This window comes from uncultured Cellulomonas sp., assembly GCF_947494015.1.
Classification (GTDB): Bacteria; Actinomycetota; Actinomycetes; order Actinomycetales; family Cellulomonadaceae; genus Pengzhenrongella.
On record NZ_CANLTL010000004.1, the window covers coordinates 228,951 to 286,621 of the forward strand.

At 74.4% G+C, this 57,671-nt stretch carries 54 protein-coding genes (2 of these 54 cut by a window edge); 7 read left to right on the forward strand and 47 right to left on the reverse strand.

Features of this window, described 5'->3' with window-relative positions:
• The 24 genes from Q0840_RS06520 to Q0840_RS06635 form a co-directional block, all read right to left on the reverse strand.
• Positions 1-446: the 5' portion of a hypothetical protein gene (locus tag Q0840_RS06520; protein WP_298457751.1), read on the reverse strand. The gene continues 211 nt to the left of window position 1, outside the view; the window shows 446 of its 657 coding nt (coding positions 1-446); it begins with the start codon at positions 444-446; the stop codon falls past the left edge of the window.
• A 134-nt stretch (positions 447-580) separates the two neighbouring features.
• Positions 581-1,036 (reverse strand): type II 3-dehydroquinate dehydratase, encoded by a 456-nt coding sequence (locus Q0840_RS06525; RefSeq protein ID WP_298457754.1) that lies wholly within the window; start codon positions 1,034-1,036, stop codon positions 581-583.
• Between the two features lie 209 nt (positions 1,037-1,245).
• On the reverse strand, positions 1,246-2,400 hold the full coding sequence (gene aroB, locus Q0840_RS06530; protein ID WP_298457757.1) for a 3-dehydroquinate synthase: 1,155 nt from the start codon (positions 2,398-2,400) through the stop codon (positions 1,246-1,248).
• The gene (locus Q0840_RS06535) at positions 2,397-2,984 is read right to left on the reverse strand and encodes a shikimate kinase (protein ID WP_298457760.1); all 588 of its coding nucleotides are present in this window, start codon (positions 2,982-2,984) and stop codon (positions 2,397-2,399) included. Before Q0840_RS06535 ends, aroB begins: the two co-directional genes overlap by 4 nt.
• Positions 2,981-4,174: a chorismate synthase gene (gene aroC, locus Q0840_RS06540; protein ID WP_298457762.1), complete on the reverse strand. Its 1,194-nt coding sequence runs from the start codon at positions 4,172-4,174 to the stop codon at positions 2,981-2,983. Before aroC ends, Q0840_RS06535 begins: the two co-directional genes overlap by 4 nt.
• Before the next feature lie 75 nt (positions 4,175-4,249).
• Positions 4,250-5,086, reverse strand: a complete 837-nt coding sequence (locus Q0840_RS06545; protein WP_298457765.1) for a hypothetical protein — start codon at positions 5,084-5,086, stop codon at positions 4,250-4,252.
• A 1-nt stretch (position 5,087) separates the two neighbouring features.
• Positions 5,088-5,777 carry a fimbrial assembly protein gene (locus Q0840_RS06550; RefSeq protein WP_298457767.1) on the reverse strand — a complete coding sequence of 230 codons (690 nt, stop codon included), beginning with the start codon at positions 5,775-5,777 and terminating at the stop codon, positions 5,088-5,090.
• On the reverse strand, positions 5,774-6,847 hold the full coding sequence (gene pilM, locus Q0840_RS06555; protein ID WP_298457769.1) for a type IV pilus assembly protein PilM: 1,074 nt from the start codon (positions 6,845-6,847) through the stop codon (positions 5,774-5,776). Before pilM ends, Q0840_RS06550 begins: the two co-directional genes overlap by 4 nt.
• Positions 6,848-6,938: 91 nt before the next feature.
• Positions 6,939-7,781 carry an A24 family peptidase gene (locus Q0840_RS06560; RefSeq protein ID WP_298457771.1) on the reverse strand — a complete coding sequence of 281 codons (843 nt, stop codon included), beginning with the start codon at positions 7,779-7,781 and terminating at the stop codon, positions 6,939-6,941.
• Positions 7,778-9,583, reverse strand: coding sequence for a hypothetical protein (locus tag Q0840_RS06565; protein ID WP_298457772.1), 1,806 nt, complete (start codon positions 9,581-9,583; stop codon positions 7,778-7,780). The genes Q0840_RS06560 and Q0840_RS06565 overlap by 4 nt, the downstream gene beginning before the upstream one ends.
• Positions 9,580-10,308, reverse strand: coding sequence for a hypothetical protein (locus Q0840_RS06570; RefSeq protein ID WP_298457774.1), 729 nt, complete (start codon positions 10,306-10,308; stop codon positions 9,580-9,582). Before Q0840_RS06570 ends, Q0840_RS06565 begins: the two co-directional genes overlap by 4 nt.
• Positions 10,305-11,720, reverse strand: a complete 1,416-nt coding sequence (locus tag Q0840_RS06575) for a prepilin-type N-terminal cleavage/methylation domain-containing protein (RefSeq protein WP_298457778.1) — start codon at positions 11,718-11,720, stop codon at positions 10,305-10,307. The genes Q0840_RS06570 and Q0840_RS06575 overlap by 4 nt, the downstream gene beginning before the upstream one ends.
• A gap of 111 nt (positions 11,721-11,831) precedes the next feature.
• Positions 11,832-12,254, reverse strand: a complete 423-nt coding sequence (locus tag Q0840_RS06580) for a type II secretion system protein (protein ID WP_298457781.1) — start codon at positions 12,252-12,254, stop codon at positions 11,832-11,834.
• A gap of 216 nt (positions 12,255-12,470) precedes the next feature.
• Positions 12,471-13,697, reverse strand: a complete 1,227-nt coding sequence (locus tag Q0840_RS06585; RefSeq protein WP_298457783.1) for a type II secretion system F family protein — start codon at positions 13,695-13,697, stop codon at positions 12,471-12,473.
• Positions 13,697-15,220 carry a type IV pilus twitching motility protein PilT gene (locus tag Q0840_RS06590; protein ID WP_298457785.1) on the reverse strand — a complete coding sequence of 508 codons (1,524 nt, stop codon included), beginning with the start codon at positions 15,218-15,220 and terminating at the stop codon, positions 13,697-13,699. Before Q0840_RS06590 ends, Q0840_RS06585 begins: the two co-directional genes overlap by 1 nt.
• A gap of 209 nt (positions 15,221-15,429) precedes the next feature.
• Positions 15,430-17,100 carry a GspE/PulE family protein gene (locus tag Q0840_RS06595; RefSeq protein WP_298457787.1) on the reverse strand — a complete coding sequence of 557 codons (1,671 nt, stop codon included), beginning with the start codon at positions 17,098-17,100 and terminating at the stop codon, positions 15,430-15,432.
• A gap of 121 nt (positions 17,101-17,221) precedes the next feature.
• Complete coding sequence (locus Q0840_RS06600; RefSeq protein ID WP_298457789.1) at positions 17,222-18,052, reverse strand: shikimate dehydrogenase; 831 nt, start codon at positions 18,050-18,052, stop codon at positions 17,222-17,224.
• Positions 18,053-18,063: 11 nt separating this feature from the next.
• A complete protein-coding gene (gene mltG, locus Q0840_RS06605; protein WP_298457790.1) occupies positions 18,064-19,287 on the reverse strand; it encodes an endolytic transglycosylase MltG in 1,224 nt (407 codons plus the stop codon).
• A gap of 3 nt (positions 19,288-19,290) precedes the next feature.
• The gene (gene ruvX, locus Q0840_RS06610) at positions 19,291-19,875 is read right to left on the reverse strand and encodes a Holliday junction resolvase RuvX (RefSeq protein ID WP_298457792.1); all 585 of its coding nucleotides are present in this window, start codon (positions 19,873-19,875) and stop codon (positions 19,291-19,293) included.
• A gap of 1 nt (position 19,876) precedes the next feature.
• The gene (alaS, locus tag Q0840_RS06615; RefSeq protein WP_298457794.1) at positions 19,877-22,567 is read right to left on the reverse strand and encodes an alanine--tRNA ligase; all 2,691 of its coding nucleotides are present in this window, start codon (positions 22,565-22,567) and stop codon (positions 19,877-19,879) included.
• Between the two features lie 116 nt (positions 22,568-22,683).
• The gene (locus tag Q0840_RS06620) at positions 22,684-23,175 is read right to left on the reverse strand and encodes a hypothetical protein (protein WP_298457796.1); all 492 of its coding nucleotides are present in this window, start codon (positions 23,173-23,175) and stop codon (positions 22,684-22,686) included.
• Positions 23,172-23,537 (reverse strand): DUF948 domain-containing protein, encoded by a 366-nt coding sequence (locus Q0840_RS06625; protein ID WP_298457798.1) that lies wholly within the window; start codon positions 23,535-23,537, stop codon positions 23,172-23,174. Before Q0840_RS06625 ends, Q0840_RS06620 begins: the two co-directional genes overlap by 4 nt.
• 111 nt (positions 23,538-23,648) lie before the next feature.
• Positions 23,649-24,275 (reverse strand): 30S ribosomal protein S4, encoded by a 627-nt coding sequence (gene rpsD / locus Q0840_RS06630; protein WP_298457800.1) that lies wholly within the window; start codon positions 24,273-24,275, stop codon positions 23,649-23,651.
• 182 nt (positions 24,276-24,457) lie between these two features.
• Positions 24,458-25,855, reverse strand: a complete 1,398-nt coding sequence (locus Q0840_RS06635) for a replication-associated recombination protein A (RefSeq protein ID WP_298457803.1) — start codon at positions 25,853-25,855, stop codon at positions 24,458-24,460.
• 77 nt (positions 25,856-25,932) lie between these two features.
• Between Q0840_RS06635 and Q0840_RS06640 the strand changes: the two genes are divergently transcribed.
• The 3 genes from Q0840_RS06640 (at position 25,933) to Q0840_RS06650 (ending at position 30,177) form a co-directional block, all read left to right on the forward strand.
• Positions 25,933-28,167 carry an MMPL family transporter gene (locus Q0840_RS06640; RefSeq protein ID WP_367183081.1) on the forward strand — a complete coding sequence of 745 codons (2,235 nt, stop codon included), beginning with the start codon at positions 25,933-25,935 and terminating at the stop codon, positions 28,165-28,167.
• Positions 28,168-28,296: 129 nt separating this feature from the next.
• Positions 28,297-29,502: an LLM class flavin-dependent oxidoreductase gene (locus Q0840_RS06645; RefSeq protein ID WP_298457810.1), complete on the forward strand. Its 1,206-nt coding sequence runs from the start codon at positions 28,297-28,299 to the stop codon at positions 29,500-29,502.
• A 54-nt stretch (positions 29,503-29,556) separates the two neighbouring features.
• Positions 29,557-30,177 carry an FMN reductase gene (locus Q0840_RS06650; protein ID WP_298457813.1) on the forward strand — a complete coding sequence of 207 codons (621 nt, stop codon included), beginning with the start codon at positions 29,557-29,559 and terminating at the stop codon, positions 30,175-30,177.
• A gap of 134 nt (positions 30,178-30,311) precedes the next feature.
• Here Q0840_RS06650 and Q0840_RS06655 read toward each other — a convergent pair whose 3' ends face one another.
• Both Q0840_RS06655 and aspS read right to left on the reverse strand, forming a co-directional pair.
• Positions 30,312-31,076 (reverse strand): GNAT family N-acetyltransferase, encoded by a 765-nt coding sequence (locus Q0840_RS06655; protein ID WP_298457816.1) that lies wholly within the window; start codon positions 31,074-31,076, stop codon positions 30,312-30,314.
• Entirely contained in the window at positions 31,073-32,950 is a 1,878-nt protein-coding gene (gene aspS, locus Q0840_RS06660; RefSeq protein ID WP_298457819.1) for an aspartate--tRNA ligase, read from the reverse strand. The genes Q0840_RS06655 and aspS overlap by 4 nt, the downstream gene beginning before the upstream one ends.
• 135 nt (positions 32,951-33,085) lie before the next feature.
• Between aspS and Q0840_RS06665 the strand changes: the two genes are divergently transcribed.
• Positions 33,086-33,553 carry a PPOX class F420-dependent oxidoreductase gene (locus Q0840_RS06665; RefSeq protein ID WP_298457822.1) on the forward strand — a complete coding sequence of 156 codons (468 nt, stop codon included), beginning with the start codon at positions 33,086-33,088 and terminating at the stop codon, positions 33,551-33,553.
• Between the two features lie 36 nt (positions 33,554-33,589).
• On the opposite strand, the gene Q0840_RS06670 is transcribed toward Q0840_RS06665, so the two are convergent.
• From Q0840_RS06670 to Q0840_RS06680, 3 genes are all read right to left on the reverse strand, one after another.
• Entirely contained in the window at positions 33,590-34,675 is a 1,086-nt protein-coding gene (locus tag Q0840_RS06670) for an Rv2578c family radical SAM protein (protein WP_298457824.1), read from the reverse strand.
• Positions 34,676-34,767: 92 nt separating this feature from the next.
• The gene (gene hisS / locus Q0840_RS06675) at positions 34,768-36,192 is read right to left on the reverse strand and encodes a histidine--tRNA ligase (protein WP_298457826.1); all 1,425 of its coding nucleotides are present in this window, start codon (positions 36,190-36,192) and stop codon (positions 34,768-34,770) included.
• Positions 36,193-36,198: 6 nt separating this feature from the next.
• The gene (locus tag Q0840_RS06680; protein ID WP_298457829.1) at positions 36,199-36,978 is read right to left on the reverse strand and encodes an MBL fold metallo-hydrolase; all 780 of its coding nucleotides are present in this window, start codon (positions 36,976-36,978) and stop codon (positions 36,199-36,201) included.
• A 126-nt stretch (positions 36,979-37,104) separates the two neighbouring features.
• On the opposite strand from Q0840_RS06680, the gene Q0840_RS06685 reads away from it, so the two are divergent.
• From Q0840_RS06685 to Q0840_RS06695, 3 genes are all read left to right on the forward strand, one after another.
• Positions 37,105-37,836, forward strand: coding sequence for a peptidylprolyl isomerase (locus Q0840_RS06685; RefSeq protein WP_298457832.1), 732 nt, complete (start codon positions 37,105-37,107; stop codon positions 37,834-37,836).
• A complete protein-coding gene (locus Q0840_RS06690; RefSeq protein WP_298457835.1) occupies positions 37,833-39,764 on the forward strand; it encodes a DUF349 domain-containing protein in 1,932 nt (643 codons plus the stop codon). The genes Q0840_RS06685 and Q0840_RS06690 overlap by 4 nt, the downstream gene beginning before the upstream one ends.
• Before the next feature lie 126 nt (positions 39,765-39,890).
• On the forward strand, positions 39,891-40,541 hold the full coding sequence (locus Q0840_RS06695) for a hypothetical protein (protein ID WP_298457838.1): 651 nt from the start codon (positions 39,891-39,893) through the stop codon (positions 40,539-40,541).
• On the opposite strand, the gene Q0840_RS06700 is transcribed toward Q0840_RS06695, so the two are convergent.
• The 18 genes from Q0840_RS06700 to thrS all read right to left on the reverse strand — a co-directional run.
• On the reverse strand, positions 40,498-42,855 hold the full coding sequence (locus tag Q0840_RS06700) for a bifunctional (p)ppGpp synthetase/guanosine-3',5'-bis(diphosphate) 3'-pyrophosphohydrolase (RefSeq protein WP_298457841.1): 2,358 nt from the start codon (positions 42,853-42,855) through the stop codon (positions 40,498-40,500). The two genes, Q0840_RS06695 and Q0840_RS06700, sit on opposite strands and share 44 nt — an antisense overlap.
• A 208-nt stretch (positions 42,856-43,063) precedes the next feature.
• A complete protein-coding gene (locus Q0840_RS06705; RefSeq protein ID WP_298457845.1) occupies positions 43,064-43,612 on the reverse strand; it encodes an adenine phosphoribosyltransferase in 549 nt (182 codons plus the stop codon).
• Positions 43,609-44,718 carry a protein translocase subunit SecF gene (secF, locus tag Q0840_RS06710; RefSeq protein ID WP_298457846.1) on the reverse strand — a complete coding sequence of 370 codons (1,110 nt, stop codon included), beginning with the start codon at positions 44,716-44,718 and terminating at the stop codon, positions 43,609-43,611. Before secF ends, Q0840_RS06705 begins: the two co-directional genes overlap by 4 nt.
• Complete coding sequence (gene secD, locus Q0840_RS06715) at positions 44,718-46,757, reverse strand: protein translocase subunit SecD (RefSeq protein ID WP_298457847.1); 2,040 nt, start codon at positions 46,755-46,757, stop codon at positions 44,718-44,720. Before secD ends, secF begins: the two co-directional genes overlap by 1 nt.
• A gap of 152 nt (positions 46,758-46,909) precedes the next feature.
• Positions 46,910-47,431, reverse strand: coding sequence for a preprotein translocase subunit YajC (gene yajC / locus Q0840_RS06720; RefSeq protein WP_298457848.1), 522 nt, complete (start codon positions 47,429-47,431; stop codon positions 46,910-46,912).
• 111 nt (positions 47,432-47,542) lie between these two features.
• Complete coding sequence (gene ruvB, locus Q0840_RS06725; RefSeq protein ID WP_298457850.1) at positions 47,543-48,586, reverse strand: Holliday junction branch migration DNA helicase RuvB; 1,044 nt, start codon at positions 48,584-48,586, stop codon at positions 47,543-47,545.
• Positions 48,579-49,196, reverse strand: coding sequence for a Holliday junction branch migration protein RuvA (gene ruvA / locus Q0840_RS06730; RefSeq protein ID WP_298457852.1), 618 nt, complete (start codon positions 49,194-49,196; stop codon positions 48,579-48,581). The genes ruvB and ruvA overlap by 8 nt, the downstream gene beginning before the upstream one ends.
• Positions 49,197-49,278: 82 nt before the next feature.
• The gene (gene ruvC, locus Q0840_RS06735) at positions 49,279-49,851 is read right to left on the reverse strand and encodes a crossover junction endodeoxyribonuclease RuvC (RefSeq protein ID WP_298457854.1); all 573 of its coding nucleotides are present in this window, start codon (positions 49,849-49,851) and stop codon (positions 49,279-49,281) included.
• A gap of 64 nt (positions 49,852-49,915) precedes the next feature.
• Positions 49,916-50,674 (reverse strand): YebC/PmpR family DNA-binding transcriptional regulator, encoded by a 759-nt coding sequence (locus tag Q0840_RS06740; protein WP_298457857.1) that lies wholly within the window; start codon positions 50,672-50,674, stop codon positions 49,916-49,918.
• Positions 50,675-50,711: 37 nt separating this feature from the next.
• The gene (gene pdxT, locus Q0840_RS06745) at positions 50,712-51,344 is read right to left on the reverse strand and encodes a pyridoxal 5'-phosphate synthase glutaminase subunit PdxT (protein WP_298457860.1); all 633 of its coding nucleotides are present in this window, start codon (positions 51,342-51,344) and stop codon (positions 50,712-50,714) included.
• 68 nt (positions 51,345-51,412) lie between these two features.
• Positions 51,413-51,991, reverse strand: coding sequence for an NUDIX hydrolase (locus tag Q0840_RS06750; RefSeq protein WP_298457862.1), 579 nt, complete (start codon positions 51,989-51,991; stop codon positions 51,413-51,415).
• Entirely contained in the window at positions 51,988-52,890 is a 903-nt protein-coding gene (gene pdxS / locus Q0840_RS06755; protein ID WP_298457864.1) for a pyridoxal 5'-phosphate synthase lyase subunit PdxS, read from the reverse strand. The genes Q0840_RS06750 and pdxS overlap by 4 nt, the downstream gene beginning before the upstream one ends.
• Positions 52,891-52,951: 61 nt before the next feature.
• The gene (locus Q0840_RS06760) at positions 52,952-53,632 is read right to left on the reverse strand and encodes a hypothetical protein (RefSeq protein WP_298457865.1); all 681 of its coding nucleotides are present in this window, start codon (positions 53,630-53,632) and stop codon (positions 52,952-52,954) included.
• Entirely contained in the window at positions 53,632-54,849 is a 1,218-nt protein-coding gene (locus tag Q0840_RS06765; RefSeq protein ID WP_298457866.1) for a glycosyltransferase family 4 protein, read from the reverse strand. Before Q0840_RS06765 ends, Q0840_RS06760 begins: the two co-directional genes overlap by 1 nt.
• Entirely contained in the window at positions 54,846-55,913 is a 1,068-nt protein-coding gene (locus Q0840_RS06770; RefSeq protein WP_298457867.1) for a phosphatidylinositol mannoside acyltransferase, read from the reverse strand. Before Q0840_RS06770 ends, Q0840_RS06765 begins: the two co-directional genes overlap by 4 nt.
• Positions 55,910-56,518 carry a phosphatidylinositol phosphate synthase gene (gene pgsA / locus Q0840_RS06775; RefSeq protein WP_298457868.1) on the reverse strand — a complete coding sequence of 203 codons (609 nt, stop codon included), beginning with the start codon at positions 56,516-56,518 and terminating at the stop codon, positions 55,910-55,912. The genes Q0840_RS06770 and pgsA overlap by 4 nt, the downstream gene beginning before the upstream one ends.
• A gap of 7 nt (positions 56,519-56,525) precedes the next feature.
• Positions 56,526-57,092, reverse strand: a complete 567-nt coding sequence (locus Q0840_RS06780; RefSeq protein ID WP_298457869.1) for an HIT domain-containing protein — start codon at positions 57,090-57,092, stop codon at positions 56,526-56,528.
• Positions 57,092-57,671, reverse strand: the end of a protein-coding gene (gene thrS / locus Q0840_RS06785; protein ID WP_298457871.1) for a threonine--tRNA ligase. Its footprint extends 1,433 nt past the window's final position; the window shows 580 of its 2,013 coding nt (coding positions 1,434-2,013); its start codon lies beyond the right edge, outside the window; the stop codon is at positions 57,092-57,094. Before thrS ends, Q0840_RS06780 begins: the two co-directional genes overlap by 1 nt.

Consider the following 57,671-nt stretch of genomic DNA (forward strand, 5'->3'; position numbering starts at 1 on the left):
CAGCCGGCCGGCGTGCGCCGCCCGGCCACCGCGGCCACCAGGGTGAGGACGGCCTCGGCGTCGGCTGCGGCGACCGGGTCCTCCCCCGCGACCGCCGCCGGCACCGCGCCCGGCCGCGACTTGGCGCGCTCCACGGCCTCGCGCGCCAGGACGAACGCCGGCCCGGACCCGGCGCGGCTGCTGGCGGGCAGGGGATGGTCCACCGCGCCGCAGCCCACACCGACACTCCACCCTCCGAGGCGCAGGACGCTGAGCACCAGGTCGACGGCGAGGTCGCCGTCGTCCACGACCGCCTGGACCTCGTCGCCGACCGTGCGCTCGAAGGGTCGGACGAGCCCGCCGGTGGCCGGCGTGCGCGCCAGGTGGCGGTCCAGGTGGATCAGGAGCACGTCGACGCGGTCCCCCACCCGACGGCTGCCCTGCTGGTCGATCGTGAGGACGAGCATCGGACAAGGCTACGGCCTAGTGCGATCGACAACAAGGCGGAGAACTTGTTCGTAGCCGTACCAGGGTCGATCTGCTCGGGCTCGGTCGCCGTCCACGGGACCTCCGCGGGACCTCCGCGGGACCTCCGTGGGATTTACGTGGGACGGTCGGCCAGGGCGTCGGCGATGGCGGCCAGGGCGTAGCGGTAGGAGCGGAACCCGAAGCCGGCCACCGTGCCCGTCGCGACCGCGCCCACGACGGAGTGCTGGCGGAACGACTCGCGCGCCGCCGGGTTGGACAGGTGCACCTCGACCAGCTGCAGACCTGCCGTGGTGACCTGCGCGGCGGCGTCGCGCAGGGCGTAGGAGTAGTGCGTGAAGGCCGCCGGGTTGAGCACCACGTGGCTGCGGGTGTCGACGGCCTCGTGCAGCCAGCCGACGATCTCGGACTCGTCGTCGGTCTGCCGGACCTCGACGTCCAGACCGACGTCGGCGCCCCACCTCCCCGCGGCGTCCACGAGGTCGGCGTGGGACGCAGAGCCGTACACCTCCGGCTCTCGCACCCCGAGGCGGCCGAGGTTGGGTCCGTTGAGCACGAGCACGTGGGTCATGCGCGCGAGCCTAGGGGGCGGACCGCCGCAGGACGGACCGCGGGGGGAGGCGCAGTGCACCCGGGACATCGCCCGGTGCTCGTCGCGCGCGATGAGCGCGGCCCCACGGGGGGCCGTTGACCGTGCGCTCCGCCCGGCCGACGTCGAGCGCCTGGGCACCAGCGCCGAGCACCACGCGGACGGCGACCCGGCGCACCCCACGCCGTCACCTACAGCGCGATCGGGGCCCGTCCGGTCGGCGCGTCGACGCTGATCTCCGCGTACGCCGCGGCCAGCAGCGTCGGGTCGGGACCCTCCAGCCGCGACGGCTTGGCGACGTCGTCCAGCACCACGAAGCGCAGCAGGTCGCCGCGGGACTTCTTGTCGCGGCGCATGACCGCCAGCAGCTGCTCCCACCGGTCGCCGCGGTAGGTCACCGGCAGCCCCACCGACTCCAGGATCGCCCGGTGCCGGTCGACGACTGCGTCGTCCAGGCGTCCGGCGAGGCGCGCGAGCTCGGCGACGAACACCATCCCGACCGAGACCGCGGCGCCGTGCCGCCAGGCGTACCGCTCGACCTGCTCGATCGCGTGCGCGAGCGTGTGCCCGTAGTTGAGGATCTCGCGCAGGCCCGACTCGGTGAGGTCCTCCCCCACGACCCGCGCCTTGACCCGCACGGCCCGCTCGATCAGCTCGATCAGCACGTCCTCGCCCGCGGTGTCCGCGCCGGACGTCCCGGCCCGCTCGACCAGCCCGGCCGGGTCCGCCTCGACGAGCTCGAGGATGCGCGGGTCGGCGATGAACCCGCACTTGATGACCTCGGCGAGGCCGGCCACGAAGTCCCACTTCGGCAGCGACTCGAGCGCCGCCAGGTCGCACAGCACCCCGGCCGGGGGGTGGAAGGTGCCGACGAGGTTCTTGCCCTCCACGGTGTTGATCGCCGTCTTGCCACCGACCGCGGCGTCGACCATCGCCAGCAGCGTCGTCGGCACGTGCACCACCGTGATCCCGCGCAGCCAGGTCGACGCGACGAAGCCGGCGAGGTCGGTCGTCGCGCCACCGCCGACCGACACGATCGCGTCGGACCGGGTGAAGTCGGACTGCCCCAGGATCTGCCAGCAGAACGCCGCCACCTGGGCGGACTTGGCGTTCTCCGCGTCCGGGACCTCGGCCAGGATCGCCGTGTAGCCCTGCGCGGCCAGGTCCTCGCGGACCGCCTCGGCCGACGTCGTCATCGCCTCGGTGCACAGCACGAGCACCCGCTGGACGCCGTCCCCGAGCAGGGCGGGCAGCTCGCCGAGCAGCCGCCGCCCGATCACCACGTCGTAGGGCTGCTCCCCCGGGACGTGCACGACGCGGGTACCGGTGCGGTCGGTGTCGGTCACCGGGGGTCTCCTTCGGAGGACGGGGCGGGGGCGGTCGCGACACTGCCGGTGACGTCGCCGGCGATGCTGCCCGCGATGGCGCGGGCGACGTCGGCGGCGGGCCGGGCGTCGGTGCTGACCACCAGGGTGGCGACCCGCTCGTACACCGGCCGACGGCGCTCCATCAGCGCCTGCCACTGCGCGCGGGGGTTGCCGACGAGCAACGGCCGGGACTGGTTGAACCCGACGCGCGGTGCGGCGTGGGACAGCGACACGTCGAGGAAGGCCACGGTCCCGCCCGCGGCGGCGTGCGCGGCCAGGTCGGCCTCGGTCAGGGGGTCCATGACCGCACCGCCGCCGAGCGCGAGGACGCCGTCGTGCTCGGCCAGCGCGCGCACGACGGCGGCGCGCTCGAGGGCACGGAAGGCCGGCTCGCCGTCGTCGACGAACACCTCGCGGATCGGCTTGCCGGCCGCCACCTCGACGTCGTGGTCGGTGTCGCGGGCGGCGACCCCGAGCATCGCGGCGAGGGAGCGCGCCACCGTGGACTTGCCCGCACCCGGCGGCCCCACCAGCACCACGACCGGACCTGCGGCGGGCGTCACCGCTGCAGCTCCGGGACCGCGTCCAGGTACGCCGCGACGTTGCGCGCCACCTCGCCGACCGAGTCCCCGCCGAACTTCTCCAGCAGGGCCTCGGCGAGCACGAGGGCCGTCATGGCCTCGGCGACGACGGCGGCCGGGGGGACGGCGCACACGTCCGAGCGCTGGTGCTGGGCCTTGGCCGGCTCGCCGTTGGCGGTGTCGACCGTGGACAGCGCGCGCGGGACGGTCGAGATGGGCTTCATCGCGGCGCGCACCCGCACCACCTCGCCGTTCGCCATGCCACCCTCGATGCCGCCGGCGCGGTTGCTCAGCCGGCGGATGCGCCCGGACGCCGGGTCGCGGTCGATCTCGTCGTGCGCCCGCGAGCCGCGCCGGGTCGCGGTCCGGAAGCCGTCGCCGACCTCGACCCCCTTGATGGCCTGGATGCTCATCAGCGCCCCGGCCAGCCGTGCGTCCAGCCGGCGGTCCCCGTGCACGTACGTGCCGATGCCGGACGGCACGCCGTACGCGAGCACCTCCACGATCCCGCCCAGGGTGTCACCGGCGCTGTGGCAGTCGTCGATCTCGGCGACCATCGCGGCCGACGTCGGGCCGTGCGCGCAGCGCACCGGGTCCGCGTCCAGGGCGGCGACGTCGTCGGGAGTGGGCAGCGGGGCGTCGTCGGGCACGCCGACGGGGCCGATCGCGACCACGTGCGACACCAGCCGGATGCCGGCCGCCTGCTCGAGGAACCGCGCGGCGACCGTGCCGAGCGCGACGCGGGTGGCGGTCTCGCGCGCCGAGGCGCGCTCCAGGACGGGTCGGGCGTCGTCGAAGGCGTACTTGCGCATGCCCACGAGGTCCGCGTGGCCCGGCCGCGGACGCGTCAGGGGTGCGTTGCGGGCCCGGTTGAGCTTCTCCGGGTCGTCGACGGGGTCGGCCGACATGACGTCGACCCACTTGGGCCACTCGGTGTTGCCGACCTCGATCGCGACCGGCCCGCCCTGGCTCTCGCCGAGCCGCACGCCGCCGAGGATGCGGACCTCGTCCTGCTCGAACTTCATCCGCGCACCGCGGCCGTAGCCCAGGCGGCGGCGGGCCAGGGCGTCCTGGATGTCGCGGGTGGTGATCTCGACGCCCGCGGGCAGCCCCTCGAGGATCCCGACCAGGGCTTCTCCGTGCGACTCTCCGGCGGTCAACCAACGCAGCATGGCGCGATCATCCCATCCGGACGGGACCGCCCCGGCCAGCGTCCGGGCTCCGGACGCTGGCCGGCGACCACCGGGTCAGCCGACTCCGACGGTGCCCGACGACGCGCTGGTCAGGCCGGCCGTGCCCCCCTCGGTCACCGGCGCACCGCTCGCCTCCGGCTGCGGGGTCGGGGCGACCGCGAGGTGGTCGACCAGCACGTACGCGAGGCCGTCGACGCGCATCTCGACGTCGCCGGTCCGGGTCGCCGGACGGCCGCCGGCCGGCTCGGCGTCGGGCTGCCCCGTCCCGGTCAGGGCGGTGACCAGGAGCAGCCGCGTGGTCGTCGTCTGGAGCGCCTCGAGGAACGCGAGCACGTCGTCCGTGGCTCCGAGGGCCGTCAGCTGCACCGGGACCGCGACGAAGCCGGGGATCGGGCTGACGGCGGCGGTGGTCGAGGTGGTCGCGGGCGCCGTCTGCTCGGCGACCGGGTCCGTCGTGGCGTCCGCCGCCGGCTCCGTGGACGCTGCGCCGTCCGCGACCGCAGCCGCGGGTGCGGCCTCGCTCGGCGCCACGGCCGTCGGCGTGCCGGGCGTGACCGCGAGCAGGGTCACGGCGTGGGTGTCGGCGAGCGCGGAGAGCTCGTCGAGGAGCGCCGGCAGCCGCGCGTCCGGCGGCAGCTGCGCCTGCAGGGTGACGAGCTCGGACTCGAGCGCGGGAAGCTCGGCGTCCTGCTGCTCGAGCGCGGTCAGCTGCGCGTCGAGCACGAGGTTGCGCTCCTCGACCGACGCGGCGTCGGTCCGGGTGTCGGCCGCCTCGGCGAGCCGGGGACCGATGGCGAGGAACCAGCCACCGGCCATCATCGCCGCAGCGATCATCGCGGTCGCGGCGAGCCAGTTCGACGTGGTCGCGGGGGTGCGGCGCACGGTGGCCATGTCAGCTGTCCTCCTGGACGTCGAAGCGGTGCGTAAGGGCCTGGTCGGTCACCTGCACGCTGGCGCTGACGTCGTAGTGCAGCGCCCCGTCCTCGTCGGCGGTGAGGGTCACGGCGGACACCCACGCGTCGGAGAGCCCCGGCGTGGCGTTCAGGGCGGAGACCCAGTCCGCGGTGGCGGGCAGGGTGGTGGTGCTGGCGGTGAGGGTCAGCCGAGCCAGGCTCGCGGCCTGCAGCGGGTCGACGGCGGGCGCCGCGGCCACCATCGGTGTCGCCGCGGTGAGGGTGGCCGAGTGCAGCTCGGCTCCGTCGGGCAGGACGGCGAGGACGGATCGCAGCACGGGTGCCCACGACACCTCGGTGGAGAAGCCCTGGGCGCGCGCCTCCTGCAGGAGGGCGACCCGGTTGAGCACGGTCGGGACGTCGGCGTAGGCGAGCTGCTGCTGCGTGAGGGTGGCCGTCCTGGCCTGCGCGGCCTCGAGCACGGCGTCGGCCGCGTCGACCTGGCGGTCCGCGGCGACGTAGCCGGCGACCAGCGCCAAGGTGAGCGCGGACAGGCCCCCGACGAGCCACCGGGACAGCCGCTGCACGGCCCGGCGGGCCCGGATCTCGGGCGGCAGCAGGTTGACCTGGGCGAGGGGCGGTGCGGACGACGTGTGCGTCGTCGAGGGACGGTCGAGGGTGACGGTCATGCTGCAGCTCCGAACGCGAGTCCGAGCGGGATGGCGAGCGCGTGCTGGTCCCGGACGAGGTCGGGGTCGGGCGCGGCGCCCTTGCCCGTGCTCAGCTGGAGGGTGGACAGCGGCTGGCCGTGCGTGACCGCCGTCCGGCTGACGCTGGCCAGGTGCTGACCGAGCCCCGGCAGCTGCGACCCGCCGCCGGTGAGGACGACGAGCTCCACGGCGGCGCCCGGGTTGTTGCTCGCGTAGTAGACGAGCGTGTTGCGCACCGCCTCGACGAGCGAGGTGGTCACCGCCGCGATGCGCTCGGCTGCCGCCGCCCGCTCGGGGTCGACCGTCGAGCCGATGCCGATGTGCCGCTTGACCTGCTCGGCGTCGGCACGGCTGATCCCGAGCGCGATCGCGACGGCGTCGGTCACGTCCTGGCCGCCCATCGGCAGCATCCGGACGAACTTGGGGGTGCCCGCGGCGGTGATCGCGAGGGTGGTCACGCGGGCTCCGATGTCGAGCAGCGCGACGGTGCGCTCGCCGACGTCGCCGCGGGTCATCACCCGCGACAGGGCGAACGCGCCGAGGTCGACCATGACGGGCCGCAACCCCGCGGCCTCCACGGCCGAGGTGTTGGCGAGCACGGTCTCCTTCGTGGCGGCGACGAGGAGGCCCTGGAGCATCGCGCCGTGCTCGCCGGTCACGGACCCGGTGGTGACGTAGTCCAGCAGCGCGTCCTCGACCGCGACGGGCAGCAGGTCCTCCACCTGGAACGGCAGCGCGGTCCGCACCTTGTCGGCGGGCATCCACGGCAGGTCGAGGTCACGGACGACGACCCGCTGGTTGCCGATGCCCACGACGACGTCCTTGTGGCTGAACCCGGTCCGGGCCCACAGCTGTCGGAGCGCCGCGGCGACCGTGGCGGTCTCGGCCACCTCCCCGTCACGCACGGCTCCGCGCGGCAGGTCGACCTGACCGACCCGCACCACCGTGGCGCTGCCGGCGCGCGACGGACCACCCTTGCCGAACTCGAGCTCGGCCGCGCGCACGTGCGTCGTGCCGATGTCGAGCCCGATGACTCGTCCTCTGGCCACGTGACCGTCCCTTCCCCGGAGATCTCTCGCGCCACCCATCGGCGCCCCACCGGTCCGCGTGAGGGATCGCCCCCGGGCAAGCCGTGCCGGGTCAGACCAGCAGGCCGAGGTAGGCAGCCCACAGCGGCTCCCCCACCACGACGCCGGCGGCGGCGCCAACGAGCATCCACGGGCCGAACGGGATGCCCGACGTGCGGCTCGCGCGTCCCGTGACGAGCAGCCCGACCGCGAACACCCCGCCGAGCACGAAGGCGGCGAAGGCGCCGACGGCCAGGGCGCCCCAGCCGACCCACCCCAGGTGCAGACCGAGCACGCCCGCGAGCTTGACGTCGCCGAAGCCCATGCCCGTCGGGTAGGCCAGCACCATCGCGAAGTACGCGGTCCACAGCACGGCCGCCCCGACGACGCCGCGCACCAGCGCCGCCCAGTCGCCGGTCGCCGCGCTCGCGACGGCGAGCAGGACCAGCCCGACGAGGTAGGAGGGCAGCACGATCCGGTCCGGCAGCCGGTGGGTGTCGATGTCGATCAGGGCGAGCGCGACGGCCACCGCCGCGAGGTACCAGAACGCCGGCAGGGCCCACGCCCCGCCCGGATCCAGCCCGAACCGCGCGGCGACCGCGACGAAGAGCACGGCGGTCCCCGCCTCGACGAGCGGGTAGCGCGTCGAGATCCGCATGCCGCAGGCGCGGCACCGCCCGCGCAGCGCCAGCCACGACACCACCGGCACGTTGTCCCGCGGCGCGACCCGCCGGCCGCAGCCCGGGCACGCGCTCGGCGGCCGGGACAGCGACTCCCCGCGCGGCAGGCGCCACACCACGACGTTGACGAACGAGCCGACGGCGAGCCCGAGCAGCGCCACGAGGAGGGTGAGCAGGCCGGCGAGCGCCGGGTCGACCGGCACGTGGAGCGGCCCGGCCGCCGTCGCACCGGTCATCGGTACGACCCGTCCGCACGCATCGCCCGGCCCACCTCGACCCACACGTTCACGCCGTAGGTCACGTTCACCGGCGAGAGGAACTTCGGAGGTCCCACCGACGTGAACCTCTCGTCGTACACGTAGTTCTTGGCGTAGCCGTTGGTGCCGCTGCCGCCCCGCACGATGCCCCGGAACCGCTGGGCGATGGCGCCGTTCACGGTCAGCGTGCCGCGGTTGCCGCCACGGTCGTAGTTCTGCACCCCGAAGGTGTGCGCGACGGACATGATCGCCGCGTCGATCCGGCGGTTCGAGCCGCCGAGCAGGCTCTGCCTGGACGAGGTCACCGGGTTCCACACGAAGACGGCGTTGTTCCCGATGAGCCCGAGCATGTCCCGGCGCGCGTCGGCCAGCTTGACGTCCCCGACGGCGTAGATGTAGTTCTCCGCGGCGATGGTGACCTGGCCCTGCAGCACCCCGGAGACGAACACGTCGCCGTTGCGGGGTCCGTAGGCGGGTTGCGCCTGGGTGGACCCCAGGGGCGCGGCCTCGGTCGGCAGCGGGTAGCCGAGCCCGTTGCCGGCGTCGGTCGCCGTGGACGGGGTCAGCCCGGCCGGGGGCGTCGCGGCGTAGTTCGGGTCGGTGTCCCGGGTGGGGACGTTCTGCACGTAGACGACGTTGTCGTCCGGGACGGGCACCACCGCACCGGTCGGCCCGCCCAGGCTCCCGGGGTCGCTCCCGGGACGGCCGCAGTGCGCCGGCGCGCTGCCGGACGTCGGCGTGTCCCCGACCACGTTGGTGGCCCGTGTCCACGGCGACCGCACGACCATCGTGCCGTCCCCGACCAACGTGATCGCCGTGGGCCCGGTGTAGAGGCAACCCGGGGTCGACACGCCCTGACCGACCAGGTCAGAGCGCATCTCCTTGCGCAGGAGCGTGTTCGTGGCGGGCATCGCGATGACCGGGTGGTAGGCGGGGCTGCCGGGGATCTCGAAGGTCCCGGCGCCGCACGCCACCCCCGGGGAGTCCTGCCGCACGTACCGGGGCCCGGTCGCCGGGTTGAACGCCGTGCTCACCCGGGCCTTGAACGTCGCGCTGCAGGCGGTGCGGAGGGTGTCGTTGGAGTGCAGCGGCCCGCGGATGACGTCGCCGGACCCGAACGTGATCTCGGAGCACAGGCCGTCCGAGCGGCGTCCGGCCCATGCGTACCTGCCGCACTCGGTGTCCCAGAGGGCCCGGAGCTGCTCCCTGGTCCCGTACCCCGCAGCCACCCACTGCGCGACGAGGATGTCGGGGTCCTGGATCTCGAAGTCGGTGAAGTAGAGGAAGTCGGCGAAGCCCTGCTGACGCAGGTCGGCGACGACGGTCCGGGTCTGGCCGTTCGCCCGGCCCGTGGACCGGACCCGGACGGTGCCGTCGGCGTAGAAGCGCCGGCTGTCCACCTCGTACCGGAACGACGACGCGCCACCGCTGCCGGCCACGGTGGCCCACGTCCCGCCCACCCCGACGCCGAAGGCGGGGTTCGTGGCCGCGGCCGGGGGCAGCGTGACGGCGCTGCCCGCGCTGAAGGCGTGCGCAGGGTTGCCGTACCGGAAGTACGTCGTGTCGTCCGCGAGGCGGCTCTCGAACTCCTCGATGCCCGCGTAGGCCGCGGCCAGCGCCGCGTTCCAGTCCTGCGTCGCGCGCGCCGAGCGCGTCGAGGCGATCGAGTACGAGATGGCGGCGACCATGAGGATCGACAGCACGACGCCGGCGCCGATGACCGTGATCAGCGCGACGCCGCGGTCACGGTCCGCCCCACCGGGACGTCGTCGCCGGTTCATGAGGTGGCCCTTCGGGACAGGCCCAGGTTGGGCAGCCCGACGCTGTTGCGCAGGACGACGGGCCGGGCCCGCCCGGTGGCATCGGCCTGGACGGAGACGGTGACGGTGACGCTCGCGACGCCGGCGAGCTGGTTGGCGGCGAGGCCGGCGGAGCCCGGGACGAGCTCGTCGCCGTCGGCGTCGTGGTAGCGGAAGGTGCTCACCGAGCCCGTGGCCGGCGGGGTGAGGCCCCGACCCAGGGTGCGGGTCCACGCGGCCCCGGTCCAGGTGTCGGGCGCGAGCTGGAACGGGGCGGCGGGCAGGCCCGCGAAGGTCCAGTACGGCGCGCTGCCGGCGACGGCCGGCCACCGGCTCTCGGTCAACTGGCCGGCGTCGGTGACGTCGAACCGCACCACGACCGGGCTCGGAGCGTCCGAGTCGGTGTCGACGTAGGTGCGCACGACGAGGGCATGCGGGCCGGCGACCAGGAACGCGGGGTCGTCCGTGGCCTGGCCCGCCACCTTGACGGTGGCGGCCGACCGGATGACCCGGGTGACCTCCCGCATGACGACGGACGCCTCGCGCGTGCTGTCGGTGAGGGACCGGTCGCGGGTGAAGGCGCCGGACACGGTCACGGTGAGTCCGACGAGCAGCACCCCCAGCAGCGAGAGCACCGTCATCGTGACGAGCAGCTCGGCGAGGGTCGTGCCCGCCTCGGCGTCACGCCCGCGCACCCGACGCCTCATGACGCGGATCGCGGGTCGAAGGTGACCACGCCCGACGGCGTGACGGTCGTGCGCACCGGGACGCCGACGGGGACGATGCGGTCCGCGGTGAGCGCGACGGGGGGGTCGGCGGAGCCGACCACCCCATGGTCCAGGCTCCACGAGCCGTACGGCAGCAGGAGGGTCAGGCGGCCGTCCTCCGGGACCGGACGGGCCGCCGTCCCGGCGAAGGTCAACGTCGTGGGGTCGCACCCGGGCTGCCCCGGCACGGAGCCGGCCGCCGCGACCGCGCGCACGAAGCGGACCGTGCCGGCCGGGGCGACTCCGAGATCGACCCGGACCACACCGGTCCGCACCGACGCCGCGACCGCGGACCCGGGCGCCACGGCGATCCCGGCGCCCCGCCGCCCGGTCAGCGTCTGAGCGTTGTCGACGACCGGCTCCCAGGCGGCGGGGTCGGCCGCCGCGCAGGTTCCGGCGAACACCTCGTAGCCCGACGGGAACGGGTAGACGCGGAAGCGCATCGAGGGATCCGTCGTCGTCGTGGCCGGCCGCAGCGCGAACACACCCCCCGACGCGTAGGTGCTCACGAATGACGTCGGCAGGTCGCCCGGGGCCCAGACGCTCTCGCCGGGCGCCGCGACGTACCCCGCGCCGAGCGCGGCGTCCACCTGCGCGTGCTGGTCGAGCTCGACCACCACCGCGACCGACGTCCCCTGCACGACACCGACCGACTGGGTCGACGACTCCGCCTGGCGGGTGTCGACGTACCCGGTGCGCGCGACCGTGACGTCGTACACGCCGGGCGTGACCATGAGGACGTAGCTGCACCCCTGCGCGTCGGTGAGCGCCGGCGCCCGGGTCAGCGGCCGGGCGGTGTTGCCGCTGACCGAGGCGGTCGGCGTCGCGGTGACCGTGACGCCCGAGCGGCCGGTGCCGCCGGCGCCGAGGACCGAGACGAGGATGGTCCCCTTGGTGGGGTCGTTCACCTTGTCGCGCGGGTTCAGCACGGTCACGGACTGCACCGGCGTGGTCGCCGCGCGCATGCCGTCCCAGGTGACGGTGACCCGGACCCGCTTGTAGCGCAGCCCCGTGCCGCCGGCTCCGCACCGCACCTCGGTGGCCGGGTCCGCCACCCACTGGGTGGTCCGCCGCACCGTGAAGCGGTCGCCGTTGAGGGTGACCGTCCGGTCTCCGTCGAGCAGCGCGAACAGGTCGGCGCTGTCGCGGGCCAGGTCGATCTCCTCCGCGGCGAGGTTGGCGGCGACCTCACGGGCCCGCGAGTCCCGGGTCATCGACAGCACCTGGAGCATCCCGTAGATCACGCTGGTCGAGATGACCGCGAGGATCATCATCGCCACGACCACCTCGACCAGCGTGAGACCGTCCTCACCCTGTCGCACGCGGTGGAGCGGGCCGGGGATGGTGCGCACGGGCGACGACTCCTCTCGGGACGGTCTCGGGTGGGGCGGGGGGGAGCACGCGGGTCGCAGCGAGCGTGTGGGGCGCCGCGGCACGCGACGCCCCACACGACTGCGCCTGCGTCAGTTGGCCGTGGGGCCGGTGACCACGCCGGTCGAGCTGGTGTAGGTGTAGGTGTCCTTGTCGGCGGGCAGCTTCGAGTGCGTCGCCTTGATCGTGAACAGCGTGGTGTTCGTGGTGTCGACCGCCGGCGTCGTGGTGACGTCCGCGGTCGAGCGGAACCCGTTGGTGGTCAGCGCGGTGGAGTTGAGGCCGGTGAAGGTGCCGCCGTTGTCGACGCCGAAGGACTCCGCGGCGATGGCCGCGTTGCGCAGGTCGGCCTTCGTCTGGGTGGCCCAGCCCTTCTCCCGCTGGCTGAGGAACGTCGGGATGGCGATGGCGGCGAGGATGCCGATGATGACGATGACGACGAGGAGCTCGATGAGGGTGAAGCCCTTGTCGCCCTTCGCGCGCTCCTCCATGGTCTTGCGGATGCGAGCCTGCATGGTCGTGCCTCTTTCGAGTCGTGATGATGTGGGGTGGGGCCCGCTGGTCGGGCTGTGTGTGTCAGGCACCCGGCCCATCGGCCGGTGGTGGACCCGGCGTAGCAATTCCTCCGGGGGTCCGCGGGGGATTCACCCGGAGGGCGGACCAGCGAGCCGGAAAGGGCGTGACCGGGCGGGAAGAACGCGACCAGGAATGCACGCGCGGGCGTCGACGCGTCAGCCGACGAGCTCGAAGATGGAGAAGATCGGCAGGTACAGGGCGACGATCATCCCGCCGACCACCACGCCGAGGACCGCGATCATGAGCGGCTCGATGAGGGAGGTCAGCTGGTCGGTGGTGGCGGCGACCTCGTCGTCGTAGAAGTCGGAGATCTTGCCGAGCATCGTCTCCATGGCGCCGGCGTCCTCGCCGGTCGCGATCATCTGCACCACCATCGGCGGGAACACCGGGTGCCTGGCCAGCGGCCCCGCGAGCGACTGCCCGGACCGCACGCTCTCGCGCACCTCCCGCACGGCGCGCTCGACGACCCAGCTGCCGCTCGTCTGCCCCACGATGTCCAGCGCCTGCAGGATGGGCACGCCCGCGCCCAGCATGGTGCCGAGGTTGCGGGTGAACCGTGCGACCGAGACCTTCGCGAGCAGCGGTCCGAAGACCGGGAGCCGGAGCAGCGCCGGATCCACCCGGGCGCGGACCGCCTCGTCCCGGCGGTGCGCGCGCCACCACAGCGACAGGGCGACCAGGACCACCGCGAGCGCCGGCGCGATCCACCTCATGAGCCCGGACAGCACCACGAGCACCCGGGTCGGCAGCGGCAGCGTGCCGCCGAGGTCGGCGAACATGTCCTCGAACACCGGGACGATGAACAGCAGCATGCCGACCACGGCGAGGATCGCCATGACGAACACCATCACCGGGTACGTCAGCGCGGACTTGATCCGGGCGCGCAGCTTGACCTCGGCCTCGTAGTTGTCGGCCACCGACCGCAGCGAGTCCTCGAGGAACCCGCCGATCTCGCCGGCCCGGATCATGTTGACCATCAGCGGGGGGAAGACGCCGGGGTGACGGCCCAGGGAGTCCGACAGCGCCGACCCGGCCTCGACGTCGACGCAGATCTGGCCGAGCACCTTGGCCAGGCCCTTGCTCGGAGTCTGCTCGGCGAGGATCGACAGCGCCTTGAGCAGCGACAGCCCGGCGGAGATCATCGTGGCCATCTGCCGTGACATGACGGCCAGGTCCTTCAGGACGACCCGTTCGGCCAGTGCGGGCAGCGTGATCTCCCGTTGCAGGCCGCTCGTGCGGACCTCTCCCACGGTGAGCGGTGCCATGCCCATCGTCCGCAGCCGGGTGACGACCGCGGCCTCGTTGCTGGCGTCGATGCGGCCCTTGACGACCTTGCCGTTCCTGTCGGCGACGGAGTACTCGAACGCGCGCGTGGCGACCATCAGTGCACCCCCGTCCCGGGCATCCGGTGACCGGGTGCGGCCAGCCCGCTCGTGGTCAGTGCACTCATCGCCGAGGCCCCCTGGTTCATCCGGGCCGACCGACCCGCGAGGTTGTTGTAGTCGTCGACGTGCCGGGCCTTCTCGAGCCCGGTCTCGTAGGTGATGCGCCCCTCGCGCACGAGGCGCGCCAGGCTCTGGTCGAGGGTGTGCATGCCGTGGTCGGCGCCCGACTGCATGGCCGAGGAGATCTGGTGCGTCTTGCCCTCGCGGATGAGGTTGCGGATGGCGGGGGTCGCGAGCATGACCTCGGTCGCGACGACGCGGCCCAGACCGTTGGCCGTCCGGCACAGCGACTGCGACACCACGGCCTGGGTGGCACCCGCCAGCTGGGTGCGGACCTGCGCGTGCTGCCCGGCCGGGAAGACGTCGATGATGCGGTCGATCGTCTGGGCGGCGTCCTGGGTGTGCAGGGTCGCGAAGACCAGGTGCCCCGTCTCGGCCGCTGTCAGGGCGACCGACATGGTCTCGAGGTCACGCAGCTCGCCGACCAGGATGATGTCCGGGTCCTGCCGCAGGGCGTGCTTGAGCGCGCTCGCGAAGGACAGCGTGTCGGCGCCGACCTCGCGCTGGTTGACCAGGCAGCCCTTGTGCCGGTGCAGGAACTCGATCGGGTCCTCGACCGTCATGATGTGGTCGTTGCGGGTCCGGTTCGCCAGGTCGATGATCGACGCGAGCGTCGTGGACTTGCCCGAGCCGGTCGGTCCGGTGACCAGGACCAACCCCCGGGGCAGGCCGGCGAGGCCACCGACGACCGAGGGCATGCCGAGCTCCTCGAGGGGCTTGATCTCGTGCGGGATCAGCCGGAACGCGCCGCCGATCGACTCGCGCTGGCGATACAGGTTCACCCGGAACCGCGCCAGCCCCGGCACCGCGAGGGCGAGGTCGAGCTCGAGCTCGGCGTCGAACTGATCTCGCTGCCGCTGGGTCAGGCTCGCGAAGATCGACCGCTGGAGCGCCTCGCTGGTCAGGGCGGCGAATCCGTCCAGCGGCCGCAGCGCACCGTTCACCCGAACCATCGGCGTGGTCCCGCTCGTCAGGTGCAGGTCGGAGGCGCCGACCTCGACGGTGGCCCGCAGCGCCGCGTCCAGGTCGACGCCGCCCTCCGACGACTCGGCCCGCATGCCCAGCCGCGCGCCGGGCCCCGCGGCCACCGCCGGGAGCGGCCCACCGGCCGCACCGGATGCGGGGTAGCCGGCCGCGCCGGGTGCGGGGAAGCCGGCCGGACCGGTCGGACCGGTCGGCAGCGGGCTGGCGAACAGGTCCTGCGCCGGCGGCGGGGGCGCGGTGGGCACCGTGGCGCCGGTGGCGGCCGCTGCCGGCACGTCGGGCGAGGGGACGTACGTCACGGGCATCAGGGACCTGGTGGTCCCAGGTGGTCCGGCCGTGTCGACGGGCCCGGTCGACATCGTGGTCGGCGCCCGGTCGGACCAGGACGGCGTCGGGTACGGCTCGGTCACGGGCATGCGCCTCCACGTCTCGTCCGCCCACGGGTGGCGGGAGCGGTGCACCGTGGTCCGGTGCCTCTGCGGCTGTCCTATCGACCCGGTCGGTGCCGTCCATGAGGGAGACGGGGTGGCGACGTCGGGCGGTCCGCACGCGGTCGCCGGGCCGGGGTTCGCGCCGACGACCAGGGCCACCCGCCCCGGTGGACCGTGCGGGGCGCGCCACGGCGTCAGGCGACGACCCGCAGCACCTCCTCGACGGAGGTCAGCCCGGCGGTGACCTTGTCCCAGCCGTCCTGGCGCAGCGGCACCATGCCCTCCGCGCGCGCCGTCCGGGCGATCTCCGCGCTGGACGACCGGGCGACCACGTGCCGCTCGATGGCCTCCGTGACCTGCATGACCTCGTGCACCGCGAGCCGTCCGCGGTAGCCGGTCTTCGAGCACGAGACGCACCCCACCGCGCGGTGCAGGACGGGCAGGTCCTCCCCCGGCGCCCAGGGGAACCCCGCCGCCGCGAGCTCGGCGGGGGTCGGTGCGTACGGCTGCTTGCACTTCGCGCACAGCCGGCGCGCGAGGCGCTGGGCGACCACCGCATCCAGGGCGGAGCCGACGAGGAAGGGCTCGATGCCCATCTCGACCAGGCGGGTCACCGCCGACGGTGCGTCGTTGGTGTGCAGCGTGGACAGCACGAGGTGACCGGTCAGGGCGGCCTCCACGGAGATCTGCGCGGTCTCGTGGTCGCGGATCTCGCCGAGCAGCACGACGTCGGGGTCCGACCGCAGGATGGAGCGCAGCGCGCCGGCGAAGGTCAGCCCGGCCTTGGGGTTGACCTGCACCTGGTTGATGCCCGGCAGCCGGTACTCGACCGGGTCCTCCACGGTGATCACGTTGATCTCCGGACGCGAGACCGCGTTCACGGTCGCGTAGAGCGTCGTCGACTTGCCCGAACCGGTCGGCCCGGTCACCAGGATCATCCCGTAGGGCTTGGCGTACGATCGGCGGTACGCGGCCAGGTTGCCGTCCGTGAAGGACAGCTCGCGCAGGTCCAGGCTCGCGGTGGAGTTGTCGAGGATCCGCAGCACGATCTTCTCGCCCCACACGGTCGGCAGGGTGGCGACCCGCAGGTCCACCTTGCGACCGTTGTGGGTCACCGACATGCGGCCGTCCTGGGGCTTGCGGCGCTCGGCGATGTCGATGTCCGCCAGGATCTTGATCCGGGAGACGACTCCGCTCTGGATCTGCTTGGGGGCCCGCTGGGTCTCGTGCAGCACACCGTCGATGCGGTAGCGCACCCGCAGGTGGTGCTCGGTCGGTTCGATGTGGATGTCCGAGGCCCGGTCGGTGATGGCCTGCGTGACCAGCAGGTTGACGAACCGGACGATCGGGGCCTCGGAGTCCGCGACGGCACCGGCGCGGGCGAGGTCCTCCTCGACGACCTGGAGCACCTCGAACGCCGAGGACAGATCCTCCATCTCGCCGTCGGCGCGGCAGTAGCGGTCGATGGCGCGCAGCAGGTCGTCGTGGGTCGCGACCACCGGACGCACGGTCATCCCGGCCATGGCCCGGACGTCGTCGACGGCCACCACGTTGCCGGGGTTGGACGTCGCCACCACGAGAACGCCGTCCTTGACGGCGATCGGGAGCACGTCGTGACGCCGGCACAGGGCCGCCGGCACGCGGGCGACCGCGGCGCGGTCGACGGCGTAGTCCTCCAGGTCGATGAACTCCATGCCGACCTGCGTGGCGAGGGCGGCCGTCAGCTGCGCCTCGGAGACCACACCCGTGTCGACGAGCGTGCGCCCGAGCGACGTCCCGCGGGTGGACTGCTCGTCCAGGGCGGTCAGCAGCTGGGCCTGCGTGATGACGCCGCCGTCGAGCAGGATCTCGCCGAGCTGCTTCACAGGTGGTCCTCCGGGTGCGGGGCGCGGCCTCCGGACGTCGGGCACGACGTGGAGGGTGTCGCTGCGCCTATCGACCGCGGGGTCCCCGCGCTGAGGCGTCCCGCCCCGGCGTCCGGGGCCGTCAGCCGGCCAGCCGCTCCCGCAGCGCGTCGTCCATCGCCGCCAGCGGCGCGACCCGCCCGGTCATCAGGCGGACCTGCTCGGCCGCCTGGTGCAGCAGCATGCGCTCACCGCCGACGACGACGCCCCCGGCCGCCGCCCACGCCGTCGACAGCGCCGTCGGGCGGGGGTCGTAGACGACGTCGAGCAGGACGCCGTGCACCTGTCGTCCACCCAGCTCGGCGGCCAGCCCGTCAGCGGCGTGCGCGGGCACCGTGGAGACCACGACGTCCGCGCCGGCCGCGGCCGCCGCGGCGGTGTCCAGCCCGGCGTACCGGGGCTCGACGCCCATGCGGTGCGCCGCCCGGATCAGCGACCCGGCGCGGCCCAGCGAGCGCAGGTGCACCGACGGCGTCGAGCAGCCCAGCTGGCCCAGGGCCGCGAGCGTGGAGGCAGCGGTCGCCCCGGCACCGACGACGACGGCGGTCAGCGGCCCGGAACCCGCGGGTCGCTGCTGCAGTCCCTCCTCGAGCGCCGCCACGAGCCCGTGCACGTCGGTGTTCGCGCCCACGAGCACCGGACGGCCGGGGGCGTGCTGGACGAGCACGGTGTTGACCGCGCCGACGACCTCGGCGAGCGGCTCGACGTGGTCCAGCAGCGGCACGACGGTGTGCTTGAGCGGCATGGTCAGGCTCAGACCGGCCCAGGTGCCGTCGAGCGTGGCCAGCACCTCGGGCAGCATCTCGGACGTCACGTCGAGCCAGTCGTACCGCCAGTCGGTCAGGCCCAGGGCGGTGTACGCCGCGCGGTGCAGGACCGGTGACAGGGAGTGCTGGACCGGGTGGCCCAGCACGGCCGCCCGGCTCAGCTGTCCGTGCCGTTCGCGGCCAACCACTCCTGGTACCGCGCCTTGCCGGCGAGGAACTCGTCGTAGGAGTCGGTGAAGATGGTCTCGCCGGTGTCCAGGTCCACGGTGATGAAGTAGACCCAGTCGCCGTCGGCGGGGTTCATCGCCCCCGCGATCGACGCCTCACCCGGGTTGGAGATCGGCGTCGGCGGCAGGCCCAGGTGCATGCGGGAGTTGTACGGGTTGTCGATGTCGAAGTCGGACCCGACGAGCTCGATCGCGGGCTTGCCGAGGCCGTACGCGTTGATGGTGTCCATGCCGAGCGGGATCTCGCGCTCGAGCCGGTTCTCGATGACGCGGGCGACCTTGGGGTACTCCTCGGCGAACGCGACCTCCTTCTCGGCCACGGAGGCGATGGTCAGGACCCGCTGGCGTTCCTCGGCGGGGACGGCCAGCCCGTCCAGGACCGACACGGTCTTCGCGACCATCTCGGCCAGGATCGTCGTGGCGGTCGAGGCGGGCTCGAAGGCGTAGGTGGCCGGGAACAGCCACCCCTCGACGTTGCCGCCGGCCTGCGGCGGCAGCCCGATGGCGGCCGGGTCGGCGGCGGCGGCCTGCAGGTCGGCGACCGGGATGGCGGTCACCGCCGAGATCCGCTCGTAGGTCTGGGCGGCGGTCAGCCCCTCGGGGACGGTGACCCGGTAGGACACCCGACGTGCCGGGTCGAGCAGCGCCGAGACGGCGTCGGACGCCTTCATCTCCAGCGCGAGCTCGTAGGTGCCCGGCGCGATCGTCGACGCGTCCGGGTTCGCGGTGTACGCGGTGGTGAACGCCCCGACGCTGGCGACCACGCCGGCCGCCTCGAGGGTCTGGCCGATCACCGCACCGCTGTCACCCGGGTTCACCACGACCTGGGCGGCGCCGTGCCCGGGGCCGGGGTGGTCGGCGACGGACGGCGCCTCCTGGGTGCCCCGGTCGAACAGCGGACCGAGCACCGCGACGACGGCGAACCCGCCGCCGACGAGCAGCAGCGCGGCCACGACGATCGCGATCGCGCCCCGACGACGTCGCTTGCGACGCAGCCGCTCACGGTCGCCGTCGCGCCGGCGAGCGCGCTGGGCAGGGGCGACCGGCTGGGTCGCCTCGCTGCCGAACATCTCGCCCACGGCGGTGCCGCCACCGCTGTCGACGGACGGCCACTGCCAGTCGGCCGGCTGATCGCCGCGTTCTTCGTTGTGCACTGTCTACCGTTCCGTCGTCTCGCCGTCGCCTGCCGCGCCACGTGCCGGTGAGTCGGGGTCCGACCGGACCCGCTCCCCCGCTCGCGACCCCCCGGCGCGCTCCGCCTCGAGTGCGGACTGCAGGATCACCACCGCGGCCGCCTGGTCGACGACCTCGCGGTGGCGACGTCCGGACCGCCCGGACGCGTGCAATGCCTGGTGCGCGGACACCGTGCTCATCCGCTCGTCCACGAGCCGGACCGGGATGGGTGCGACCGCGGACGCCAACGCTCCAGCGTAGACGCGTGCACCGGCAGATGCCGAACCTTCCTGCCCGGACAGGTGACGCGGCAGCCCGACGTAGACCACTGCGGCGAGCCGTTCGGTCGCCTCCGCGGCGATCCTCCGCACGTCGCCGGGCAGCGGTGCGACGGCCCGGCCCTTCAGGTACCGGGTCCAGCCGGCGGCGTCCCGGGGGACGGTCTCGATCGGGGTGGCGACGATCCCGTCCGGGTCGCTGGCGGCCAGCCCGACCCGGACCGAGCCGACGTCCACGCCGAGCCGCGCCCCGCGGGGCAGCGCCGCCGCGTCGCCGTCGTCGGGCTGCACGTCAGAGCGCCGAGCCGAGCTGGGCGGCGACGCCGGCCAGCGCCGCGGGCAGCGCGGCGACGTCGGTCCCGCCGCCCTGCGCCATGTCGTCCTTGCCGCCTCCGCCGCCGCCGAGCGTGGCGGACGCCGCCTTGGCCAGCGCACCGGCGCGGACCCCCTTCGCGCGCGCCTCGGCGTTGGTCACCACGACGACCAGCGGGCGGTCCTTGCTGACGCCGCCGACCGCGACGACCGACGGCGCCGACTCCCCGAGGCGACCGCGCACGTCCAGCGCCAGGGCGCGCAGGTCGTCGGCCGACGACACCTCGCCCGCGTCGTGGGTCACGACCCGGGTCCCGTCGGTCGTGGTCACCGGGTCGGCGGCCAGTGCGCCGGCTACCGCGAGCAGGCGTCCCTGGCGCAGCGACGCCAGCTCCTTCTCGGTCTCCTTCAGGCGTCCGACCAGCGCCGAGACCCGGTCCGGCAGCTCGTCGGTGCGCACGTTGAGCAGCCCGGTGAGCTGACCGACCAGCGCGTGCTCCTTGGCGTGGAACCCGTACGCGCCGTCACCGACGAGGGCGTCGACACGCCGCACGCCGGAGCCGATCGACGACTCCCCGAGCAGGGTCACCAGGCCCAGCTGTCCCGACCGCCCCACGTGGGTGCCGGCGCACAGCTCGCGGGACCAGTCCCCGCCGATGGACACCACGCGCACGCGGTCGCCGTACTTCTCGCCGAACAGCGCCATCGCGCCCGAGGCACGTGCCGCCTCGATGTCCATGACGGCCTCGGTGACCTCGAGGTCGTCGGCGAGCCGGGTGTTGACCCGCTCCTCGATCTCGCCCAGCGCACCCGCGGGCAGCCCGCTGCCGTGCCGGAAGTCGAACCGGATGCGGTGCGGGGCGTTCTCCGACCCCGCCTGGGTCGCGGTGTCGCCGAGCGCCTCGCGGACCGCCTTGTGGACCATGTGCGTCGCGGTGTGCGCGCGGCTGATCGCGCGGCGCCGGTCGGTGTCGATGGTCGCGGTCCCCGGGTCGCCCAGCGCCACGGTGCCCTCGATCAGCCGGCCGCGGTGCACGGACAGACCCTTGATCGGTGCCTGGACGTCGTCGACCTCGATGGTCGCGCCCGAGTCGAGCTGGATGGTCCCGTGGTCGGCGAGCTGGCCACCGGCCTCGGCGTAGAACGGCGTCCGGTCCAGCACCACCTCGACGTCCAGCGGGCCGGACGGCGTCGCGGTCGCGACCGGCTCCGGGACGCCGTCCACCAGCAGGCCGTCGACCCGGACCCGGGCCACGGTCTCGGTGTAGCCCAGGAACTGCACGGGCTCGCCGAGGTTCGACTGCAGGGCGCGGTACGCCTCGGCGCCGGCGGGGCCGGCCTTCTTGGCCAGCGCGTCCGCGCGGGCGCGCTGGCGCTGCTCCTGCATGAGCCGGCGGAAGGCGGGCTCGTCGACGCTGACCCCCTGCTCGGCGGCCATCTCCAGGGTCAGGTCGATCGGGAAGCCGTAGGTGTCGTGCAGCGTGAACGCCTGCTCGCCGCTGAGCGTCGAGGCGCCCGACGTGCGCGCAGCAGCCACCGCGGTGTCCAGGATCGCGGTGCCGGACGCCAGCGTGCGCCGGAACGCCTCCTCCTCCGCGATCGCGACCCGGGAGATGCGCGGGTAGTCCGCCTCGACCTCGGGGTAGGAGTCCTTCATCGCGTCCCGGGACGCGGCGAACAAGGTCGGGAAGGTGGGCTCCTCGACGCCGAGCAGCCGCATCGCGCGCACGACCCGCCGCAGCAGGCGGCGCAGCACGTACCCGCGCCCCTCGTTGGAGGGGGTGACGCCGTCGCCGATGAGCATGAGCGCCGACCGCACGTGGTCCGCGACGACCCGCATCCGGACGTCGGACTCCTCGTCGGCGCCGTACCGCCGCCCGCACAGGGTCTGCGCCGCCTCGATCACGGGGAAGACCTCGTCGATCTCGTACATGTTGTCCACGCCCTGCAGCAGGTACGCGACGCGCTCGAGGCCCATGCCGGTGTCGATGTTCTTCTGCTGGAGCTCCCCGCGGACGTGGAACTCCTCCTTGCTCTTCACCTCGTCGATCTCGTACTGCATGAAGACGAGGTTCCAGATCTCCAGGTACCGGTCCTCGTCGGCGACGGGGCCGCCCTCGGCGCCGTACTCCGGGCCGCGGTCGATGTAGATCTCCGAGCACGGCCCGGCCGGTCCGGGCTGACCGGTCGACCAGTAGTTGTCCTTCTTGCCGCGCCGCTGGATGCGCTCGGTGGGCATGCCGGCGATCGTCTGCCACAGCCCGTACGCCTCGTCGTCGTCCTCGTAGACGGTCACCCAGACCGTCTCGGGGTCGAACCCGTAGCCACCGGCGTCCTGCGGGGTGGTGATGAGCTCCCACGCCATCGCGATGGCGTCGGCCTTGAAGTAGTCGCCGAAGGAGAAGTTGCCGTTCATCTGGAAGAACGTGCCGTGCCGGGTGGTCTTGCCGACCTCCTCGATGTCGAGGGTCCGCACGCACTTCTGCACGCTGGTGGCGCGCGGCCACGGCGGCGTGCGCTCGCCGACCATGTACGGGATGAACGGCACCATGCCGGCGACGGTGAACAGCAGCGACGGGTCCTCGGAGACCAGCGACGCCGACGGCACCACGGCGTGGCCCCGGCTGGAGAAGTAGTCGAGCCAGCGCTGGCGGATCTCGGCGGTACGCATGGGTGTCCTCGCAGGTCGGTGGCCGGGTCGGCCGGTGGCCGGGTGCTCCGGGGCCGGTCGGGCCGGGCTGTGACGGGTGGTTCGGGTGCGGGCGGACGAACCGCTCGGGTGACGCGTCAGAAGAAGGAGTAGCCGGCGGGCCCGTCCTCGGGGTCCTGCGCCCGGTGCGCGCCGGTGGCGCGGGCCGCCGCGGCGGAGCCGGGCCGGGGGGCCCCGCCCGGCGCCGGAGCCCCGGCCGTCGAGGTCTCGGCCGACGACGTCCCGGCCGGCGCACCGGGCCGGACGGCGTCCGGCGTGGCGTCCGCGGCCCGGCGGCCCGCCGTGCCGTGCCCCGCACCGGACCGCTCGGCCCGCCAGGCGTCCACGGTGCTGCGCGCACGGGCGGGGTCGGCGCCGGCGAGCAGGGCGGCCCGAAGCTCGGCCTCGCGCTGCGCGGTCGCGGTGGCGAACTCCGCACGCGCGGTCTGGACCACCGCCCCGAGCCCGGCCACCGCGCCGAGCGCGCTACGGGCACCGGCCGGCACGTGCCGCTCGGTGACCTCGCGGGCCTTGCGCAGGGTCGCGACGGTCGCTGCCGCGCCGACGCCCACCCAGAGCAGCCGCCTCATCGTGGGTCCCGGGCCGGCAGCACCGCGCCGACCGCACGACGCACGCCGTAGGACAGCGCGGCGAGCTTGAGCATCGGCTCACCGACGGTCGCCGCGAACAGCGACGTGAGGGCGGACACGTTCTCGCCGACCTGGGCCGCGGACGTGGTGATGGAGTCGACCTTGCCGAGCTGGGTGTTCGTCGAGGCGATGGTCGCGGCGGTCTCGTCGAGGACCGGCACGGTGTGGTCGGTGATCTCCTTGACCGAGGAGCGCGCCTCGTCCAGCACCCGCCCGAGCTTGACCAGGGGCACCGCGAGCACGCCCACGAGCAGCACGAACGCGATCGCCGCGATCAGTCCTGCGATGTCTCCGAGCGACATGGTCCGCACCTCTCCACACGTCTGGCCAGATCCGTCGGGGCGTCCCCGGCGGGCCGCCAGAAACCCTACCGTCCGGACGGTCGCGCGGGTGCCCCCGCGCGGCGCAGGGGATCAGCGGGCGTAGTACTCCACGACCAGCTGGACCTCGCAGGTCACCGGGACCTCGGCGCGCTTGGGGGCGCGGGTCAGCACGGCGCTGAGCTTCTCGAGCTGCACGTCGAGGTAGCCCGGGACGGCCGGCAGGACGTCGCGGTGCGCACCGGCGGCGGCGACCTGGAACGGCACGGTGGCCTGGCTCTTGGGCTTGACCTGCAGCGTCTGGCCCGGCTTCACACGGAAGGAGGGGCGGTCGACGATCTTGCCGTCGACGAGCACGTGACGGTGCACGACGGCCTGGCGGGCCTGCAGGATGGTCCGGGCGAAGCCGGACCGCAGCACGAGGGCGTCCAGCCGGGTCTCGAGGGTCTCGACGAGAACCTCACCGGTCAGACCCGGGTGCTTGCGGGCGTCCTCGAAGGCGCGGGCCATCTGCTTCTCGCGCAGCCCGTACTGGGCACGCAGCCGCTGCTTCTCGCGCAGCCGGACGGCGTAGTCGGACTCGGTGCGGCGGCGGGCACGGCCGTGCTCGCCGGGCGGGTAGGGCCGCTTCTCGAAGTGCTTGACGGCCTTCGGCGTGAGCGCGAGGCCCAGCGCACGGGAGAGGCGCACCTGGCGGCGCGCACGGGTCACAGAGGACACAGTGGTGCTCTTCCTGTCGTTCGGTGGTGACGTCACACCCGCGGTCGGACACCGGGTCCGGCGGGCGTGGGGCCGACCAGGTGCGCAGGTCGCGCAGCGGCTGAGGCCCCAGGTGGCCGTCCTCGACGTGGCACCCCGGGGGGCGACCTGCGCGTGGACAACCCCGCTACCCTACCGCACGCTCACCGGTCGTCGAGGATGGCCCGGACGCGCTCGAGCCGCTCCGCCACGGACCGCTCGTAGCCGCGGTCCGTGGGGGTGTAGTACCGCGTGCCGACGAGCTCGTCCGGCAGGTACTGCTGCGGTGCGACGGCGTGCGGCTCGTCGTGCGCGTACCGGTAGCCCTGGCCGTGCCCGTGCCCGGACGCCCCCGCGTAGTGGGCGTCGCGCAGGTGGGCCGGGACCGTGCCGATCCGTCCGGCCCGCACGTCCGCGAGCGCCGCGTCGATGCCGAGGTACGCCTTGTTCGACTTCGGTGCGGTCGCGAGGTGGACGACGGCCTCGGCGAGCAGGATGCGCGCCTCGGGCATGCCGATGAGCGCGACCGCCTGCGCCGCGGCCACGGCCGTCTGCAGGGCGCTCGGGTCGGCCATGCCGACGTCCTCGGCGGCCGCGATGACGATCCGGCGCGCGATGAACCGCGGGTCCTCCCCCGCGGCGATCATCCGGGCGAGGTAGTGCAGCGCGGCGTCCACGTCGGAGCCGCGCATGGACTTGATGAACGCGCTGATCACGTCGTAGTGCTGGTCGCCGTCCCGGTCGTAGCGCACGGCGGCGACGTCGATCGCGCGCTCGACGGTGGCCAGGTCGACGACGACGGGCGTCACCGGCGTGGCCGGTGCCGCACCCTCGGACGGTGCCGCACCCTCGGACAGCGCCGCACCGGCCGCCGCCTCCAGGACGGTCAGCGCCTTGCGCGCGTCGCCGCCGGCGAGCCGGAGCAGGTGGTCCTCGGCGTCGGGCTCGACGACCACCGAGCCGGCCAGCCCCCGCTCGTCGGCCACCGCGCGACGTACGAGCTCGCGCACGTCGTCCGTCGCCAGCGGGCGCAGGGTGAGCAGCAGCGACCGGGACAGCAGCGGGGAGTTGACCGAGAAGCTGGGGTTCTCCGTGGTCGCGGCCACCAGGGTCACCCACCGGTTCTCCACGCTGGGCAGCAGCGCGTCCTGCTGCGCCTTGGTGAAGCGGTGCACCTCGTCGATGAACAGCACGGTCTCGCCGCCGCCGGTCGCGAGTCTGCGGCGGGCCTCGTCGATCACGGTGCGCACGTCCTTGACCCCGGCCGTGACCGCCGACAGCTCGACGAACCGCCGGCCGGACGTCGACGCGACGAGGTACGCGAGCGTCGTCTTGCCCGTGCCCGGCGGGCCCCACAGCACGACCGACGTCGGCGACGCCCGGCGCGAGGCCTCGTCGGCGGGCTCGACCAGCCGGCGCAGCGGCGAGCCGGGGACCAGCAGGTGCCCCTGGCCGGCGACCTCGTCGAGCGACTGCGGTCGCATCCGCACGGCGAGCGGCGCGTGGGCGGCGGCCGTCGGCAGACCCTGGGAGGTCGTGCCGGCGGCGTCGAACAGGTCCATGGCGCGAGCCTACGCAGGCTCGCGGACATGCCCGGGCGGGTGCGCGGGCCCCTGCCCGACCTGCGATGCTGACGCGCGTGTTCGAGACCCTCGGCCGCGGTATCGCCCGGCGCCCCCTGATCTCCGTCGTCGTCTGGGCCGTGCTCACGCTGCTGGGGTTCGGACTGGCCGTCGTCGGTGTCCACGGCGAGAACCTGTTCGAGCGGCTCTCCAGCGGCGAGCCCGCCGTCCCGGGCTCGGAGAGCCAGCGCGCCAACGACCTCATCGAGGAGGCGTCCATCCAGGGCGCCTCGCTCACGCTGCTGGTCGAGCACGTGGACCCGACCACGCCGGGGCTCGTCGAGGCGATGGCGCCGGCCCACGAGGACCTGGCCGCCATCGACGGCGTCGCCACGGTGATCGACCCCCTCGTGCTCCCCCAGGGCGCGGCGAACCCGGCGGCGGCGCCGCTGATCGCCGCGGACGGGGACGGGTTCCTCGTCGTCGTCGAGCTCGAGCCGGGCCTCGCCGAGGCGGCCGAGGAGCGCGCGCTCAGCGAGGTGGGCGACCGCCTGGACGCGGTGGCCGGTGAGCTGGCCGACGTCGCGCCGGACGCGACCGGCGTCGTCGGCGGGGTGAGCCTGATCGTCGAGGCGATCACCGATCAGGTCGAGGAGGACCTGACCACCGGGGAGGCGATCGCGCTGCCGATCGCGCTGCTGGTGATGGTGCTGGTGTTCGGCGGGCTGCTGGCCGCGAGCATGCCGATGGTCGGGGCGATCGCGTCGATCGCCGGCGGCCTGGGCATGCTGCTGGCGTTCTCCTACGTGCTGGACCTCGACGCGTCGACCGTCAACGTGGTGACCCTGCTCGGCCTGGGCCTGTCGATCGACTACGGGCTGCTCATCGTGTCGCGCTTCCGCGAGGAGCTGCACGCCGCCGTCGACGTCGGCTCCGGGGCGACCCGCCGGCGCCGCCACGGGGACCCGGCGGTGACCACCGCGGTGGCCAGGACCATGGCCACCGCGGGCCGTACCGTGGCGTTCTCGGCGGTCACCGTGGCGATCTCGATCGCGGGGCTGCTGCTGTTCCGGCCGGACATCCTGCGCGCGTTCGGCGCCGCCGGGGTCGCGGTCATCGTGATCGCCGTCGCCACCGCGCTCACCCTGGTGCCCGCGATGCTCGCGATCTTCGGCCGCCGGCTGCTGCGGCCCGGACTGGTCAGCCGGGTCCCCGGGCTGCGGGCGGTGCTGCGGCGCACCGCCGACGTGCAGTCGGAGGAGGGCGCGTTCTCGCGTCTGGCCGAGCGGGTGCAGCGCCGACCGTGGGCCGTGCTGGTGGGGGTGCTGGTCGCGCTCGTGGTGCTCGCGCTGCCGCTGGCGCACCTGCAGCTGCGCAACTCGACCATCGAGCTGCTGCCCGAGGGGTCCGTGCAGCGCGACTACGTGCAGGCGCTCGCCGCGGACTACCCGGCGTCGACCTCACCCGCGGTGGTGGTGGTCGCCGAGACCTCGCTCGAGGAGGCCACCACGTGGGCCACCGCGCTGGCCGACGTCGACGGCGTCGCCGCGGTGGACCCGCCGACGCCGATCGGCTCGCGCGTCCTGCTCGGCGTACGGACGACCGCCGAGGACGCCGGTGGCGAGGAGGCGCAGGGCGTCGTGCAGGACATCCGCGACCTGGACCCCGGCTTCCCCACCTGGGTGACCGGGCAGGCAGCCGGCCAGATCGACTTCGTCGCCGCGCTGGCCGACCGCGCACCGTGGGCGGCCGGGCTCGTCGTGCTCGCCACGTTCGTGCTGCTGTTCCTCATGACCGGGTCGGTCGTCATCCCGGTCAAGGCTCTGCTGACGAACATCGTGTCGCTGGCCGCGTCGCTGGGCGTGCTGGTGTGGGTGTTCCAGGACGGCAACCTGTCCGGCCTGCTGGACTTCGCCTCCACCGGCGGGATCGAGACGTACGTCGTGGCGCTGGTGATCGCCTTCGCGTTCGGTCTGGCGATGGACTACGAGGTCTTCCTGCTCTCGCGGATCAAGGAGCTGCACGACGCCGGGTACTCCAGCGACGAGTCGGTGCGGCTCGGGCTGCAGCGGTCCGGGCGGATCATCACGTCGGCCGCGGCGATCATCGTGGTGGTCTTCGCGGGATTCGTGTTCGGCGAGCTGCTGGTGATCAAGGAGGTCGGGTTCTCGCTGGCCGTCGCGGTGATCATCGATGCGACGCTGGTCCGGCTGCTGCTGGTGCCGGCGACCATGACCCTGCTGGGCCGGCGCAACTGGTGGGCCCCGGCGTCCATGCAGCGGCTGTACGCCCGGCTCGCCATCACGCACTGAGCCGCGCCTGGCCCCCCTCCACCCTCCGCCCACCCTGCCCGCCGATGGCCCACTCCCAGGAATAGCCGCCGGGGGGTCGCGGTTGGGTGCGGTGTACATGCAGATGCATCGACTCCGAGGGGCGCGACCATGCAGTTCGGCATCTTCACCGTCGGGGACGTCACCACGGACCCCACCACCGGCCACACCCCCGACGACACCGAGCGGGTCCGCTCCATGCTGACCATCGCCCAGCACACCGAGGACGTCGGGCTGGACGTGTTCGCGACCGGCGAGCACCACAACCCGCCGTTCGTGCCCTCGTCGCCCACGACGATGCTCGGCTACCTGGCCGCCCGCACCGCGCGCATCGTCCTGTCGACGTCGACCACGCTGATCACCACGAACGACCCGGTGAAGATCGCCGAGGACTACGCGATGCTGCAGGTCATCTCCGACGGCCGGATGGACCTGATGATGGGCCGCGGCAACACCGGTCCGGTGTACCCGTGGTTCGGCCAGGACATCCGCCAGGGCCTGAACCTCGCGATCGAGAACTACGCGCTGCTGCGCCGCCTGTGGGACGAGGAGGTCGTGGACTGGCAGGGCCGGTTCCGCACGCCGCTGCAGGGGTTCACCTCCACCCCGCGCCCGCTCGACGGCGTCCCGCCGTTCGTGTGGCACGGGTCGATCCGCAGCCCCGAGATCGCCGAGCAGGCGGCCTACTACGGGGACGGCTTCTTCCACAACAACATCTTCTGGCCGTCCGAGCACACCGCGAAGATGGTCGGCTACTACCGCCGCCGCTACGAGCACCACGGGCACGGCCCGGCCGACACCGCGATCGTCGGCCTGGGCGGCCAGGTGTTCATGCGCCCCAACAGCCAGGACGCCGTCCGCGAGTTCCGGCCGTTCTTCGACGTCGCGCCGGTCTACGGGCACGGCCCGACGCTGGAGGAGTTCACCGCCCAGACCCCGTTGACGGTCGGCAGCCCGCAGCAGGTCATCGACCGCTACGCCGCCATGCGCGAGCACGTGGGCGACTACCAGCGCCAGCTGTTCCTCATGGACCACGCCGGGCTCCCGCTCAAGACCGTCCTGGAGCAGCTGGACATCCTGGGCGGCGAGGTCGTCCCCGTGCTGCGGCGCGAGATGGAGGCCAAGCGACCGGCGCACGTGCCGGCCGACCCGCCCAGCCACGCCGACCGGGTCGCCGCGGCCGGCTCCGCCGCCGGGACGCCCGGTGCCACGCACGTCGGCGGCGCGCAGGACCGGTGGACCGGCCGCACCGCCGAGGACGACGCCACCACTGGCGCCCGCACGACCGCCACCGCGGGCGCGGCGTCCGGCCGGTAGGCCCAGCCGCACCCAGCACCGACCCACACCCTCTGCGAAGGACGAGACCGCGCCATGAGCACCACCACCCGTTCCCTGGTCGTCGTCACCGCCGGCCTGGGCCGACCGTCCTCGACGCGCCTGCTGGCGGACCGGCTCGCGCAGGCGACGGTCCTCGAGCTCGCCGACCGCGGGGTCACGGCCGAGGTCACCACCGTCGAGCTGCGCGACCTCGCGCACGACGTCGTCAACGCGATGCTGACCGGCTTCCCGAGCGGGGCGCTGGCGGGCGTCATCGAGCAGCTCACCGCCGCGGACGGCGTGATCGCGGTCTCGCCGCTGTTCACCACGACCTACTCCGGGCTGTTCAAGTCGTTCGTCGACGTGCTCGACAAGGACTCGCTCACCGGGATGCCGGTGCTGCTCGGGGCCACCGGCGGCACGGCGCGGCACTCGCTCGCGCTGGAGTACGGGATGCGTCCGCTGTTCACCTACCTGCGGGCCGACGTCGCCACCACCACGGTGTTCGCGGCCACCGACGACTGGGCGGGAGCCGGTGACGACACCGGCCCGCTGCCGGCCCGGATCGCCCGCGCGGGGCGCGAGCTGGCCGAGATGGTCGCGGCGCGCCGGAACGACGGCCCCCCGGACCCCTTCGCCGACGCCCCCTCCTTCGCCGACCTTCTCGGCAGCTGACCCTCCCCCCTCCCACCCTCCCCCCGGCGAGTGCGACGTTCCAGACCCCTGGAGCCCGCCGAACGGTCCGCAACGTCGCACTCGGCGAGTGCGAGTGCGGGTGCGGGGTGGGGGGTGGGCCGGGGAGGGGCGGGTCAGGCCGGGCGGCGGCGGGACGAGAAGCTGTGCTCCAGGCGCAGGCCCAGCCGGGTGTAGAGCCGCCGGGCGACGTCGTTGCTCGCGTACAGGCCCAGGGTCACCATCGGCGGTCCGACGTCGGGCACCACCGCCAGGCAGTCCCGCACGGCGGCGGTCATCACCGCGCCGGCCAGGCCCTGTCCCCGGGTGACGGGGTCGACGCCGAGCGAGACCAGGTGGGGCGGGAGGCCCGGCGCCAGCCGGACCGCCCCCACGACCGCCATGAGGCGGCCGTCCTGCCGGGTGCCCCACCAGCCGATCAGGCGCTGGTCGTCCGGCGCCGTGCTGGCGGTGGGGTGTGCGCGGGACAGGCACTCGGCGACCTCGTCGACCGTGGCCGGCCCGAGCGGCAGTCGCTCGGCCGCCGCGCCGTCGCCGGTCAGGGGCTGCGGCGTCCACATCCAGTCCCACTCCGAGCCCTCTGCCGCGAAGCCGAGCGCCGCGCGCACCCCGTCGTCGACCTGGTCCAGCGCACCGCGCGCGAGCGTGGCGTACCCGGCCCCGGCCAGCGCGTCGGCGTCCTCGTCGACCGCGCGGGCCAGCAGCCCGGCGAGCGTCCCCGGGTGCCCGATGCCGAACAGCCCGCACCCGCGGCCGGGACCGTCCGCGACCGCGAGCAGTGCGTCGTCGGCCGACCGAACCGCGGTCAGATCGGCCGGGGCGTGCTCACCGAGCAGGTACGGCGACCCGGACCACGGGGCAGGGAGGTCGACGACCCTCACTGCTGCGGGACGACAGCCGCCGATCCGCCGCCGGCCGCGGCCGCGGCGGTGCCCTGCGTGGCGACCGACCCGGCCGGCCCGGCTGACCCGTCCGACCTCGCCGACCCCGCGGAGCCGGGGGCGGCGGGCTTGGCGTCCACCCCCGCCTCCCGCCGCTGCTCGGGCGTGATCGGCGCCGGCGCGCCGGTCAGCGGGTCGTACCCGCCGCCCGACTTCGGGAACGCGATGACGTCGCGGATGGAGTCCGACCCGGTGAGCAGCGTCAGGATCCGGTCCCAGCCGAACGCGATGCCGCCGTGCGGCGGCGCACCGAACGCGAAGGCGTCGAGCAGGAAGCCGAACTTCTCCTGGGCCTCGGCCGCACCGATGCCCATGACCTCGAACACCCGCTGCTGGACGTCGCGGCGGTGGATACGGATCGACCCGCCGCCGATCTCGTTGCCGTTGCAGACGATGTCGTAGGCGTACGCCAGGGCCTCCCCCGGGCTCTCCTCGAACCGGTCGATCCAGTCGGGGGTGGGCGAGGTGAACGCGTGGTGCACCGCGGTCCACGACCCGCCGCCGACGGCGACGTCGTCGTCCTCGCCGGTGGGCTTGAACAGGGGCGCGTCCACGACCCAGACGAACGCCCACTGCTCGGGGTCGATCAGCCCGCAGCGGCGACCGATCTCCAGGCGGGCTGCGCCCAGCAGCGCCCGGGCGTCGGACGCGGTTCCCGCACCGAAGAAGACGCAGTCGCCCGGCTGGGCCCCGACGGCCTCGACCAGGCCGGCGCGCTCGGCGTCGGACAGGTTCTTGGCCACGGGCCCGCCCAGCTCGCCGTCCTCGCCGACTGTGACGTAGGCCAGCCCCTTGGCGCCACGCTGCTTGGCCCAGTCCTGCCAGGCGTCGAACGTGCGGCGCGGCTGCGAACCGCCACCGGGCATGACGACGGCTCCCACGTACGGGGCCTGGAAGACGCGGAACGGCGTCGCGCGGAAGTAGTCGGTGAGCTCGACCAGCTCCTGGCCGAAGCGCAGGTCGGGCTTGTCGGACCCGTAGCGCGCCATCGCGTCGGCGAAGGTCATCCGCGGGATGGGCGTCGGGATGGTGTAGCCGATCAGGTCCCACAGGGATCCGAGGATCTGCTCCGCGACCGCGATGACGTCGTCCTGCTCGACGAAGCTCATCTCGACGTCGAGCTGGGTGAACTCCGGCTGCCGGTCGGCGCGGAAGTCCTCGTCGCGGTAGCAGCGCGCGATCTGGTAGTAGCGCTCCATCCCGGCGACCATGAGCAGCTGCTTGAACAGCTGCGGGGACTGCGGCAGCGCGTACCACGACCCCGGCGCCAGGCGCGCGGGGACGACGAAGTCCCGCGCCCCCTCGGGCGTCGAGCGGGTCAGCGTCGGGGTCTCGACCTCGACGAAGTCCTGCGCGTCCAGCACCCGCCGTGCGGCCGCGTTCGCCTTCGCCCGCAGGCGCAGCGCGGCGGCCGGTGCGGGCCGGCGCAGGTCGAGGTAGCGGTGGCGCAGCCGCGCCTCCTCGCCGACCGTCTCGTCCAGCGCGGACGACACCTGGAACGGCAGCGGCGCGGACTCGTTGAGCACGACGACGTCGGCCGCCACCAGCTCCACCTCGCCCGTCGGCAGGTTCGGGTTCTCGTTGCCCTCGGGCCGACGTCCCACCTCACCGGTCACCTGGAGCACGTACTCGTTGCGCAGGCCGTGCGCGACGGCCTCGTCGCGGATGACCACCTGCGCGATGCCGGACGCGTCCCGCAGGTCGATGAACGCCACCCCGCCGTGATCGCGGCGCCGGTCGACCCAACCCGTGAGGGTGACGGTCTGGCCGGTGTGCTCGGCTCGCAGCGAGCCGGCGGTGTGGGTGCGGAGCACGGAGTGGGTTCCTTCCGGGAGGGTCGGCGCGCCGCTGTCGGCGCCCGGTCGAGTCTAGTGGCGACGCGCGGGAGGTCCTGCGGAGGCGGCACACTGGCCGCGGTCCGTCCGCCGTCGTCCCGTCAGGAGCCCGTCATGGCCCGCACCATCGCCACCGCCGACCGCATCTCGCGCGCCGAGCTGCTCGAGTTCGTCCGGCCGCGCCACCACGCCGTCCTGATGACCACGCGCGCCTCGGGCCTGCCGCAGCTGTCGCCGGTGACCTGCGGCCTGGACGACGACGGCCGGCTCGTCGTGTCGACGTACCCCGAGCGCGCCAAGGCGGTGAACCTGCGCCGCGACCCGCGGGCGTCCGCGTGCGTGCTGTCCGACGACTTCGGTGGCGCGTGGGTGCAGGTCGACGGCACCGCCGAGGTCATCGACATGCCCGACGCCGTGGAGCCGCTGGTCGAGTACTACCGCAACATCGCCGGTGAGCACCCGGACTGGGACGAGTACCGCGAGGCCATGCGCCGCCAGGACAAGTCGCTCATCCGCCTGACCATCGACTCCTGGGGGCCGGTCGCGACCGGCGGCTTCCCCGCCCGCCTCGCCGACGCCTGACGATCCCGGGCTGCCGGTCGGTCGGCGGCCCGTGCCTCAGAACAGCGTGGGCTGAAGACCGCCGGGCTCGAGCGCCCCCACGTGCGCCGTCGGCCCGTCCGCGCCCCAGCCGACCAGGCTCCCGGTCGGGAACGAGCCCTCCTCGGGCCGCGGGATGCCCCCGGCCTGCCGCTCGGACCGGCGGTCGAAGCCGTGGGCACGCAGCAGCGGCGCGGTGCGCTCGCGCAGCCAGTCCCTGTACCGGGTGGGCACGTAGGCGCCGGTCGCGTACAGCCGCCGGTACCGACCCACGAGGCTCGGGTGCTCACGAGCCAGCCAGTCGAGGTACCACGGCTTGACCGAGCCGCGCAGGTGCAGCGGCAGCACCGTGACCCCGGTCGCGCCCGCGTCGGCGAGCTCGCCCAGCAGCGCGTCCAGGTGCTCCACGGTGTCGGTGAGCCATGGCAGCACCGGGGCGACCATCACCCCGCAGGGCAGGCCGGCGTCCCGGACGGCGCGGACGAGGTCGAGCCGCGCGCGCGGCAGCGGGGTCCCCGGCTCCACCGCCTGCTGCAGGGCCGGGTCGAGCACGGCCAGGGAGACGCCGATGCCGACGGGGACCGCGGCGGCGGCGCGCTGCAGCAGCGGCAGGTCCCGGCGCAACAGCGGTCCCTTGGTGAGGATGGAGAACGGCGTGCCGCTGCCGGCGAGCGCCTCGATGATGCCCGGCATGAGCCCGTAACGGCCCTCCGGGCGCTGGTACGGGTCGGTGTTGGTGCCGAGCGCGACGTGCTCGCGCCGCCACGACGGGCGCGCGAGCTCCGCGCGCAGCACCTCGACGACGTTCGTCTTGACGACGACCTGCGTCTCGAAGTCGCGCCCGGCGTCGAGGTCCAGGTACTCGTGCGTGGGGCGCGCGTAGCAGTAGGTGCACGCGTGCAGGCAGCCGCGCGTCGGGTTGACGGTCCACCGGAACGGCATGCTGGACGCGGGCGGCACCTTGTTCAGCGCGCTCTTGCACGCCACCTCGTGGAACGTGACGCCGGCGAAGTCCGGTGTCCGCACGCTGCGCACCAGCCCCGCCAGGGTCAGCCCCGGCAGCACGCCGTCGGTCCCCGCCACCCGCTGCCCGTCCCATCGCACCCGCGCAGTCGAACACATGTTCGACTGCCGCGCAAGGCTCGTCCCGGCGAGGGCCTCGGGCCGCGCGCGGCGCAGGCCGCGCGTCGACCGGGTCAGACGGCGGGCACCACCTGGGGCCACCGGTCTGCGGCGGGCGGCTCCCAGGTCGCCGGATCCGCCTCGACCTGTTCCCCCGACCGGATGTCCTTGACCTGGTCCGCGGTGGCCCCGACCGTCGAGCCGTCGTCGGCGGTGCCGGCCGGCAGGCCCGGGAACCAGACGAACGGGACCCCGCGCCGGTCGGCGTACCGGATCTGCTTGCCGAACTTCGCAGCGGTCGGCGCGACCTCCACCGGGATCCCCCGGGCTCGCAGCGCCGTCGCGACCGCGTCGGACACGGCGCGGGTGTCCTCGCTGGTGACGGCGACGACGACGGCGCTGGGGACGGACCTCGACGCCCGGACCAGGCCCGCGGAGAGCAGCCGGGACACCAGCCGCGACACCCCGACCGACAGGCCGACCCCCGGGTACGTGGTCGCGCCGTCCGACGCGAGGGTGTCGTAGCGCCCGCCGGAGCAGATCGAGCCGAGGCCCTCGTGCCCGACCAGCACGGTCTCGTAGACCGAGCCCGTGTAGTAGTCGAGCCCCCGCGCGATCCGCAGGTCCGCGACGACGACGCCCGGTGCGCGCTGCGCCGCGGCCGCCACCAGCGCACGGAGCTCGCCGAGGCCGGTCTCCAGCAGGTCGGACACCACCCCGTGCCGGGCGGCGAGGTCACGCACGCGGTCCACGACGCCGGTGTCGGCACCGGAGATCGCGGCCAGGTCCAGGCACGCGGTGGCCTGCTCGGGCGTGGCTGCCGCCTCGGCGACCAGGAGCTCGGCGACGGCGTCGGGCCCGATCTTGTCCAGCTTGTCGATGCTGCGCAGGACGGCGTCGACGTCGTCCAGGCCGAGCCCCCGGTAGAAGCCCTCGGCGACCCGGCGGTTGTTGACCATGATCCGCACCGGAGGCATCCCGATCGACGCCAGGGAGCCGAGCGCCTCGGCGATCACCAGCGGCAGCTCGACCTCGTAGTGGCCGGGCAGCTCGCCGGCACCCACCACGTCGATGTCGGCCTGGACGAACTCCCGGAACCGCCCGTCCTGGGGGCGCTCACCGCGCCACACCTTCTGCACCTGGTACCGCTTGAACGGGAAGGCGAGGTGGCCGGCGTTCTCCAGCACGTACCGGGCGAACGGCACGGTGAGGTCGAAGTGCAGGCCGAGCTGACGGTCGTCCGCGGCCCGGGCAGCGTCGACGGCCTCGGCGGCGGTCGTCCACGGGGTGTCCTCCTGGAGCCGGCGCAGGACGTAGACCTCCTTCGACGTCTCGCCCTTGCGCAGCAGCTGGTCCAGGGGCTCCACCGCCCGCGTCTCGATCCCGGCGAACCCGTGGAGCTCGAAGGTGCGCTGCAGCGCCGCCAGGACGTGCTGCTCGACGATGCGGTCAGCAGGCAGCCACTCGGGGAATCCGGACAGGGGGGTGGGACGGGCCATGGGCGGTCATCCTGCCAGGAAGGAGTTGGTGCGCAGCTCGTGGTCCAGCCGGGTCACCGGCCCGTGACCGGGCAGGACGAGGGTCGCCTCGGCGAGCGTCGAGACCCGGTCGCGCAGGGTCGTGGTCATGGTCGCGGGGTCCCCGCCCGGCAGGTCGGTGCGGCCGATGCTGCCCGCGAAGAGCACGTCGCCGGTGAGCGCGGTCCCGCCGGCGTTGTGCAGCAGGTCGCCCAGGGCGGGCGTGTCGGGCAGCTCGCTGCCCGGTCCCGGGACGCCGGCGAGCAGCAGGACCGTCGCGCCCTCGGTGTGCCCGGGCGCGTGGACGGCGAGCATCGGCGCCCCGCCGAAGCGCAGACCAGCGAGGTCCGGCTCGGCCGCCTGCGGCCCGATGTCCCAGGTCTGCACCCGGTCGGGGCGTCGGTACTGCGACGGAGGCATGCCCGCCGCGGCGAGGGCCTGGGCGAGCGGACCCTCGGCGTCATGCATGCCCGCGGCGATCGGGCCCAGGGTGCCGAAGGGGTCGTCCAGCCGGTACTCGTCCGCGCCGTGCAGGTGCAGGGCGACGCCGTAGCGGTCGCCGAGGTGCGCTGCGTCCCAGGTGTGGTCGACGTGCCCGTGCGTCGCCAGCAGGGCGACCGGGCGGAGCCGGTGCCGGGTCACGGCGGCCTCCACCGCGGCCGCCACGCCCCCGCCGGGGTCGACGATGACGCAGGAGACGCCGTCGTCGGCGACCAGCACGTAGCAGTTCGTCGCGAACACGGGCGCGACGGCGGTCAGGATGAGCATGGGCTCAGGCTACTGACGACGGCGGGCCCGGATCGGCGAGGCGGATCGACCCGGTGTCTTGCCTAGACTGTGCGCGCGGGCGGTGCCGACCGGTCGCGCCGCGACCACGTGCCACGAGGAGGTCTGGTGTCGCCCCCGAGCAAGCGCGAGCGCGAGACCGCACGCCGGCGCCTGGAGCGCCGCGAGCAGCTCGCGGCCCAGCAGGCGGCGGCCCGCGCGCACCGGCGGCGGGTCGCGCTCGCCGCCCTCGCGGTGCTGGTCGCCCTCGTGCTCGTCGTCGTCGCCGTCGTCGTCCTCGGGGACGACGACGCACCGGGCGCCCAGCGCACGACGGCACCCGACCCGTCGGTCGCCGAGGACCGGATCTGGACCGGGACGATCAGCACCGACGTCGGGGACCTCGGCATCGAGCTCGACGGCACCGCGGCACCGCAGTCGGTCGCCTCGTTCGTGACCCTGGCCCGGGACGGCTACTTCGACGAGACGTCGTGCCACCGCCTGACGACGGGCGGCACCCTCAAGGTGCTGCAGTGCGGCGACCCCACCGGCAGCGGCAGCGGCGGGCCGGGCTACAGGTTCGGGCCGGTCGAGAACGCGCCGGCGGACGACGTCTACCCGGCGGGCACGATCGCCATGGCTCGCGTCGGCAACGACGCGCGGTCCATGGGGAGCCAGTTCTTCCTCGTGTACGAGGACTCGATGATTCCCGCCGATCAGGCGGGTGGCTACACCGTTCTCGGCCGCATCACGTCCGGCTTGGACGTCGTGCAGGCAGTCGCGGACGCCGGCGTAGAGGGCGGTGGGTCCGACGGACGCCCCGCCACCGGTGTCACCATCCAGGGAGTTGAGACCCAGTGACCGAGCACACCACCGACACCACCGGCGACGACACGCAGCGTGGGGGGCCGGCCGCTCCCGAGACCCCCGAACCCGTCGCCGACTCGCCGGACACGTCGCCGTCCGCGGCGACGGAGGCCACCGACGAGCCGACCGACGCCGCGCAGACCACCGAGCCGGAGGCCGACGGCGCACCAGCCGAGCCGGAGGCCGACGCCGCAGCAGCCGAGGCCGAGCCGGACGCCGCCCCCGTGGTCCCGGCGTCCGACGAGGCGCCCACTCCCGACGTGCCGTCCAGCGAGACGTCGGACGCGCGAGGCGACGGGCTGGCCGTGCCCGCGGCAGAGGCCGCCGGACTCACCGCCCCGGACCCCGACGCCGCGCCGGCGGACCAGGCGCGGGTGGCGCCGGCGGAGCCCGGGGCGACGACGTCCGTGGACGCGGACCAGCTGGCCGAGCCCGCGACGGAGGCCGTCGAGGCCCCCGCGGAGCCGGCCGGCACCGCGGACACCGCGCCGTCGTCAGGCACCGCGCCGTCGTCAGGCACCGCGCCGTCGTCAGGCACTGCGCCGTCGCCGCGTCCGGCACCGCGCCCCATGCCGCGGCCGGTGCCCCGCCCGTCCGCGCGAGCACCGCAGGCCCCGACCGCCGCGGCCGCGCCCGCGGCGCCCGTCGCCCCGCCGCAGGACGCCGCCGAGGCCGCACATGCCGCGACCTTCGGCCGGGTCGACGACGAGGGCACCGTGTACGTCCGCGAGGGGGACGGCGAGCGTGCCGTCGGGCAGTTCCCGGGTGCGACCGCCGAGGAGGCGCTGGCGCTGTACGTCCGCCGGTACCTGGACCTGCACGCGAAGGTCGTGCTGTTCGAGGCGCGGATCGGCTCGGCCGACCTGCCGGCCAAGGAGGTCGACCAGACGCTCGCCAAGCTCACCGAGGAGCTCGCCGAGCCGGCGGCCGTCGGCGACCTCGAGGGGCTGCGCGGGCGCCTGGAGGCGCTGCGGTCCGTCGCGGCCGAGCGTCGTGCCGCGGCCGACGCCGAGCGGGCGGCCGCGAAGGAGGCCGCCGTCGCTGCGCGCACCGCCATCGTCGAGCAGGCCGAGAAGATCGCCGGCACCGACCCCGAGCGGATCCAGTGGCGGCCGGCCGGCGAGCAGCTGCGCCAGCTGCTCGACCAGTGGAAGGACGCCCAGCGCCACGGTCCGCGCATCGACCGGCCGACCGAGGAGTCGCTGTGGAAGCGGTTCAGCCACGCGCGCACCACCTTCGACCGTGAGCGGCGGCACTTCTTCGCCGAGCTCGAGAGCCGCAACGCCACGGCCCGCGCGGCCAAGGAGGCGCTCGTCGCACAGGCCGAGCGCCTGTCCGCGAGCACCGACTGGGGCGTCACCGCCGGGGCGTACCGCGACCTGATGGCGCAGTGGAAGGCCAGCGGCCGCGCGAGCCGCAAGGACGACGACGCGCTCTGGGCCCGGTTCCGCGCCGCGCAGGACGCCTTCTTCTCCGCGCGCGACGCCGCCTCCGCCGAGACCGACGCCGAGTTCCGGGCGAACCTCGAGGTCAAGGAGGCGCTGCTGGTCGAGGCCGAGCGGCTGGTGCCGATCAAGGACCTGGCCGCAGCCAAGTCGGCGCTGCGCTCGATCCAGGACCGGTGGGACGCGGCGGGCAAGGTCCCGCGCGCCGACCTCCAGCGTGTGGAGGGCCGGCTCCGGGCGGTGGAGAACGCGGTCCGCGACGCCGACCAGTCGGCGTGGACCCGCGGCAACCCCGAGACCCGGGCCCGCGCGGAGGGTGCGGCCGCGCAGCTCGAGGCCGCGATCGCGGGGCTGCGGGCGGACCTCGAGGCCGCCCAGGCGGCCGGGGACGCCCGGCGCATCGCCGAGGCCCAGGCCGCGCTCGACGCGCGCACCGCCTGGCTCGAGCAGGTCCGGCGCGCGGCCGAGACGTCCTGACCCGCGACCGGTGACCGCCGGGCCCGGTCACCGGCCGCCGTCCACGGCCCGGGGCGGTGCGCGGCCGTCGTCCACACCGGGCGCCGGCCGCGCCACCGCGGGCCGCCCCCGCTGCATCCTTGCTCGGTGACCGCCCTCAGGCTGCTCCGGACGTCCTGCCGCACCGTGCCCGACTGCGTCCGGGTCGACGACGTCGGCCCGGTCACCTGGCAGACCCTGCTGCGCGACGGCGTCCTCGTGCCGGTGTGGGGTGACGTCGCGGTCCCCGCGGGCCGGCCGGCCGGCCCCGACGTCCGGGCGCTGGCCGTGCGGTGCCTGGTGCCGCCGCGCGCCGTGCTGGGCCGCGCGGCGGCGGTCTGGGTGCACGCCGGTGGACCGCAGCCGGCGCGGTTCGCGGTGCTGGTGGCCCCCAAGGTGAGACGGCCCTCGCCGCACCCGGCGCGGGTGCCGCACGAGTGCCCCCTGCCGGCGGGCGACGTCGTCCGGCTCGGTGACGTGGCGGTGACGACCGTCGGGCGGACCGCCGTGGACGTGGCACGCCACCTGCCCGAGGACGAGGCCGTGGTGCTCCTGCGGCGGCTGGCCGCGCACACCGGCCTGGACCTGACCGCCGTCCGGCACGCCGCCGCCGCGCTCGGTGCCCGCGACGGCGGGCCGCGGGTACGGGGCGTGCTCGCCCGGGCGCAGGGCCCCGGTCCGCCGAGCCCGCCTCAGCCCTCCTCGGCCGCTGCGGTCAGGACTGGGGCGCCGGCACCCCGGACGCCTTGGACCCGGTGATGCGGTACACGTCGAACACCCCGTCGATCCTGCGCACCGCGGACAGCACCGACGCGAGGTGACCGGGCTCGGCCATCTCGAACACGAACCGGGACATCGCGACCCGGTCCCGGGTGGTGGACACCGTCGCGGACAGGATGTCGACGTGGTGGTCGGACAGCACCCGGGTCACGTCGGACAGCAGGCGGCTGCGGTCCAGCGCCTCCACCTGGATCTGCACGAGGAACAGCGCCGAGCCACCCTGCGTCCAGGACACGTCCACGACCCGCTCGGGCTGCGCGAGCAGGCTCTCGACGTTGACGCAGTCGGTCCGGTGAACGCTCACACCGGCGCCGCGCGTCACGAAGCCCATGATCTGGTCGCCGGGGACCGGCGTGCAGCACTTGGCGAGCTTGACCCAGATGTCGTCCAGTCCCTTGACCTCGACCCCGGGGTCGCCGGTGCGGACCCGGCGCGCGGTCCGCCCGGGGCGCGCCGTCTCGGCGATGTCCTCCTCCGCCCCCGGCTCGCCGCCCAGGGCGTGCACGAGGCGCTGGACCACGGTCGCGGCCGAGACCTGGCCCTCACCGATCGCCGCGTACAGCCCCGAGACGTCGGGGAACCGCATCTCGTGGGCGAGCGCGACGAGAGCCTCGTGCGAGAGCAGCCGCTGGATCGGCAGGTTCTGCTTGCGCATCGCCTTGGCGATGGCGTCCTTGCCGTGCTCGATCGCCTCCTCGCGGCGCTCCTTGGAGAACCACTGGCGGATCTTGTTGCGGGCCCGCGGGCTCTTGACGAACCCGAGCCAGTCGCGGCTCGGCCCCGCGGTCTCGGACCTGGAGGTGAAGACGTCGACGACGTCGCCGTTCTCGAGCGTGGAGTCCAGCGGGACCAGGCGGCCGTTGACGCGCGCGCCCATGGTGCGGTGCCCGACCTCGGTGTGGACCGCGTAGGCGAAGTCCACGGGGGTGGAGCCGGCCGGCAGCGCCATCACGTCGCCCTTGGGGGTGAAGACATACACCTCCGCCCCGGCGATCTCGAACCGCAGCGACTCCAGGAACTCCGAGGGGTCGGCGGTCTCCTTCTGCCAGTCCACGAGCTGGCGCAGCCAGGCCATGTCGTTGCCGGCGGCGTCGGTGACCTGGGGGGTGTTCTTGGCCACCTCCTTGTACTTCCAGTGCGCGGCGACCCCGTACTCGGCCCGCCGGTGCATGTCGTGGGTGCGGATCTGGATCTCCACCGGCTTGCCGCCGGGCCCGATGACCGTGGTGTGCAGCGACTGGTACAGGTTGAACTTCGGCATCGCGATGTAGTCCTTGAACCGGCCGGGGACCGGGTTCCACCGCGCGTGCAGGGCACCGAGCGCCGCATAGCAGTCGCGGACGGAGTCCACCAGGACCCGCACACCGACGAGGTCGTAGATGTCCGCGAAGTCGCGCCCGCGCACGATCATCTTCTGGTAGATCGAGTAGTAGTGCTTGGGCCGCCCGGTGACCGTGGCCTTGATCTTCGCCGAGCGCAGATCCACACCCACCTGGTCGCGCACGACGGCGAGGTACTCCTCGCGCGCGGGCGCGCGCTCCGCGACCAGCCGCACGATCTCGTCGTACACCTTGGGGTAGAGCGTCGCGAAGGACAGGTCCTCGAGCTCCCACTTGAGGGTGTTCATGCCGAGCCGGTGCGCCAGCGGGGCGTAGATCTCCAGGGTCTCGCGCGCCTTGCGCTCCGCGGACGCCGCCGGGACGAACTTCCACGTCCGCGCGTTGTGCAGCCGGTCGGCGAGCTTGATCACCAGCACCCGGATGTCGCGGGCCATCGCCACGACCATCTTGCGGACCGTCTCGGCCTGCGCGGCGTCGCCGTACTTGACCTTGTCCAGCTTGGTCACGCCGTCGACGAGCATCGCCACCTCCGGACCGAAGCCCTTGCGGAGCTGGTCCAGGGAGTACTCGGTGTCCTCCACCGTGTCGTGCAGGAGCGCCGCGGCGAGGGTGGCGGTGGTCATGCCCAGCTCGGCGAGGATGGTGGCCACGGCGACCGGGTGCGTGATGTACGGGTCGCCGCTCTTGCGCAGCTGGCCGCGGTGCGCCCGCTCGGCGACCGCGTAGGCGCGCTCGATGACGCCGAGGTCCGCCTTGGGGTGGTTCGTGCGGATCGCCTGCATGAGCGGCCCGAGACCCGGCGTCGCGGCGCTGTGCCGGGTGCCGAACCGCACCAGCCGCGACCGGACCCGGCTACCGCCGGCACCCTCGGCGACCGGTCCCTCGACCACCGGAGCGGGCGTGTCGGGCCCCGCGGGCGCCTCAGTGCGCGCCGTCCGCGTGTTCTCGCTCATCAGACCCCCTTCGCCACCGGAGTGCGACCGTGCCCGAGCACCGTGCAACCCGACGATCCTACGTCCGCGGGCCCGCCCTGCCGTCCGCGTCGTCCATCGACGCGGGGGCCGCGACCTCACCCCGCGCGGGCCCCGCATCGGCGGGACCGTGGCGGCCGACCGCACCGTGGCGGCCGCACCGGGTCCGCCGACGCCGGACCGGGTGCGGTCAGCCGACCGACAGCAGAGCAGCGACGTCCCGCCCGGCCAGCCGACCTCGGCCGCCCAGGGCGCGCAGCTCGAGCAGGAAGGCCAGCCCGACGACGACGCCGCCGGCGCGCTCGACGAGGTCGGCGGTCGCCGCGGCGGTCCCCCCGGTCGCCAGCACGTCGTCGAGCACCAGCACGCGGGCGCCGGCCGGGATCGTGTGCGGGTGCAGCTCGATCTCGGCCGCCGCATACTCCAGCGCGTACGACGCCGCCAGCGACGGGCCCGGCAGCTTGCCGGCCTTGCGGACCGGGACGAACCCGGCGCCCAGGGCGACCGCGACGGGGGCGCCGAGGATGAACCCGCGGGCCTCCATCCCGGCCACCAGGTCGACCCCGCCCAGGCCGGTCCCGTGCCGCGCGAGGTGGTCGACCACCTCGCGCAGCACGGCGCCGTCGGCCAGCAGCGGGGTGATGTCCTTGAACGTCACCCCGGCCGTGGGCCAGTCCGGCACGTCCCGGACCAGCGCACCGACCCGCTCACCGAGGTCGGCGGCGTCGTGCGCCGTCACCGCTTGGGGCCGCGGCGGCGACGCGGCTGGGCGGCGGTGCCCAGGTGCTGACCCGGCACGACGTGCGCCGACGGCGCCGCGGCGGCACCCGCCAGCGCGGGGGCGCCGTCCCCGGTGGTCGCGCCCTGCGGCGCGCGCGCATCCAGCACGTCGGCGGTGTGCTGGGCGATGCGTGGCTCGCGTGAGCGCAGCGTGACCTCGAGCGGGGTGGCGAGGAACACCGAGGAGAAGGTCCCGACGACCATGCCCACGAACAGGGCGAGCGCGATGTCGCGCAGCGTCCCCGCGCCGAGCAGGAACGCCCCGACGAACAGGATGGCGGCCACCGGCAGGACCGCGACGACCGAGGTGTTGATCGACCGCACCAGGGTCTGGTTGACCGCGAGGTTGGCCTGCTCGGCGTACGTCGACCGGTGCTGCTGGAAGACGCCGGCGGTGTTCTCCCGGACCTTGTCGAACACGACGACCGTGTCGTACAGCGAGTAGCCGAGGATCGTCAGGAAGCCGATCACCGTGGCGGGGGTGACCTCCCAGCCGACCAGCGCGTAGATGCCGACCGTGATGACCAGGTCGTGACCGAGCGCGAGCAGCGCGGCGGCTGCCATCCGCCACGCGCGGAAGTACACGGTCATCACCACGGCGACCAGCGCGAGGAAGACCACCAGCCCCGTGATGGCCTTGCTCGAGACGTCCTGGCCCCACGACGGCCCGATGAAGGCGCTGGTGACGTCGTCCTCGCTCACCCCGTAGGCGTCGGCGAGGGCGCCGCGGACCTGGACCACCTCCTCGGCGGTCAGCTCGGCGGTCTGGACGCGGATCGCGGACCCGCCGACCGTGGTGACGCGCGGCACCTCCTCGGCGGAGACCTCCGCGACGGCGTCGACGGCGGGCTGCTGATCCGTGGTCTGGACGCCCGAGACGGTGAACTGCGACCCGCCGCGGAACTCGATGCCCGGGTTGAGCCCCCGCACGCCGAGCAGCAGCGCGGACAGCGCGACGATCACCAGCGCGATCGTGTACCAGGTGCGGCGCTTGCCCACGATGTCGTACGACCTGCGCCCCGTGTAGAGGTCGTTGCCCCACTGGGCGAATCCGGCGGCGGCCATCAGGACTCGCTCCCCTCGGTGGTGGTGTCGGGTGCGGCAGGGTCGGCGGCCCGCTCGCGCTCACGCTGGGCCGCCCGCTCGGCGGCGCGGCGCTCGGCGATGGTCTGCCGTCCGTCCGACGGCGCACCGGCGACCGGGCCGGTGCGGGGGCCGAGGCCCGCGCCGTCGGCGGAGAGCCGGTGGCTGCCGGAGGCGACGGCGACCGGGTGGGCGTCCGGGCCCGACGACGTGTCACCGAGCAGCGGGTCCCCTCCCGCCGCGCGAGCGCCCCCCGCGCCGGAGGTGGTCGCCGGCGTCGCGTGGGCGACGCGGCCCCGACCGGCGTACACCGGCCCCCGCGCCGCGAGGCGCCGCGGGTCCAGGCCGGACAGCCGGTGGCCGCTGCTGAAGAAGCGCGACCGGGCGGCCAGCTGCATGACGGGGTGGGTGAACAGCATCACCACGACGAGGTCGATCACGGTCGTCAGACCGAGGGTGAACGCGAACCCGCGCACCCCGCCGACGGCGAGGAAGTACAGGACGACCGCGGCGAGGAACGACACGGCGTCCGACGCGAGGATGGTGCGGCGGGCACGCTGCCAGCCGCGGTCCACGGCACCGACCAGGGTCCGGCCCTCGCGCAGCTCGTCGCGGATGCGCTCGAAGTAGACGATGAAGGAGTCCGCGGTGATGCCGATCGCGACGATGAGGCCGGCGACGCCCGGCAGGCTCAGCCGGTAGCCCTGCAGCCACGACAGCACCGTGATCACCCCGTAGGTGAGCAGCGCCGCGACCAGCAGCGACGCGATCGTCACCAGGCCGAGCGCGCGGTACTGGACCAGCGAGTACAGCGCGACCAGGGCCAGGCCGATGGCACCGGCGATCAGGCCGTTGCGGAGCTGCTCCGAGCCCAGCGTCGCGGAGATCTGCTCCTCGCTCTGCACCTCGAACGTGAGCGGCAGCGCACCGAAGTTGAGCTGGTTGGCCAGCGTCGCGGCGGTCTCGCGGGTGAAGGAGCCGGAGATCTCGGCGTTGCCGTCGGAGATGATGACGCCCGGGCTGAGGCTCGGAGCGGAGATGACGAGGCCGTCGAGGACCATCGCGAACTGGTTCTGCGGGGCGGGCAGGCCCTGCAGGCGGGTCGTCACGTCGCGGAACAGCCGCGTGCCCTCGCCGTCGAAGTCCAGGTTCACGACCCACTGGCCCGTGGTGGCGCCGGTCTGCGTGGACTGCAGGCCGGAGGTCGCGCTGGCGAGCTGGTCCCCGCGCACCTCGACCGGACCCAGCAGGTACTTGGCGGTGCCGTCGACGTCGCAGGTGACCAGCGCGGCGTCCTCGGGACCGGTCGTCCCACCGGTCAGGTTCGCCGGGTCGGTGCAGTCGAGGCTCTCGAGCTGCTGCTGGACCTCGGGCGTGAGGTAGAACGCGATGTCGCTGGCCGACTCCGGGCCGGCAGCGGCCGGGTCCTCGGGGGCCGGCTCGACGGCCGGGTCCCCGGGGGCCGGCGCCTCGGTGGCGGGCTCGTCGGTGGTCGGCTCGAACGCGGCGGAATTCTCGATCACGGCGTCGCCGGTCGGGCTCTCCTGCGGCGTGGGGTCCTCGGCCGGCGCCTCGACGGCGGGGTCCTCGGCCGGCGCCTCGACGGCGGGGTCCTCGGCCGGCGCCTCGACGGCGGGGTCCTCGGCGGCCGGCACCTCGGCAGCGGGGTCGATCGGGGTCGGGGCGGTGATCGCCAGCACCGGACGGAACCGCATCTGCGCGGACGTGCGGACCAGGTCGAGGGTCTCCTCCGACGGGGTGCCGGGCAGCCCGACGACGATGTTCGTCCCGCCCTGGCTGGTGATCTCCGCCTCGGCGACGCCGGACGAGTCGACGCGCTGGCGGATGATGGCGATCGCCTGGTCGATCGTCTCGTCGGTGACCTCCTCACCGTCCTCGGTCACCGGGGTGAGGATGAGCTGGGTGCCGCCCTCGAGGTCCAGGGCGAGCTCGGGTGCCCAGCTCGCGTCCGACCACCGGGTCCCCGCCGCGATCGCGCCGATCAGCGCGGCGACGATCACAGCGAGCGTGACCAGGGTCCGGACGGGCCGCGAGCGGCGTGATGTCGATGCCAACGTGACGTCTCTTCTCGTGCGCGCACCGCCCGCAGGCGCAGGCGGTGCAGTGGCGTGTCAGGGCCGGCGCGCCCGTCTGCCCGGGGCGCGCCGACGGGTCAGCGGGGGGAGGTGCCGTCGTCGCGGCGGCCGTCGTCGAGGGTCGACAGGTCGTCCGGGACGTCGATCCGGGCGGAGTGCGACCCCGCGCCGCGGTCCGGGCGCACGTCGCCGGTCACCGGCACGTCGCGCTCGTCGTCGAGCGTCGCGGCGTCCCCGTCGTCGTACGTCCCGTCCGCGGCGAGCTCGTCCTCGTACGTCCCGTCGTCGTACGCCTCGTCGTCCGTCTCGTCGTACTCCTCCTCGTCGTCGGCGACCACGTCCTCGGCCGGCGGGACGAGCTTGGCGATGGCGGCGCGGATCCAGCGGGTCTCGTTGCCGGGGGTCGACTCGAGCGTGATCGTGTCCCCGTCGACCTCGACGATGGTGCCGTACAGCCCCGACCCGGTCATGACGTCCTGGCCGACCTCCAGGTTGGCGCGGAAGTCGGCCGCCTCCCGCTGCTGCTTGCGCGTCCGGCTCGTCATGAGCCACATGGCGCCGAAGGCGAGGAGAAGGATGATCAGGAAGGAGGGGTCCATGGGGGATGACACGTCTCTCGGGTCGTCGGATGTCCGCAGCAGTCTAGGCGCCGCCACGCCGCCCTCCCAACGACCCGGTCACGGCGGGGACGGCGGGTGCGTCGACGGGCCTCAGGCGAACAGCGTGTCGCTGCCGCCGAGGGGCGGCGTCAGGCCGAGGTGCGTCCACGCGCCCGGCATCGCGACCCGCCCTCGGGGGGTGCGTCCGACCAGTCCCTCGCGGACGAGGAACGGTTCGGCGACCGTCTCGACCGTCTCCGGCTCCTCCCCCACGGCGACCGCGAGCGTGGTCAGGCCCACCGGTCCGCCCCCGAAGCGGGTGCACAGCGCCGTGAGCACGGCACGGTCGAGCCGGTCGAGGCCGAGCGCGTCGACCTCGTAGACGTCCAGCGCGGCGCGCGCGGCGCCCAGGTCCAGGGTCCCGTCGCCGCGTACCTGGGCCCAGTCGCGAACCCGGCGCAGCAGCCGGTTGGCGATGCGCGGGGTGCCGCGCGACCGGGAGGCGACCTCGGTCGCCGCGTCCGGGTGCAGGTCGACGCCGAGCAGGTGCGCCGAGCGGACGAGCACCCGCTCCAGCTCGTCCGCGGAGTAGAAGTCCAGGTGCCCGGTGAAGCCGAACCGGTCCCGCAGCGGTGCCGGCAGCAGCCCCGCGCGCGTGGTCGCCCCCACCACGGTGAACGGTGGGAGCGCGAGCGGGATCGCGCTCGCGCCCGCCCCCTTGCCGACGACGACGTCCACCCGGAAGTCCTCCATGGCCACGTACAGCAGCTCCTCGGCCGGCCGGGCGAGCCGGTGGATCTCGTCGAGGAACAGCACCTCGCCCTCCTCGAGCGAGGACAGCACGGCCGCGAGGTCGCCGGCGTGCTGGATGGCGGGGCCGGAGGTGAGCCGCAGCGGGGCGCCGAGCTCGGCGGCGATGATCATGGCCAGCGTCGTCTTGCCCAGCCCGGGCGGGCCGGACAGCAGCACGTGGTCCGGCGCCCGGCCGCGGCCGAGCGCCGCCTGCAGCACGAGCGAGAGCTGGTCGCGCACGACCCGCTGCCCGACGAACTCCTCCAGCCGGCGCGGCCGCAGCGCCGCCTCGGCCGCGCGCTCGACGTCGTCGGCCCCGGGCTCGACGAGGCGCTCGGTGGTGAGCCCGGCGTCCTCAGCCACGGCCGGACCCCAGCGCGCGCAGCGCGGACCGCAGGATGCCGGCGACGTCGGCGTCGCTCACGGGCGGGGCGGCGTCGTCCACCACCCCGCCGACGGCGTCCTCGGCCGCCTTGGCGTTCCACCCCAGGCCGACGAGCGCCTCGACGACCTCGGTGCGTCGGTCGGCCGCCACGGGGACCGGCGCGGGCGTGCTGCCCGTGGTGCCCAGCGGCGCGCCGAGCTTGCCCGCGAGCTCCAGGACGATCCGCTGGGCGCCCTTGTGCCCGATGCCGGGGACCCGCTTGAGCGTGGTGAGGTCCTCGGTGGAGACGGCGCGGCGCAGCGTGTCGGGGCTGTGCACGGCGAGCATGGCCAGCGCGAGGCGGGGGCCGACGCCGGAGACGGTCTGCAGGGTCTCGAACACGGCCCGCTCGTCCGGGTCGGCGAACCCGAACAGGGTCAGGGACTCCTCACGCACCACGAGGCTGGTCGACAGGGTGGCCGCTTCCCCCACCGTCAGGCTGCCCAGGGTGGACGGGGTGGCATGCACGAGCAGCCCGACCCCGCCGACCTCGACGACGGCCCCGTCCAGCCGGACCTGCTGCACCGTCCCGCGAACCGACGCGATCACCGCTCACACCCACCCTTACGCCTGCACCCGGGCAGCACCGGGCGAACACCTGTACGAACGCGCGTCACCGTAACAACTGCGCTCACCCGCGGGTGGGCCGACGCGCCGCGTGCTCCGCGGCCGCCCAGGCGCGCTGCGCCGGGGTCATGGCCTGCAGCGGACGCTGCGGCGCCGACAGCGCCCCCGCCGGCCGCCACAGGTGGCAGATCGCCAGAGCCAGCGCGTCCGCGGCGTCGGCCGGCGTGGGCAGCTCGGCCAGCCCGAGGATCTGGGCGACCATCCGCTGGACCTGGACCTTCTGCGCCCGGCCGGATCCGGTGACGGCGGCCTTGATCTCGCTCGGCGTGTGCAGCGCCACCGGGATCTTGCGCCGAGCGGCCGCGAGCATGGCGATCCCGGCGACCTGCGCGGTCCCGATGACGGTGCTGACGTCGTCGGCGGCGAAGTACCGCTCGACCGCGACGACGTCCGGGGCGTGCCGGTCGATCCAGCCCTCGACCTGCTCGGAGATGGCCAGCAGCCGCTGGTCGATGTCCTCGGTCGACGACGACCGGGCCACCCCGACCGCGACCAGCGCGGCCCGGCGCGCGGGCAGGGCGTCGACGACCCCGAGCCCGCACCGCGTCAGGCCGGGGTCCACTCCGAGAACACGCACGGCCCCACTCTCCCAGCCGGGAGCGGTGGAGCCGTGCAGGGACGCGGGCGCGCCGGGGTGCGGCTCAGTCGTCCTCGAGCTCGGCCATGACCTCGTCGGAGGCGTCGAAGTTCGCGTAGACCTCCTGGACGTCGTCCAGGTCCTCGAGCGCGTCGATCAACCGCAGGATCTTGCGGGCGCCCTCGACGTCCACCTCGATCTGGGTGGCCGGGTGGAAGACGACGTCGGCCGAGTCGTACTCGATGCCGGCGTCCTGCAGCGCGGTGCGGACCGCGACGACGTCGGTCGCCTCGGACAAGATCTCGAACGTGTCGCCGTAGTCGTTGACCTCCTCGGCGCCCGCGTCCAGGACGGCCTCCATGACGGAGTCCTCGGTGACGCCGTCGGCCTTGGGGACCACCACGATCCCCTTGCGGGAGAAGAGATAGGACACCGAGCCGGGGTCGGCCATCTGCCCGCCGTTGCGGGTGAACGCCACCCGCACGTCCGAGGCGGCGCGGTTGCGGTTGTCGGTCAGGCACTCGACGAGCACCGCGACCCCGCCCGAGCCGTATCCCTCGTACATGATCGTGGAGTACTCGGCGCCGCCGGCCTCCTGGCCGGACCCCCGCTTGAGGGCTCGGTCGATGTTGTCGTTGGGGACCGACGACTTCTTCGCCTTCTGGACCGCGTCGAACAGGGTCGGGTTCCCGGCCAGGTCCGCCCCGCCGGTCCGGGCCGCGACCTCGATGTTCTTGATGAGCTTGGCGAACAGCTTGCTCCGCTTGGCGTCGACCACGGCCTTCTTGTGCTTCGTGGTGGCCCACTTGGAGTGACCCGACATCCCTACTCCTCCGTCTGCGCCCGTCGCCGCACCAGCGTCAGCCCTCGCCGTGGTGGCCGGGCCGCGCGTCCAGGGCATCACGGACGATCTGCACGAACAGGCGGTGCACGCGCATGTCGCCGGTGACCTCCGGGTGGAAGGAGGTCGCCAGCAGTCCACCCTGGCGCACCGCGACGATCCTACCGGCGGCCGGACCCTCGTCGACCGCGGCCAGCACCTCGGTGCCGGGGCCGACGTCCTCGACCCATGGCGCCCGGATGAAGACGGCGTGGACCGGGTCGCCGTCCACCCCGGCGAACGCCAGGTCGGTCTCGAACGAGTCGACCTGCCGGCCGAAGGCGTTGCGGCGCACCGTGACGTCCAGGCCGCCGAGCGTCGCCTGCCCGGGGGCGGCGCCCTCGACCCGGTCGGCGAGCAGGATCATCCCCGCGCACGACCCGTAGGCCGGCAGCCCGGCCCGCAGGCGCTCGCGCACCGGTTCGAACAGGTCGAACGCGCGCAGCAGCTTCTCGATGGTGGTCGACTCCCCACCGGGGATGACGAGGCCGTCGACGTCGGCGAGCTCGCTCTCGCGGCGCACCGGCACCGCGGTCGCCCCGGACTCCTCCAGCGCGCGCAGGTGCTCGCGGACGTCGCCCTGCAGGGCCAGCACACCGATCCTGGGCTTCACGGCTGGAGACTCTACGACCGTGGACGTGGCCGCGCGTGCCCCGGGGCGCGCTGCGGCCGTGGCGGTCGTCACGCCGTGAGCGTCCGGGTCACGCCGTCCCAGCCGACGAGCAGCCCCCGCACGTGGTCGGCCAGGCCGACCGGGAAGACCTGCTCGTCGGTCGCCGCGAGGTCGTCCAGGTCCCACCAGCGCAGCTCGTCGATGGTGTCGACCTCGATCTGGGTCCACCCCTCACGCGTGAACGACGACGGGCCCGTGTACCGGGCGAGGTAGAACAGCTCGTCCTGCCGGCACGTCTCGCGGAAGAAGTCGAACTCCGCGGAGCGGGCGAACACCGGCCCGGCGAGGTCGTCGGCCGTGACGATCAGACCGGTCTCCTCCCGCAGCTCGCGGACCGCTGCCTGCAGAGCGGTCTCGCCCTCGTCGATGCCGCCACCGATGGTGAACCACCAGCTCCGCTCGCGCTGGTCGGCGTCGCACCCGTGCAGCAGCAGGACCCGGTCGTCGGCGTCGAGCAGGACGACCCGGGCGGCCCGCCGGAACCGGACGCCGTCCGGCCCGAGCTGCCACTCCGGACCGAGCCGGTCGACGGCCGCGCTCGCGGCACCGCCGTCGTCGGCGCCGGGGCCCGTGGCCGCGGAGGTCACCAGCCGCGCTCGGCCAGCCGGTGGGGCACGGGGACGTCGTCGACGTTGATGCCGACCATGGCCTCGCCCAGGCCGCGGGAGACCTTGGCGATGACGTCGGGGTCGTCGTAGAACGTGGTGGCCTTGACGATCGCGGCGGCACGCTCGGCCGGGTTGCCCGACTTGAAGATGCCCGAGCCGACGAACACGCCCTCGGCGCCCAGCTGCATCATCATCGCGGCGTCCGCGGGGGTCGCGATGCCACCGGCGGTGAACAGCACGACGGGCAGCTTGCCGGCGGTCGCGACCTCCTTGACCAGGTCGTACGGCGCCTGGAGCTCCTTCGCCGCGAGGTACAGCTCGTCCTCGGGCAGCGAGGTGAGCCGGCGGATCTCGTCGCGCAGCGTGCGCATGTGGGTGGTGGCGTTGGAGACGTCACCGGTGCCGGCCTCGCCCTTGGAGCGGATCATCGCCGCACCCTCGGTGATCCGGCGCAGCGCCTCGCCCAGGTTGGTGGCGCCGCAGACGAACGGCACCGTGAACGCCCACTTGTCGATGTGGTGGGAGTAGTCCGCGGGGGTCAGCACCTCGGACTCGTCGACGTAGTCGACGCCGAGGGACTGCAGCACCTGCGCCTCGACGAAGTGCCCGATGCGGGCCTTGGCCATCACCGGGATGGACACGGTCGAGATGATCGCGTCGATGAGGTCGGGGTCGCTCATGCGCGCGACGCCGCCCTGCGCGCGGATGTCGGCGGGGACCCGCTCGAGCGCCATGACGGCGACCGCGCCCGCGTCCTCGGCGATCTTCGCCTGCTCGGCGGTCACCACGTCCATGATGACGCCGCCCTTGAGCATCTCAGCCATGCCGCGCTTGACCTTGGCGGTGCCGACGACGTTCTGGCTGTTCTCGGTGGTCACTGCAGAGCCTCACAGAAGGAGTCGGGGAGAGCGCGCGGTCCGGCCGGCGCGCCCACCCATTCTAGACCTCGCGCGAGGTGCTGGACGCTCCGGGACGGCCCAGGGCCGGGGGCCAGGCGTCGTCGATGTCGAACGGCTCCGGCATGGGGGCGTGCCCGGCCAGGCGCAGCCAGCGCACCAGGGCCTTGCCGCGCACGCGACGGGTCTGGGCGACCGCCTCGTTGTGGAACCGCCGGGACAGCTGGACCCGGAACCAGGCCGCGGCGAGCGCGTCCAGCAGCGCGTCGCCGCCGGGCTCCGCGCGGATCGCGGCCACCTCGGCCGGGTCCTCCAGCGTGGCGCGCAGGGTGCCGGACAGCTCGCTCTCCACCAGTCCCCGGTCGGCGGCGGGCAGCGGCGCCCACGGCCGTGCGGCGGCCTCGGCCGGGCTGCCGAGCTCGGCGGCGACCAGCCGGGCCAGCTCGGCCGGGACCGGGGCGAGCGCACCGCCGCCGCTGGGCCCGGCGTCCAGGGAGGCGAAGGCGGCCTCACCGACGAGCACCGAGCTGACCGGGTCCAGCACGCCGGTCGAGGCGAGCTCGACGGCCGCGGTCGCCCGGCGCACGAGCTGGGCCTCGAGCGTCGCCAGGGACTGGGCGACCTTGCGGTGCAGCCGGTCCAGGCGCGACGCCTCGACCCACACCGCCCACACCGCGACGACGAGCACGGCCGCGACGAGCAGGCCCCACTCCGCCCAGGCCATCAGCGGTCCCGCCGGTCGCTGCGGATCAGCCGCCCGAGCGTGGCGCGGCGCGAGGACGGGTCCTCCCCCACGTGGCCGGCGCCGCCGGCCGACACCATCTCGTAGACGGTCAGCACCTCCTGGGTGACGTGGGACCAGTCGTACCGCTGCACCACCTCGGCGGCGTGCGTCCGGGCCTTCTCCCGCAGCCCCTCGTCGTCGAGCACCCGCAGCAGGGTCGCGGCGAGGTCGTCGGCGTCGCCGGTGCGGAACAGGGTGCCGGCGGTGGCCTCGTCGAGCACCCGGCGGAAGGCCCCGAGGTCGCTGGCCACCACCGCGGCGCCCGCGCTCATGGCCTCGACCAGCACGATGCCGAAGCTCTCGCCACCGGTCTGCGGGGCGCAGTAGACGTCGACCGAGCGCAGCAGCCCGGCCTTCTCGTCGTCGGTGATGCCGCCGAGGAACTCCACCGCGCGGGCGTCGTCGCCGAGCAGGCGGCGCACCTCCTCCGGGCCGGTCTCCCCGCGGCCGGCCACGAGGAACCGGGCCCCGGGGTGCCGGCGCAGGACGGCGGGCACCGCGTCCAGCAGGACGGGCAGTCCCTTGCGCGGCTCGTCCAGCCGTCCGAGGAACGCGATCGTGGGTGCGTCCGGGGTGCCGGTCCACCGCGGGTCCGGCCGGGCGGTGCGGAACCGGTCGACGTACACGCCGTTGGGGATGACGACGGCGTCACCACCCATGTGCTCCACGAGCGTGCGGCGCGCGTCCTCGGAGACCGCGATGCGCGCCGAGATCTTCTCCAGGCTCTGCCGGACCAGCGGGTAGGCCATCTGCAGCGCCCGCGACCGGACGAGGGCGGTGTGCATGGTGGCGACGATGGGGCCCTCGGCGATCCACAGGGCCAGCATCCCCAGGCTGGGGGTCACCGGCTCGTGCAGGTGCAGGACGTCGAACTCGCCGGCGGCGAGCCAGCGCCGGACGCGGGCGGCGGTCAGCGGCCCGAAGGTCATCCGGGCGACCGCGCCGTTGTAGCGGACCGGGACGGCCCGCCCGGCCGAGGTCATGTACGGCGGGATCGGCGTGTCGTCGTCGGCGGGGGCGAGCACGGACACGTGGTGGCCCTGGGCGATCAGGGCCTCGGCGAGGTCGCGCACGTGGAACTGGACGCCCCCGGGGACGTCGAAGGAGTACGGGCAGACGATCCCCACCCGGAGGGGCCGCGGTGGGGTCGGGGTCATGCCGACGCCCCGCCGGACGCGCCGTCGGCTGCCCCGCCCGCCGTCGACGGTCCGGCTGCTGTGCCCGCTCCCGTGCCGGCCGAGCTGCCGGCCGAGCTGCCGGCCGAGCTGCCGGCCCCGGAGCGGGCGAGCGTAGCCGCGTAGCGCACGGGGTCCAGGTCCTCCACGAAGACCTTCTGCAGCATGTGCCAGTCCTGCGGGTGGTCGCCGATGCCGGCGCACAGCACGTCGACCCAGGCCTGCGTCATGGTCGCGACCGCGTGGCCGCGATCCGCCGTGGCGGGCACCGGCACGGCGTCGTGGAACGTGATGACGATCCCCCACGGCGACCCGGCCGCGCGGCGCCGGGTCCGGTCGAGCCGCTCGTAGTGGAGGGTGACGGGCCGCAGCTGGACCCCGGTGGACAGCGCCAGCGCGGCCGGGCCCGCAGCGACCCGGGCGGTCCGCCCCCACATCTGCACCTCGACGCCGTGCGCGGTCAGGTCACGGTCGGCGAGCAGCGGGACCAGCCGGCCCCCGCCGCGGACCGCGCGCACCAGCCGCCGGAACACCTCACCGCCGGACCTGTCCAGCGGCACGATCTCCAGGCCGATGCCCTCCCGGAAGGCGAGGAACTCCCGGAACGCCGCCTCGGGCTCGAGCCGTTCGGCGACCGTCGTGACCGGGCCGATCGCCCGGGCGGCGTACGCGCCGGCCAGGTCCCAGTTGCCCAGGTGCCCCAGGGCGAGCACCACCGAGCGCCCCGCGGCGAGCTCGGCACGCAGGGGGGCGTCGCCCACGGTGCGGACCCGGGCGTCGGTCTGGGCGGCGGTGAAGGACGCCAGCGTGAAGGCCTCCGCGTAGTAGCGCAGGTAGGACCGCATGCCGTCGCGCGCGAGCCGCCGGACGTCGGCGGGTGAGGCGTCCGGCCGGACCCGCGCCAGGTTGCGCTCCAGCTGGCGCACGCCGGCGGGCCGTCGCCACCACACGACGTCGGCGCAGAGCGTCGCCGCCGCGCCCAGCACGGGGCCCGGGACGTACCGCGCCAGGCGCCACGCGGGGCCGAGCAGCACCCCGACGTTCACCGCACGACCTCGGCCTGGCGCCGGACGGTCGCCATGCGCTGGACGACGGTCACGGCGCTGGCCACCGCCAGCAGCGCCAGGACGACCGTGAGCACCTCCCGCGGCAGACCGAGCCCGACCAGCGCCGTCGCGGTGAGCACGGCCAGCAGGCGGTCGGCGCGCTCGGCGATCCCGACCGCGGCCGTCATCCCCAGCCCCTCGGCCCGGGCCCGCGCGTACGGCACGATCGAGCCGAGGACGAGGCACGCCAGCGCGAGCACGGCGGTCGGCCGGTGCTCCCCGCCGCCGGTGAACCACAGCAGCAGGCCGCCGAAGATCGCGGCGTCACCGAACCGGTCCAGGGTCGAGTCCAGGAACGCGCCCCAGGAGCTCGTGCGACCCGAGCGGCGGGCCATCACGCCGTCGAGCGAGTCCGTGAGCACGAACACCGTGATGACCAGCGTGCCCGCCAGCAGGTGCCCCGTCGGGTAGAGCACGAGGGCCGCCAGCACGACCGCCGCGGTCCCCGTGATCGTGACCGCGTCCGGCGTCACGCCGCGGGCGAGGAGCAGGTCGGCGATCGGCGTCATGACCCGGGTCATGCCGCCACGGAGTCGGTTCAGCACGTCCCGATCATCCTCTCGCCGGTGTCGGCGACGGCCAGGCCGCCACGAGCCGGGCGTGCGTGTCACCGAGCAGCTCGGGCAGCGCCTTGGTGCGGCCGACGATCGGCAGGAAGTTCGCGTCCCCGCCCCACCGCGGCACCACGTGCTGGTGCAGGTGGGCGGCGATGCCTGCTCCGGCGACGGTGCCCTGGTTCATCCCCAGGTTGAACCCGTGCGGCGCCGACACCTTCCGCAGCACGCGCATCGCCGTCTGGGTGAGCGTGGCGACCTCGGTGGTCTCCTGCGCGGTCAGCTCGGGATAGCCGGCGACGTGGCGGTACGGCAGCACCATGAGGTGGCCGGGGTTGTAGGGGTAGAGGTTCAGCACGACGTAGGCCACCGCGCCGCGCGCGACGACCAGCGCCTCGACGTCGTCGAGCGTGGGCGCACGGCAGAACGGGCACGCGTCCCCGGCCGAGGCGTCCGCGGGCTTGTCCTGCCCGCCGATGTACACCATGCGGTGCGGCGTCCACAGCCGCTCGAACCCGTCCGGCTCGCCGGGGTGCTCCCCGGCGACCTCGTCCCCCACCGACATCAGACCTGGGCCCGCTCGCGGACCGCGGACACGATCCGCTGCACGGCCTCGGCGACCGGCACGGCGTTGTCCTGGCGACCGTCGCGGTACCGGAACGACACCGCGCCGGCGTCGACGTCGTCGCCGCCGGCGATCAGCACGAACGGGATCTTCTGGGTGCTGGCGGTGCGGATCTTCTTGCCGAACCGGTCGTCGGAGACGTCGAGCTCGGCGCGGATGCCCTGCGCGCGCAGCTGCGCGACGACGTCGGCCAGGTAGTCGTTGAACGGCTCGGCGACCGGCACCGCGACGACCTGGACCGGGGCGAGCCACGCCGGGAACGCACCGGCGTAGTGCTCGGTGAGGACGGCGAAGAACCGCTCGATCGACCCGAACAACGCCCGGTGGATCATCACCGGGCGCTGCCGGCTGCCGTCCGAGGCGGTGTACTCCAGGTCGAACAGCTCGGGCAGGTTGAAGTCGAGCTGGATCGTCGACATCTGCCACGTGCGCCCGATGGCGTCCTTGGCCTGCACGGAGATCTTCGGCCCGTAGAACGCCGCGCCGCCCGGGTCCGGCACCAGGTCCAGGCCCGACGCC

Bases quoted from the DNA above. Each gene is read 5' to 3' on its own strand.
- Q0840_RS06525 (WP_298457754.1), bottom strand. From the start codon at position 1,036: ATGACCCACGTGCTCGTGCTCAACGGACCCAACCTCGGCCGCCTCGGG.
- aroC (WP_298457762.1), bottom strand. From the start codon at position 4,174: ATGCTGCGTTGGTTGACCGCCGGAGAGTCGCACGGAGAAGCCCTGGTC.
- Q0840_RS06545 (WP_298457765.1), bottom strand. From the start codon at position 5,086: ATGGCCACCGTGCGCCGCACCCCCGCGACCACGTCGAACTGGCTCGCC.
- Q0840_RS06550 (WP_298457767.1), bottom strand. From the start codon at position 5,777: ATGACCGTCACCCTCGACCGTCCCTCGACGACGCACACGTCGTCCGCA.
- Q0840_RS06560 (WP_298457771.1), bottom strand. From the start codon at position 7,781: ATGACCGGTGCGACGGCGGCCGGGCCGCTCCACGTGCCGGTCGACCCG.
- Q0840_RS06565 (WP_298457772.1), bottom strand. From the start codon at position 9,583: ATGAACCGGCGACGACGTCCCGGTGGGGCGGACCGTGACCGCGGCGTC.
- Q0840_RS06570 (WP_298457774.1), bottom strand. From the start codon at position 10,308: ATGAGGCGTCGGGTGCGCGGGCGTGACGCCGAGGCGGGCACGACCCTC.
- Q0840_RS06580 (WP_298457781.1), bottom strand. From the start codon at position 12,254: ATGCAGGCTCGCATCCGCAAGACCATGGAGGAGCGCGCGAAGGGCGAC.
- Q0840_RS06585 (WP_298457783.1), bottom strand. From the start codon at position 13,697: ATGGTCGCCACGCGCGCGTTCGAGTACTCCGTCGCCGACAGGAACGGC.
- Q0840_RS06590 (WP_298457785.1), bottom strand. From the start codon at position 15,220: ATGCCCGTGACCGAGCCGTACCCGACGCCGTCCTGGTCCGACCGGGCG.
- alaS (WP_298457794.1), bottom strand. From the start codon at position 22,567: ATGCGTACCGCCGAGATCCGCCAGCGCTGGCTCGACTACTTCTCCAGC.
- Q0840_RS06620 (WP_298457796.1), bottom strand. From the start codon at position 23,175: ATGAGGCGGCTGCTCTGGGTGGGCGTCGGCGCGGCAGCGACCGTCGCG.
- Q0840_RS06625 (WP_298457798.1), bottom strand. From the start codon at position 23,537: ATGTCGCTCGGAGACATCGCAGGACTGATCGCGGCGATCGCGTTCGTG.
- Q0840_RS06635 (WP_298457803.1), bottom strand. From the start codon at position 25,855: ATGGACCTGTTCGACGCCGCCGGCACGACCTCCCAGGGTCTGCCGACG.
- Q0840_RS06645 (WP_298457810.1), top strand. From the start codon at position 28,297: ATGCAGTTCGGCATCTTCACCGTCGGGGACGTCACCACGGACCCCACC.
- Q0840_RS06650 (WP_298457813.1), top strand. From the start codon at position 29,557: ATGAGCACCACCACCCGTTCCCTGGTCGTCGTCACCGCCGGCCTGGGC.
- Q0840_RS06665 (WP_298457822.1), top strand. From the start codon at position 33,086: ATGGCCCGCACCATCGCCACCGCCGACCGCATCTCGCGCGCCGAGCTG.
- hisS (WP_298457826.1), bottom strand. From the start codon at position 36,192: ATGGCCCGTCCCACCCCCCTGTCCGGATTCCCCGAGTGGCTGCCTGCT.
- Q0840_RS06680 (WP_298457829.1), bottom strand. From the start codon at position 36,978: ATGCTCATCCTGACCGCCGTCGCGCCCGTGTTCGCGACGAACTGCTAC.
- Q0840_RS06700 (WP_298457841.1), bottom strand. From the start codon at position 42,855: ATGAGCGAGAACACGCGGACGGCGCGCACTGAGGCGCCCGCGGGGCCC.
- secF (WP_298457846.1), bottom strand. From the start codon at position 44,718: ATGGCCGCCGCCGGATTCGCCCAGTGGGGCAACGACCTCTACACGGGG.
- yajC (WP_298457848.1), bottom strand. From the start codon at position 47,431: ATGGACCCCTCCTTCCTGATCATCCTTCTCCTCGCCTTCGGCGCCATG.
- Q0840_RS06740 (WP_298457857.1), bottom strand. From the start codon at position 50,674: ATGTCGGGTCACTCCAAGTGGGCCACCACGAAGCACAAGAAGGCCGTG.
- Q0840_RS06760 (WP_298457865.1), bottom strand. From the start codon at position 53,632: ATGGCCTGGGCGGAGTGGGGCCTGCTCGTCGCGGCCGTGCTCGTCGTC.
- Q0840_RS06765 (WP_298457866.1), bottom strand. From the start codon at position 54,849: ATGACCCCGACCCCACCGCGGCCCCTCCGGGTGGGGATCGTCTGCCCG.
- Q0840_RS06780 (WP_298457869.1), bottom strand. From the start codon at position 57,092: ATGTCGGTGGGGGACGAGGTCGCCGGGGAGCACCCCGGCGAGCCGGAC.